This window comes from Enterobacter sp. 4974935 (assembly GCF_058661735.1).
Map to the genome: position 1 here is coordinate 3,076,973 of NZ_JBZWGT010000003.1, position 56,459 is coordinate 3,133,431.

The following is a 56,459-nucleotide window of genomic DNA, read 5'->3' on the forward strand; positions in this document are numbered from 1 at the left end:
AGACTCCGGAATCCGTTATCTCTCGCACCCGTAAAGTCAACGATTCTGGCGTAGGTATTTACCAGCCCTGATCCCTCTGGCCTGCCTGTCCGGCAGGCCTTGTATTTCCTCTCATCACCCCCAATATCTACCGCAACGCTTGCGCCTTTATTCTATGGCGTGAATAATTTCGGTAATGACCGTTTTATTACGCCGTGTGGCCACAGGTCAGTTAACCAAATAAAGAGGAACAGTTTGAACATAGATACGCGTGAAATTAGCCTTGAGCCCGCAGACAACGCTCGCCTGCTGAGCCTGTGCGGGCCGTTTGATGACAACATCAAACAACTGGAGCGACGTCTGGGTATCGAAATCAATCGTCGCGATAACCATTTCAAACTCACCGGACGCCCAATCTGCGTCAACGCCGCGGCAGATATTCTCCGCAGCCTGTATGTTGATACCGCCCCGATGCGCGGTGAGATCCAGGATATTGAACCTGAACAGATCCACCTGGCCATCAAAGAGGCGCGCGTGCTTGAGCAGAGCGCGGAAAGCGTGCCGGACTATGGCAAAGCCATCAACATTAAAACCAAACGCGGCGTGATTAAGCCTCGTACCCCGAACCAGGCACAGTACATCGCCAACATTCTCGACCATGACATCACCTTTGGCGTGGGTCCGGCGGGTACGGGTAAAACCTATCTGGCCGTTGCTGCTGCGGTCGATGCACTTGAGCGTCAGGAGATCCGCCGTATCCTGCTGACCCGCCCTGCTGTAGAAGCCGGTGAGAAACTCGGCTTCCTGCCGGGCGATTTAAGTCAGAAAGTGGACCCCTACCTGCGCCCGCTGTACGACGCGCTGTTCGAAATGCTCGGCTTCGAGAAAGTTGAAAAGCTCATCGAGCGTAACGTGATTGAAGTGGCCCCGCTGGCCTACATGCGTGGGCGTACACTTAACGACGCGTTCATCATTCTGGATGAGAGCCAGAACACCACCATCGAACAAATGAAGATGTTCCTGACGCGTATTGGCTTTAACTCGAAAGCGGTTATTACCGGTGACGTCACCCAGATTGACCTGCCGCGTAACACCAAATCGGGTCTGCGTCACGCCATCGAAGTCCTGGCCGAGGTAGACGAAATCAGCTTCAACTTCTTCCACAGTGAAGACGTGGTACGCCACCCGGTGGTCGCGCGTATCGTTAACGCTTATGAGGCCTGGGAAGAGGCAGATCAGAAGCGCAGGGCCGAACTGGCCGCAGAACGTAAGCGCGAAGCGCAGGAGCATGAACAGAAATGAGTCAGGTGATCCTCGATTTACAGCTGGCCTGTGAAGATAATTCCAGCATGCCAGAAGAGGCACAGTTTCAGAAATGGCTGGATGCCGTTATCCCCCAGTTTCAGGAAGAATCAGAGGTCACGATTCGCCTGGTGGATGAAGCAGAAAGCCATGAGCTCAACCTGACCTATCGCGGGAAAGATAAGCCGACCAATGTGCTCTCTTTCCCGTTCGAAGCCCCTCCGGGCATTGAGATGCCGCTGCTGGGCGATCTGATCATCTGCCGTCAGGTGGTTGAGCAGGAAGCCAAAGAGCAGCAAAAGCCGCTGGAAGCGCACTGGGCACACATGGTGGTGCACGGTAGCCTGCATCTTCTGGGTTACGACCATATTGAAGATGACGAAGCGGAAGAGATGGAATCCCTCGAGACAGAGATAATGCTTGCTCTGGGCTATGAGGATCCGTACATTGCCGAGAAAGAATAGTCAGTCACTGACTACCATGCCGCCGCGCAGGGACATAGCGCGGCGGTTAACGTTGAACTAACAAGAGAACCCTTAACAAACGCCATGAGCGACGACAATTCACACAGTAGCGACACGACAACCACTAAAAAGGGATTTTTCTCCCTCATCCTGAACCAGCTTTTCCACGGCGAACCGAAAAACCGTGATGAACTGCTGGAGCTGATTCGTGATTCCGGGCAGAACGACCTTATCGACGAAGATACGCGCGAAATGCTCGAAGGGGTGATGGACATCGCCGACCAGCGCGTCCGCGACATCATGATCCCCCGCTCGCAGATGATTACCCTGAAACGCAACCAGACGCTGGACGAGTGCCTCGATGTGATTATCGAATCGGCTCACTCACGTTTCCCGGTCATCAGCGAAGACAAAGATCACATCGAAGGGATTTTGATGGCGAAAGATCTGCTGCCGTTTATGCGCAGCGATGCCGAAGCCTTCAGTATGGAAAAAGTGTTACGCCCGGCCGTGGTTGTGCCGGAAAGTAAGCGTGTGGATCGGATGCTGAAGGAGTTTCGCTCCCAGCGCTATCACATGGCGATTGTTATTGATGAATTTGGTGGCGTTTCCGGTCTGGTCACAATCGAAGACATCCTTGAGCTGATCGTGGGCGAAATCGAAGATGAGTATGACGAAGAAGAGGATATCGACTTCCGTCAGCTGAGCCGCCACACCTGGACCGTGCGCGCGCTGGCCTCCATTGAAGACTTCAATGACACCTTTGGCACCAGCTTCAGCGATGAAGAAGTGGACACCATTGGTGGTCTGGTGATGCAGGCCTTCGGCCATCTTCCGGCCCGCGGTGAAACCGTTGACATCGATGGTTACCAGTTCAAGGTCGCAATGGCTGACAGCCGACGTATTATTCAGGTTCATGTCAGAATGCCGGACGACTCACCGGTGCCAAAACTGGAAGATTAATGTAAATGGCATTTGCCCCATTCTTTGAACGCCAGCGCGTCCGTTTGCTGCTGGCGCTGTTACTCGGAGCCAGCGGTACGCTGGCTTTTTCTCCTTACGATATCTGGCCAGCCGCTATTCTCTCCCTGATGGGGCTACAGGGTCTTACCCTGAATCGTCGTCCGGTACAGGCCGCAGCCATAGGCTACTTCTGGGGGCTGGGGCTGTTTGGCTCTGGTATCAACTGGGTCTACGTCAGTATCGCGCAATTTGGCGGAATGCCGGGGCCGGTTAACGTCTTCCTGGTTGTGCTGCTCGCCGCCTATCTTTCGCTCTACACTGGCCTGTTCGCCGGTATTCTATCTCGTCTGTGGCCTAAAACGACCTGGCTGCGCGTCGCGATAGCGGCTCCCGTTGTCTGGCAAATCACCGAATTTCTGCGCGGCTGGGTACTGACCGGCTTCCCGTGGTTGCAGTTCGGCTATAGCCAGGTGGACGGCCCGCTGAAAGGTCTGGCTCCCGTCATGGGCGTAGAGGCGATTAACTTCCTGCTCATGGCGGTCAGCGGCCTGCTGGTGCTGGCTCTGGTGACACGTAACTGGAAGCCGCTGGTTGCCGCGTTAATCCTGTTTGCCCTGCCTTTCCCACTGCGTTATATCCAGTGGTTCACGCTGGAGCCCGCGCGCGCCACGCAGGTATCGTTGATACAGGGCGATATCCCGCAGTCATTGAAATGGGATGAGAATCAGCTGCTGAACACGCTGAAAATCTACGCCAACGCCACCGAAAAGGTGATGGGTAAATCGCAGCTCATCATCTGGCCTGAGTCTGCGATCCCGGATCTGGAGATCAATCAGCAGCCCTTCCTGAAGATGATGGACGATCTGCTGCGCGCGCGCGGCAGTACGCTGATTACCGGAATTGTGGATGCGCGTCTCAATCAGCAGAACCGCTATGACACGTACAACACGATCATTACGCTCGGTAAGGACAGCGAATACAGCTATACCTCCACCAATCGTTACAACAAAAATCACCTTGTACCGTTTGGCGAGTTTGTTCCGCTGGAGTCTATTCTGCGCCCACTGGCACCGTTCTTTGACCTGCCGATGTCCTCATTCAGCCGGGGCCCTTACGTTCAGCCGCAGCTGCATGCGCACGGTTTTGCCCTGACGGCCGCTATTTGCTACGAGATTATTCTCGGCGAGCAGGTGCGCGATAACTTCCGCCCGGACACCGACTATCTGCTGACCATCTCAAACGATGCGTGGTTCGGTAAATCGATCGGCCCGTGGCAGCACTTCCAGATGGCACGAATGCGTTCTCTGGAGCTGGCACGTCCGCTGTTGCGCAGCACCAATAACGGCATCACCGCCGTGATTGGCCCGCAGGGTGAAATCCAGGCCATGATCCCGCAGTTCACCCGTGAGGTGCTGACCACGAAAGTGACGCCAGCTACGGGCCTGACGCCTTATGCGCGCACCGGGAACTGGCCGCTGTGGATCCTGACCACGCTGTTCGGTTTTGCCGCCGTAGTGATGAGCCTGCGTCAGCGTCGTAGATAACCTGGCCTTCTGTTGCCGGGTGGCGGCTACGCCTTACCCGGCCTACTCTCCGGCGTAGCCGCCACCCGACAATTTCCTCCTAAACTTCAATTCTGGCACGCCTGTTGCTTTGTTTAATTACGCAAACGCTGTCTGGCTTAACGTGCAACCTTGTCGCACCAGCATGGATCTCCGGTAGCACCGAAACGGTGCAACGAGAGATTATTGCCTCTGAATGGTGCGGCGCGCTTCGCAAAAATAAACAATAACGCAGCAAAATCTTTACATTAAGCCAGACTAAATGTTAACAAGCTTGCATAACACTGCACTCGCATTGCGCGAGATATAACAACATCACAATGGGTATCAAAGCGTCACTGGCGCTGATAAGAAAGGAGTTGGGTATGCAATTACGTAAACTGGCCACAGCAATGCTGGTTATGGGAATGTCTGCGGGCATCGTTCACGCTGAAGACGCTCCGGCAGCAGGAAGCACTCTCGACAAGATTGCCAAAAACGGCGTGATCGTGGTCGGCCACCGTGAATCTTCTGTCCCGTTCTCTTACTACGACAACACGCAAAAAGTCGTGGGCTATTCACAGGATTACTCCAACGCCATCGTTGAAGCCGTGAAGAAAAAGCTGAACAAACCTGACCTGCAAGTGAAGCTGATCCCCATCACTTCACAGAACCGTATTCCTCTGCTGCAAAACGGCACATTTGATTTTGAATGTGGCTCAACCACCAACAACCTTGAGCGTCAGAAACAGGCCGCTTTCTCGGACACTATCTTCGTTGTAGGCACCCGCCTGCTGACGAAGAAAGGCGGCGATATCAAAGATTTTGCTGACCTGAAAGGCAAAGCGGTTGTCGTGACCTCCGGTACCACGTCCGAAGTGCTGCTGCACAAGCTGAACGACGAGAAGAAAATGGACATGCGCATCATCAGCGCGAAAGATCACGGCGACTCCTTCCGTACCCTGGAAAGCGGTCGTGCCGTTGCGTTTATGATGGATGACGCTCTGCTGGCAGGCGAGCGCGCCAAGGCGAAGAAACCAGACAACTGGGAAATCGTCGGGACTGCGCAGTCGAAAGAAGCTTACGGCTGTATGCTGCGTAAAGGCGATGAAGGCTTCAAAAAGCTGATCGATGACACCATCGCTCAGGCGCAAACCTCTGGCGAAGCGGCAAAATGGTTCGACAAATGGTTCAAGAACCCAATTCCACCAAAAAACCTGAACATGAACTTTGAACTGTCTGACGACATGAAAGCGCTGTTCAAATCACCAAACGACAAAGCTCTTAACTAACTAGAACGACAGGGGCGGGATCTCCTGCCCTCTCGATTGTCGGGAAGCATGGACAGACTATACGTTGAGTGGTCGTTCCCCACTCAGCGCAAAAATTGAGCTTCTCACCAATCTTCGAGGGTAGCGCTGCTACCCTCTTTTTTCTGGAGTTTACTATGTCAATTGACTGGAACTGGGGCATCTTTCTGCAACAAGCCCCGTTCGGCAACACCACCTATCTCGGCTGGCTGTGGAGCGGCTTTCAGGTTACCGTTGCGTTATCGATAACGGCGTGGATTATCGCGTTTCTTGTCGGTTCGCTGTTCGGTATTCTGCGTACCGTCCCTAATCGTTTTCTCTCTTCGATTGGCACGCTCTATGTGGAACTGTTCCGTAACGTTCCGCTGATCGTGCAGTTCTTTACCTGGTATCTGGTGATCCCGGAACTGCTGCCGGAAGATCTCGGCATGTGGTTCAAGGCCGAGCTGGATCCTAACGTACAATTCTTTGTCTCCTCCATGCTGTGTCTGGGACTGTTCACCGCTGCGCGCGTCTGCGAGCAGGTGCGTGCCGCCATACAGTCACTGCCACGCGGACAAAAGAATGCGGCACTGGCGATGGGCCTGACCCTGCCACAAGCCTACCGTTACGTACTGCTGCCTAACGCTTACCGCGTCATCGTTCCGCCGATGACCTCCGAGATGATGAACCTGGTAAAAAACTCGGCCATCGCCTCAACCATTGGTCTGGTAGATATGGCGGCGCAGGCGGGCAAACTGCTGGATTACTCCGCTCACGCATGGGAATCCTTCACGGCAATCACGCTCGCCTATGTTCTGATTAACGCTTTAATCATGCTGGTGATGAACCTGGTTGAACGCAAAGTACGCCTGCCGGGCAATCTGGGGGGCAAATAATGTACGAATTTGACTGGAGTTCCATTGTTCCCTCCATGCCTTATCTGCTGGATGGACTGGCGATCACCTTAAAGATCACCGTAATCGCCATTATCGTCGGTATTGTCTGGGGCACCCTGCTGGCAGTGATGCGCCTGTCGAGCTTTAAGCCGCTCGCCTGGTTTGCTACGGCTTACGTTAACGTGTTCCGCTCCATTCCACTGGTCATGGTGCTGTTGTGGTTTTACCTGATTGTTCCCGGCTTTTTACAGAACGTGCTGGGACTGTCGCCGAAAACCGATATCCGCCTGATCTCTGCCATGGTGGCATTCTCTATGTTTGAAGCCGCCTACTACTCCGAGATCATCCGCGCAGGTATTCAGAGTATCTCGCGCGGGCAGTCCAGCGCTGCGCTGGCGCTCGGTATGACGCACTGGCAGTCCATGAAGCTCATTATTCTGCCGCAGGCGTTTCGCGCCATGGTTCCGCTGCTGCTGACGCAGGGCATCGTCCTGTTCCAGGATACCTCCCTGGTCTACGTGCTGAGCCTGGCAGACTTCTTCCGTACCGCCTCCACCATTGGCGAACGTGACGGAACGCAGGTTGAGATGATCCTCTTCGCAGGCGGGGTCTATTTTGTGATTAGTTTAAGCGCATCGCTGTTGGTCAGCTGGCTGAAGAAAAGGACCGTATAATGATTTCCCTGAAAAATGTTTCTAAATGGTATGGGCACTTTCAGGTGCTGACCGACTGCTCAACAGAAGTGAAAAAAGGCGATGTGGTGGTGGTATGTGGCCCGTCCGGCTCCGGTAAGTCGACGCTTATCAAAACCGTTAATGGACTGGAACCTGTCCAGCAGGGCGAGATTGTCGTTAACGGCACCAAAGTGAATGACCGCAAAACCAACCTTGCCCAGCTTCGCTCCCACGTAGGGATGGTGTTCCAGCATTTTGAGCTGTTCCCTCACCTCTCCATCATTGAGAACCTGACGCTGGCGCAGGTGAAAGTGCTCAAGCGTGATAAAAAAGCGGCGCGTGAAAAGGGGCTGAAGTTGCTGGAACGCGTCGGGCTGTCTGCGCATGCGAATAAGTTCCCGGCCCAGCTTTCGGGCGGCCAACAGCAGCGTGTGGCAATCGCGCGTGCGCTGTGCATGGATCCGGTGGCGATGCTGTTTGATGAGCCGACGTCCGCGCTCGATCCTGAGATGATCAACGAAGTGCTGGACGTTATGGTGGAACTGGCGCACGAAGGGATGACCATGATGGTGGTGACGCACGAAATGGGCTTCGCCCGTAAAGTGGCCAACCGTGTGATCTTCATGGATGAAGGGAAAATTGTTGAAGACTCACCGAAAGAAGAGTTCTTCGCAAATCCTAAATCTGAACGTGCAAAAGACTTCCTCGCCAAAATCCTGCATTAATCTTTTTAGTGCGCAATCTGTGGATTGCGCACTGCTTCACGCTTTAGATCTCTTTTTCTATTCGGCGTCACATCGCAGCGTTAACCTTGTCACAAATAATGCTAAGAATGGAGAACGCCATGGCACAGCCTATAATTCTCGACTGCGATCCGGGTCATGATGACGCAATCGCACTCGTCCTTGCTCTTGCCTCCCCTGAACTGGACGTAAAAGCTGTCACCTCCTCTGCAGGGAACCAGACGCCGGATAAAACCCTGCGAAACGTGTTGCGCATGTTAACGCTGCTAAAACGCACCGATATTCCGGTCGCAGGTGGTGCCATTAAGCCGCTAATGCGCGAGCTGATCATTGCGGATAACGTTCACGGTGAAAGTGGGCTGGATGGCCCGGCGCTGCCGGAGTCGGGTTTCGCACCACAAAACTGTACTGCCGTCGAGCTCATGGCGAAAGTTCTGCGTGAAAGCGCAGAGCCCGTGACGCTGGTGGCGACCGGCCCGCAGACCAACGTAGCGCTGCTGCTGAACAGCCATCCTGAACTGCACAGCAATATCGCCCGTATCGTCATCATGGGCGGGGCAATGGGGCTGGGGAACTGGACGCCAGCCGCGGAGTTCAACATCTTTGTTGACCCGGAAGCCGCAGAAATCGTCTTCCAGTCGGGCCTGCCGATTGTGATGGCGGGGCTGGACGTTACCCACCGCGCACAAATTATGGCGCAGGACATCGAACGATTTCGTACTGTGGGTAACCCGGTTGCAACAACCGTGGCAGAGCTGCTCGATTTCTTTATGGTGTATCACAAAGCCGAGAAGTGGGGATTCCACGGCGCCCCGCTGCATGACCCATGCACCATCGCCTGGCTACTGAAGCCGGAAATGTTTACCACGGTCGAGCGTTGGGTTGGTGTGGAAACACAGGGGAAATATACCCAGGGAATGACGGTGGTGGACTATTACTCGCTGACGGGAAACAAGCCGAATACCACAGTGATGGTGGATATCGATCGGAAAGCGTTTGTGGATTTGCTGGCGGAGAGGCTGGCTTATTATATTTAGGCCGGCAAGCAAAAAAACAATTGGGCATTCCAGGCAGTTCTGTCGCCTGATGCCCACGACATATCTCTCTCCTGCAAAGAATCTCCTGAAATCAATGTTCATAAAGTAAGCAAATAAAAAATCCTTTATGATTTTAGCTAACCCCTCAAGCTTTCATTCATAACAACAATTATTACTTACGACCAATTCAACTCAATAATAAATAGGAGACATTTTTTGCGATTTTTTTTTCAAAAATGAGATAAGCATCGCTTTGTTTAATAATGACATGCTCGATGATCGAATGATCATAGCAAAGGAGCAGTTATGTATTACAGCGAAGAGATCATTAAGCGCATTGGAACTGATAAAGAGCTAGCTGTTCGTTTAGATAAAGCATTAATGGGGGTTAAACAGGGTGTTGTAGATTATGTAAACGGTCTTGGTGACGCCACAACACGGTTACTTTATTATACATCCTGTCTTACAGACAACTATCAGGATGTATGTAAAAAACTTGGGTCTGAAGATATAAGGTTTATTTGCGCTCTGTATGAACTTATCAAGCATAGAGATATTATATTCAGGATGTTGAAAATATATATTGAAACTATCCTAAAAAATAAAAACGAGACCGAAAAGAAAACAATTTTTCAGAAACTAACACCATTTACAACAAATTATTCTATTAAATACATTTCAAAAAATGGTTTAACTTACGCTGTAGCGTCGTATATATGCTACGGGAACAAGATGAATTTAGCTGTACAAAATGCATTAATGAAAAAAATAGGAAGCAGAGTCGGGTGGATTGTAGGGGGATTAAATATCTATGGAATTGTACAACGTGCTGCTGAGAGTGCAGATAATCTGAAAAATTTCTGTCCTTTATTTTATAATGCATTATACATGGAAGGTTTAGAAATGATGTATTTTTTAATAGAGCCCATAATCATGAAGTCAGGTTATTTAAATATTAACACGGCATCTGATGAAGAAATTGTCAGAGCACTAAAAAGAATGATGTGACAATGCTTACTTTAATAAATAGCTTTTTGAGGAGTTGTATACGCCGTTTTTTTAATAGCATAAAAGATGATTGCATTAATAATATTATAGGTTTTGGAATGGTTTCCCTTATCGCCATAATTTCCATTTCTGTTTCGGCTCTCATCGACAATAATAAAATAGCATTCGGAATTATCGCTTTAATAGTGACACTTATACTTTTGCCAATATTGTTTTATAAAGGAAAATAATCAAATGTCTATACCGGCGCATATTTGGTTCACCGATGACAACGGCTCACCTTTGATTGGTGAATGTTTAATGCCAACACGATTGGGTTCAACTGAACTTAAATCGTTCAACCATTCCGTATGGATCCCGACAGATCATAACACCGGCAAACTCACGGGAACTCGCCTTCATGTGCCGATCAGATTTGAAAAAGAAATAGACCGTCTAACACCATACTTATTCAGGGCTGTATGTCAGGGAAGAATATTGAAAGAAGCTGTAATAAAAATGTATAAGATTAATGACGCTGGAATCGAGATGGAATATTTTAATATAATACTGGAAAACGTAAAGATAACACAAATTTCTCCTGTTCTATTCCCAATAGGTATTGCAAGTAAACATATGGAAGAAGTTGAAATTCGATATGAATCTATAGAATGGAAATATACTGATGGAAATATAATGTTCAAAGATTTGTGGAATGAAAGAGTCATAGCATAAAAGAAAAGGACTGCTGGAGTTGCTTTCTGTTTTGCTTTTACCTTGTGCGGCCTGATGCCCTCACCCCGGCCCTCTCCCACAGGGCTGAGGGTTCCCCACAAATTAATGCGAGCACTGAGCAATCCCCTCGCCCCTCCGGGGAGAGGGTTAGGGTGAGGGGAACATACGGCGGTGGTGGTCATTCCGTTCACTTTATGTTCCTTGCTACTCTGTAACGACATGACCGGTGAACGTGCCAGGGTGGCTCAGTCGCCACCACCCTGGCGACCCGGGCTCCCGGCGGTAAATCGCCGCTTCGCGGTGACCTCGGCTTATTCCTTCCGGCTTATCGGGTACGGGCGGAGGCAACGTCCCTGTAAAGCCGCCCTCTCGGCGCATCCCTGCGCCTCGCCCCGGCCGGAAGGCAAACGCCTCAGCGATTTACAGCCGGACCAGGGCATCGCTGACAGCCCTCAGTCATTTAGAAAGCAACTTTATTGCTTCTGCATAAAAAAATTACTGGGGATCCCTCAGCCCACAGGGAGAGGGAGCAGACACTAAAAACGGCAACGACGTTGCCGTTTTGCTTTTACCTACGGCTCAAACGGCCGACGCTGGAACTGGTCGTGCCCGCATTTCGGACACAGCGACAGCACCTCCGGCGTATAAACGGCGATATGGTGGTGGCACTTCTCACACACAAGGTTCCCCAGCCCCACCACTTCGCCGCTGTGATAGACACCGTGGTGGTTTAAATCCTGGAACACCTCGCGCCACTCCAGTTGGGTTTTATCGGTAATATCCGCCAGCTCCTGCCACAGGCTCTCTTTAATTACCCGCATAAAAACACTGTCGGCGATTTCGTCCTGGCTCTCTTCATAGCTTCGCGCAAACTCTTCCAGGTCGCGGCGCACGGCGCGCGTCACCTCTTCCACTTCGGTTCGCGATAACTCACCCGTTTGCGTCACGCGTGCGCGTGCCTGTTCGACCAACGCGTCGATATCACGCTCGCCGTTACGTAGCCTTTCCGTCAGAGTCGCTACCAGTTCACGGTAAAATTGAGCAACCTTGTTCATCATTTTGCCTCCCGGGTAAGTAACTGTCTCTAATAATAGACCTTATTTCGTCGCCGCTTTGTCAGGTGAAGCACAGACCCGGTAAATTCCTGCAAAGTGCATTTGCGTGAAAGGCTGTTTTGACGCGGGCGTTTGGGCTATGCTATGCGGATCTGAATTACCACATCCATTGGCTACATTTGTAGCTGTATTGAACACAGGACCACTGGCTGCCATGCAAGAGCAATACCGCCCGGAAGAGATAGAATCAAAAGTCCAGCAACACTGGGACGAGAAGCGCACCTTTGAAGTAACCGAAGACGAGAGCAAAGAGAAGTATTACTGCCTGTCGATGCTTCCCTATCCTTCTGGTCGACTACACATGGGCCACGTGCGTAACTACACCATCGGTGACGTGATTGCACGCTACCAGCGTATGCTGGGCAAAAACGTACTTCAGCCTATCGGCTGGGATGCGTTCGGCCTGCCTGCTGAAGGCGCGGCGGTGAAAAACAACACGGCACCGGCTCCGTGGACGTACGACAACATCGCGTACATGAAAAATCAGCTGAAAATGCTGGGCTTTGGCTACGACTGGAGCCGCGAGCTGGCCACCTGTACACCAGAATATTATCGCTGGGAGCAGAAGTTCTTCACCGAGCTGTATAAAAAAGGCCTGGTCTACAAGAAAACGTCCGCCGTTAACTGGTGCCCGAACGACCAGACCGTTCTCGCGAACGAGCAGGTTATCGATGGCTGCTGCTGGCGCTGTGACACCAAAGTTGAGCGTAAAGAGATCCCGCAGTGGTTTATCAAAATCACCGCCTACGCTGACGAACTGCTGAACGATCTGGATAATCTGGATCACTGGCCTGACACCGTTAAGACCATGCAGCGCAACTGGATCGGCCGTTCCGAAGGTGTGGAAATTACCTTTAACGTAGAAAACTACGACCAGACGCTGACCGTCTACACCACCCGTCCGGACACCTTCATGGGCGCGACCTACCTGGCCGTGGCCGCAGGTCATCCGCTGGCGCAAAAAGCGGCGGAAAACAATCCGGAGCTGGCGACCTTTATCGACGAATGCCGCAACACGAAAGTGGCCGAAGCCGACATGGCGACGATGGAGAAAAAAGGCGTTGATACCGGCTTCAAAGCGATCCACCCGCTGACGGGCGAAGCGATCCCTGTCTGGGCCGCCAACTTCGTACTGATGGAATACGGCACAGGCGCCGTGATGGCCGTGCCGGGTCACGATCAGCGTGACTACGAATTTGCCACCAAATACGGCCTGACCATCAAGCCTGTGATCCTGGCGGCTGACGGTTCTGAACCCGATCTCTCTGAGCAAGCGCTGACTGAAAAAGGCACCCTGTTTAACTCCGGTGAGTTCAGCGGCCAGAGCTTCGAAGAGGGCTTCAACGCCATCGCCGACAAACTGGCCTCCCTGGGCGTGGGCGAGCGTAAAGTCAACTACCGTCTGCGCGACTGGGGCGTTTCCCGTCAGCGTTACTGGGGTGCGCCAATCCCAATGGTGACCCTGGAAGACGGCACCGTGATGCCAACGCCGGAAGATCAACTGCCGGTGATCCTGCCGGAAGACGTGGTCATGGACGGCATCACCAGCCCGATCAAAGCCGATCCTGAGTGGGCAAAAACCACCGTCAACGGTCAGCCAGCGCTGCGTGAAACCGACACCTTTGACACCTTTATGGAATCCTCCTGGTACTATGCGCGCTACACCTGCCCGCAGTACAAAGAAGGCATGCTGGATTCCGATGCTGCAAACTACTGGCTGCCGGTAGACATCTATATCGGTGGCATTGAACACGCCATCATGCACCTGCTCTACTTCCGCTTCTTCCACAAACTGATGCGTGACGCAGGCCTGGTCAACTCCGACGAACCGGCAAAACAGCTGCTGTGTCAGGGTATGGTGCTGGCAGATGCGTTCTACTACGTTGGCGTGAACGGTGAACGTAACTGGGTTTCTCCGGTTGATGCGATTGTGGAGCGCGACGAGAAAGGCCGTATCGTGAAGGCGAAAGACGCCGAAGGTCATGAACTGGTTTATACCGGCATGAGCAAGATGTCCAAGTCTAAAAATAACGGTATCGACCCGCAGGTGATGGTTGAGCGTTACGGCGCTGACACCGTGCGTCTGTTCATGATGTTCGCCTCCCCGGCAGATATGACGCTGGAATGGCAGGAATCCGGCGTTGAAGGGGCAAACCGCTTCCTGAAACGCGTCTGGAAACTGGTTTACGAGCACACCTCACAAGGTGATGCGCCAGCGCTGAACGTGGCTGCACTGAGCGAAGATCAGCAGGCGCTGCGTCGTGATGTTCATAAAACCATTGCGAAAGTCACCGATGATATTGGTCGTCGTCAGACCTTCAATACCGCAATTGCGGCTATTATGGAACTGATGAACAAGCTGGCAAAAGCCCCGCAGGACGGCGAGCAGGATCGCGCGTTAATGCGCGAAGCGCTGCTGGCGGTCGTTCGCATGCTGAACCCGTTCACGCCGCACGTTAGCTTCACCCTGTGGCAGGAGCTGAAAGGCGAAGGGGATATCGACAACGCGCCGTGGCCAGTGGCGGATGAATCCGCTATGGTGGAAAACACCACGCTGGTTGTGGTGCAGGTTAACGGTAAAGTGCGCGGTAAAATTACCGTCGCGGTCGACGCAACCGAAGAACAGGTTCGCGAGCGCGCAGGCCAGGAGCATCTGGTCGCGAAATACCTTGAGGGCGTTACCGTACGTAAAGTGATCTACGTACCCGGTAAACTGCTGAATCTGGTCGTTGGCTAAGCGCGGGAGGAAACGTGCGACACCTGGCAACAATACTCTTATCTCTGGCGGTGCTGGTCACCGCTGGCTGCGGCTGGCACCTGCGCAATACCACGGCAGTGCCTGCTCAGATGAAAACAATGATCTTCGACTCATCCGATCCGAATGGACCGCTGAGCCGGGCCATTCGTAACCAGCTGCGTTTGAACGATGTTGAACTGATCGAGAAGGGAACCCTGCGTCAGGATGTTCCTTCGCTTCGCGTCCTGAAATCAACGCTGGCAAAAGACACTGCGTCAATCTTCCAGGATGGGCGGACGGCGGAATATCAGATGGTGCTGACCGTTAGCGCGGCTGTTCTGATACCGGGTAAAGATATTTACCCTATCAGTACCAAAGTCTACCGTTCGTTCTTCGATAACCCGCAGACGGCGCTGGCGAAAGACGCCGAAGAGCAGATTATCATCAAAGAGATGTACGATAAGGCTGCGGAGCAGCTGATCCGTAAGCTGCCTACCATTGCCGCGTCGACGAAAAAAGGCGCTGACGTCATCGAAACACCGGATGCCCGCACGCCGGATATGCCAACGTCGCTGGGTAACTGATGATCAGGTTGTATCCTGAACAACTCCGCGCGCAGCTCAACGAAGGGCTGCGCGCGGCCTATCTGCTACTCGGCAACGACCCCCTGTTACTCCAGGAAAGCCTTGATGCGGTTCGCCATGCGGCAGCCGCGCAGGGTTTCGATGAGCATCATACGTTCCAGATCGATAACAGTACCGACTGGAACGCTATCTTCTCGCTTTGTCAGGCCATGAGCCTGTTTGCCTCTCGTCAGACAATCCAGATCCTGCTGCCTGAGAATGGTCCTAACGCTGCCATCAATGAACAGCTGGCTATGCTGGTGAGTTTGTTACACGGCGATCTGCTGCTTATCGTACGCGGCAACAAACTCACAAAAGCGCAGGAAAACGCGGCCTGGTTTACCCGGCTAGCCCCCAGTGCGGTGCTTGTCTCCTGCCAGACGCCAGAGCAGGCGCATCTGCCAAAATGGGTTGCCGCGCGAGCAAAGCAGCACAATTTGCAGCTGGATGAGGCCGCCAGCCAGCTCCTTTGCTATTGCTATGAAGGCAACCTTCTGGCACTGGCGCAGGCGCTGGACAGGCTCGCCCTGCTGTGGCCCGATGGCAAGCTGACGCTACCGCGCGTGGAACAGGCGGTGAATGATGCCGCGCACTTTACTCCCTTCCACTGGGTTGATGCGCTGCTGTCGGCGAAAAGTAAGCGAGCCCTGCACATACTGCAACAGCTGCGCCTGGAAGGGAGTGAGCCGGTCATTCTGCTCCGCACGCTCCAGCGCGAATTACTGCTGCTGAACAACCTTAAACGTCAGTCGGCACATACGCCCCTGCGCGCCTTATTCGATAAACATCGCGTCTGGCAGAACCGTCGGGCGATGACCACGGAGGCGATAAACCGCCTGAGCCAGGAGCAGTTGCGTCAGGCAGTGCAACTTTTGATGCGCGCCGAACTGACGTTAAAACAGGACTACGGCCAGTCTGTCTGGGCGGAGCTGGAGAGCCTCTCTTTGCTGCTCTGCCATAAGGCGCTGGCAGACGTATTTATCGATGGGTGATATGCATTCTTTACAGGCAATGTATGGCGGGACCTTCGACCCGGTACACTATGGGCATCTTAAACCGGTAGAAATCCTCGCGAATTTGATTGGGTTGCAGCGGGTAATCATCATGCCCAACAATGTTCCTCCGCATCGTCCTCAGCCAGAAGCAACCAGCGAGCAGCGCAAAGCGATGCTCGCGCTGGCTATCGCAGATAAGCCTCTCTTCACGCTGGATGAGCGCGAATTGCGCAGGGATACCCCTTCCTGGACATCGCAAACGCTGCGGGAGTGGCGCGCTGAGCAGGGGCCCATGCAACCGCTGGCGTTTATCATCGGCCAGGATTCCTTGCTCAACTTTCCCAGCTGGTACCAGTACGAAACCATTCTGGAAAACAGTCATCTGCTGGTCTGCCGCCGTCCGGGCTACCCGTTAACCATGCGCGATGCGCAGCATCAGCAGTGGCTTGACGCGCATCTGACGGACAATATAGAAGACCTGCACAGTCTACCCGCCGGGAAAATTTACCTCGCTGAAACGCCGTGGTTTGATATTTCCGCGACCCTCATCCGCGAGCGTCTCCAGCAGGGTTTAGACTGTGACGATCTCCTGCCCTCGCCCGTGCTGGCCTATATCCACGCACACGGTTTGTATCAGAAAAGTACAGATGCCTGATCATCACCGGCGAAATTGTCTGTTAATGTTTATCCTGCCTTGACAGGCTAAGCCATACTGATATCCTCCGCTGCCAGACTTTCCCGCCGATCGCTGCTTTACAGAAATTGTTTTACAAAAATGGCGATGCAATCTCAGGCGGAGGGTGGGATGATACCCGCCTTCAAAAGCCGGGCGGTGACATTTGTCCCGCGACTGGCGTCAGTTCAGGTATACTGACTGGCCACGAATTCATAGTTGTACAATCTCATTCACCCAGGGGGAAAACTTGCAGGGTAAAGCACTCCAGGATTTTGTTATCGACAAAATTGATGACCTGAAAGGTCAGGACATCATCGCTATCGACGTTAAGGGTAAATCCAGCATCACCGACTGCATGATCATCTGCACCGGGACCTCAACTCGTCACGTTGTTTCGATTGCTGACCATGTTGTTCAGGAATCGCGCGCGGCAGGGCTGCTTCCGCTGGGCGTTGAAGGTGAAGCGACCGCTGACTGGGTGGTTGTCGATCTCGGCGATGTGATTGTCCACGTCATGCAGGAAGAGAGCCGTCGCCTGTATGAGCTGGAAAAACTCTGGGGTTAATGCGTGAAGTTGCAACTGGTCGCCGTCGGCACCAAAATGCCGGACTGGGTACAAACCGGTTTTACTGAGTATCTGCGTCGTTTCCCAAAAGATATGCCGTTCGAACTGGTGGAGATCCCAGCAGGAAAGCGCGGCAAGAACGCAGATATCAAACGTATTCTCGATAAAGAGGGAGAGCTGATGCTGGCTGCCGCAGGCAAAAACCGCATCGTGACCCTCGATATCCCGGGAAAACCCTGGGATACGCCGCAGCTGGCGCACGAACTGGAGCGCTGGAAGCAGGATGGTCGTGATGTCAGTCTGTTGATTGGCGGACCAGAGGGGTTATCTCCCGCCTGCAAAGCGGCAGCAGAACAAAGTTGGTCACTCTCGGCGCTGACGTTGCCCCACCCGCTTGTGCGGGTTCTCGTGGCAGAAAGTTTGTATCGCGCATGGAGCATCACTACCAACCACCCTTATCACCGCGAGTAATGACAGACTAGGGTAATTTAAGCAGCGGATGAAACTACAGAATTCTTTTCGCGACTATACGGCTGAGTCCGCGCTGTTTGTGCGCCGGGCGCTGGTCGCCTTTACGGGGATTTTGCTGCTTACCGGCGTGCTGATCGCCAACCTCTATAATCTGCAAATTGTCCGCTATACCGATTACCAGACCCGCTCAAACGAAAACCGTATCAAGCTGGTGCCCATCGCGCCCAGCCGCGGCATTATCTACGATCGTAACGGCACCCCGCTGGCGCTAAACCGCACCATCTACCAGATAGAGATGATGCCGGAGAAAGTGGATAACGTGCAGGATACGCTGAACGCGCTGAGAAGCGTTGTCGACCTGACTGATGACGACATCGCTGCGTTCAAAAAAGAGCGCGCACGTTCTCACCGCTTCACCTCTATTCCGGTAAAAACCAACCTGACGGAAGTGCAGGTCGCCCGTTTTGCCGTTAACCAGTACCGTTTCCCCGGTGTGGAAGTCAAAGGCTATAAACGCCGCTACTATCCTTACGGCTCCGCGCTGACGCACGTCATTGGCTACGTCTCCAAAATTAACGATAAAGACGTCGAACGCCTTGATAAAGACGGCAAGCTGGCTAACTACGCCGCAACCCATGATATTGGCAAGCTTGGGATTGAACGTTATTACGAAGATGTCCTGCACGGTCAGACCGGGTATGAAGAGGTTGAAGTTAACAACCGTGGCCGCGTGATCCGTCAGCTCAAAGAGGTTCCCCCACAGGCGGGACATGACGTTTATCTGACGCTCGACCTGAAGCTACAGCAGTATATCGAAACGCTGCTGGCGGGTAGCCGGGCCGCCGTAATCGTGACCGACCCGCGTACCGGCGGTATTCTGGCGATGGTTTCTATGCCAAGCTACGATCCGAACCTCTTCGTGGATGGCATCTCCAGCAAGGATTACTCCGGCCTGCTCAACGATCCAAACACCCCGCTGGTGAACCGCGCCACGCAGGGGGTTTATCCTCCAGCCTCAACGGTAAAACCGTATGTCGCCGTTTCTGCGCTGAGCGCGGGCGTCATTACCCGTAATACCAGTCTGTTTGACCCTGGCTGGTGGCAGTTGCCTGGCTCTGAAAAACGCTACCGTGACTGGAAAAAATGGGGTCACGGCCATCTGAACGTGACCAAATCACTGGAGGAGTCGGCGGATACCTTCTTCTATCAGGTCGCCTACGACATGGGTATTGATCGTCTGTCTGAATGGATGAGCAAATTCGGCTACGGACATTACACCGGTATAGATTTGGCGGAAGAACGTTCCGGCAACATGCCAACCCGCGAATGGAAGCTGAAGCGCTTTAAAAAACCCTGGTATCAGGGTGATACCATTCCGGTGGGCATCGGCCAGGGCTACTGGACGGCAACGCCGCTGCAAATGAACAAGGCGATGATGATCCTCATCAACGATGGCGTTGTGAAAGTACCGCACCTGCTGCAAAGCACCGTAGAAGACGGCAAAAAAGTGCCATGGATACAGCCGCACGAGCCGCCGGTGGGTGACATTCATTCCGGGTACTGGGAAATCGCGAAAGACGGGATGTATGGCGTAGCCAACCGCCCTAACGGGACGGCGCACAAATATTTCGCTGGCGCACCGTATAAGGTTGCCGCGAAATCAGGTACGGCTCAGGTCTTCGGTCTGAAAGCGAATGAAACCTATAACGCACATAAAATTGCCGAACGTCTGCGTGACCACAAGCTCATGACGGCGTTTGCCCCTTATGATAACCCGCAGGTTGCGGTGGCGATGATTCTTGAGAACGGCGGCGCAGGCCCGGCGGTGGGTACCATCATGCGTCAAATCCTCGACCACATCATGCTGGGTGATAACAACACCGAACTGCCAGCTGAAAACCCGGCAGCCGCTGCGGCGGAGGACCAATAATCATGACGGATAATCCGAATAAAAAATCGCTGTGGGACAAGATCCACATCGACCCTGCCATGCTGCTGATCCTGCTGGCTCTGCTGGTGTACAGCGCCCTCGTTATCTGGAGCGCCAGCGGCCAGGATATCGGCATGATGGAGCGTAAAGTTGGCCAGATCGCCATGGGTCTGGTCATTATGGTGGTGATGGCGCAAATACCACCGCGCGTGTATGAGGGCTGGGCGCCCTATCTCTATATTTTCTGTATCATTTTGCTGGTGGCAGTAGATGCGTTCGGTGCTATCTCGAAGGGGGCGCAACGCTGGCTGGATCTGGGGATTGTCCGCTTCCAGCCGTCAGAAATCGCCAAAATCGCCGTTCCGCTGATGGTGGCGCGCTTCATTAACCGCGACGTCTGCCCGCCGTCGTTGAAGAATACCGCCATTGCGCTGGTGCTAATTTTCCTGCCGACGCTGCTCGTGGCCGCACAGCCTGACCTCGGTACCTCGATTCTCATCGCCCTCTCCGGCCTGTTCGTCCTGTTCCTGTCCGGCCTGAGCTGGCGTCTGATCGGCATCGCGGTGGTCCTGCTGGCTGCCTTCATTCCTATTCTCTGGTTCTTCCTGATGCATGATTACCAGCGCCAGCGCGTGATGATGCTGCTCGATCCCGAGACCGATCCGCTGGGCGCAGGCTATCATATTATTCAGTCGAAGATTGCGATTGGCTCCGGCGGCCTGCGCGGAAAAGGCTGGCTGCACGGGACTCAGTCGCAGCTCGAATTTTTACCGGAACGCCACACCGACTTTATCTTTGCCGTTCTGGCTGAGGAGTTAGGGCTGGTTGGCATCCTGGTTCTGCTTGCACTCTACGTGCTGTTGATCATGCGTGGGCTCTACATTGCCGCACGCGCGCAGACCACCTTTGGCCGGGTTATGGCGGGTGGATTAATGTTGATTTTGTTCGTTTATGTCTTCGTAAATATTGGTATGGTGAGTGGTATTCTGCCGGTTGTTGGCGTACCGCTGCCGCTGGTGAGTTACGGGGGCTCGGCACTGATCGTGTTGATGGCCGGGTTTGGTATCGTCATGTCGATCCATACCCACAGGAAAATGTTGTCCAAAAGCGTATAAAAATAAGGGGATCGCAATGCGTAAGCAGTGGCTGGGGATCTGCATCGCAGCAAGTTTACTTGCCGCCTGTACAAGTGATGATGGTCAGCAACAGGCAACCGTCGCGCCGCCGCAGCCTGCGGTCTGTAATGGCCCGATTGTTGAAATTAGCGGTGCCGATCCCGTTTATGAACCGCTGAACGCCAGCGTGAATCAGGATTATCAGCGCGACGGTAAAAGCTATAAAATCGTTCAGGATCCTTCCCGTTTCAGCCAGGCCGGCTTTGCTGCCATCTATGACGCTGAGCCAGGCAGCAATCTGACCGCGTCAGGTGAAACCTTCGATCCGATGCAGATCACGGCGGCACACCCGACACTGCCTATTCCAAGCTATGCGCGCATCACTAACCTGGCGAATGGCCGGATGATCGTGGTACGTATCAACGATCGTGGCCCTTACGGCAACGATCGCGTGATCTCCCTGTCACGCGCGGCAGCCGACCGTCTGAATACCTCAAATAATACAAAAGTGCGTATCGACCCGATTATCGTGGCGCAGGATGGTTCGCTGTCTGGCCCGGGCACGGCCTGTACCACGGTCGCGAAACAGACCTACGCCCTGCCCGCGCGCCCGGATCTAAGCGGTGGTATGGGGGGCGCTTCAATGCCAGCAGAGCCCGCGCAGCCGCAGGGTGAAGTGCACGCCATCAGCAACGATACGCTACAAAGTGAAGATGCGACAGGCGCCCCGGTGAAAAGCAGTGGTTTCCTTGGTGCACCCACCACGTTAGCGCCGGGCGTGATTGAATCAAATGAACCTGCCCCAGCGCCTGCGCCCGTTGTTGCTGCACCCGCTACACAACCCGCCCCGGCGACCGCACCGGCTGCTACGCAGACTGCGGCGCCTGCGACGGCGAGCGGCAGCTACGTGGTTCAGGTTGGCGCCGTCAGCGATCGGGCCCGTGCAGAGCAGTATCAGCAGCGTTTAAGCCAGCAGTTTGGCGTGCCAGGCCGCGTTGAGCAAAACGGTGCGGTATGGCGGATCCAGATGGGTCCGTTTGCCAGCAAATCGCAGGCAGCGTCCCTGCAACAGCGTTTGCAGAGCGAGGCGCAGCTCCAGTCGTTTATCGCTGTTGCGAAGTAATTAATCGGTGGTATCCGAAATGTCAGTTTGTGTAAACCACGTTAACACTCTCATGATGAAAGTCGGATGCCTGCCCGTATAGCATTTGCTATAGTAAGGCACTTTTTTTAATTCCATCACGGATGTCGTAGTTCTGACCATGAAGACCACTTTTTCTGCTCGTTTTGTGCAGCGCATGGCGCTGACCACGGCCCTTTGCGCTGCTGCGTTCTCCGCAGCTCACGCGGATGACCTGAACATCAAGACCATGATCCCTGGCGTTCCGCAGATCGACGCGGAATCCTACATCCTGATTGATTACAACTCCGGCAAAGTTCTGGCAGAACAGAACGCCGATGCCCGCCGCGACCCGGCCAGCCTGACCAAAATGATGACCAGCTATGTTATCGGCCAGGCCATGAAAGCGGGTAAATTTAAAGAAACCGATCTGGTGACTATCGGTAACGATGCGTGGGCAACCGGCAACCCGGTGTTCAAAGGTTCATCGCTGATGTTCCTGAAGCCAGGCATGCAGGTTCCGGTCTCTCAGCTTATCCGTGGCATCAACTTGCAGTCCGGTAACGACGCCTGCGTGGCAATGGCCGATTTTGCAGCGGGCAGCCAGGACGCGTTTGTGGGCCTGATGAACAGCTACGTCTCTGCGCTGGGCCTGAAAAACAGCCACTTCCAGACCGTTCACGGCCTGGACGCCGAAGGTCAGTACAGCTCCGCGCGTGACATGGCGCTGATCGGTCAGGCGCTGATCCGCGATGTGCCAAACGAGTACTCTATCTACAAAGAGAAAGAGTTCACCTTCAACGGCATTCGTCAGACCAACCGTAACGGCCTGCTGTGGGACAATAGCCTGAACGTCGACGGCATCAAAACTGGTCACACCGACAAAGCCGGCTATAACCTGGTGGCCTCCGCCACTGAAGGCCAGATGCGTCTGATCTCTGCCGTGATGGGAGGCCGCACGTTTAAAGGACGCGAAACGGAAAGTAAAAAACTGCTGACCTGGGGCTTCCGCTTCTTCGAAACCGTGAATCCGCTGAAAGCCGGTAAAGAATTTGCCTCTGAACCTGTCTGGTTTGGCGATAACGACCGTGCTTCCCTGGGTGTGGACAAAGATCTCTATCTGACGATCCCACGCGGTCGTATGAAAGATCTGAAAGCCAGCTACGTGCTGAATACCACCGAGCTGCACGCCCCGCTGCAAAAGAATCAGGTCGTGGGTACCATCAACTTCCAGCTGGATGGCAAAACCATCGATCAGCGCCCGCTGGTGGTGCTGGAGGAAATTCCTGAAGGCAATTTCTTCGGCAAAATCATTGATTACATTAAGCTGATGTTCCATCACTGGTTTGGTTAAAAATTGAACACTTGAAAGTGTGATTTTGATCCCCATATACTACGTATCAGTAAAACTCCCGCCCCGTGGCGGGAGTTATTATTTTTTATACACACGCCGGAGCTGACATGAAAACCAAACTTAACGAACTGCTTGAATTCCCTACCCCTTTTACTTACAAAGTAATGGGTCTGGCGAAACCTGAGCTGGTTGATCAGGTGGTTGAAGTGGTACAGCGCCATGCGCCGGGCGACTACTCTCCATCAGTCAAACCGAGCAGCAAAGGTAACTACCACTCGGTCTCAATCACCATCACTGCGACACACATTGAGCAGGTTGAGACGCTGTACGAAGAGCTCGGCAATATTGAAATTGTTCGTATGGTGCTGTAGTCCTTCTGCGGTTACCCGGTTTGCCGGGTAACCCACTTCCCCGCTGTGATATACTCCCCGTTACCTATTCTCCCTTGTCTTCGGAGACATCCTTTTGTACCAGGATAAAATTCTTGTCCGCCATCTTGGGCTACAGCCTTACGAGCCTGTCTCTCAGGCTATGCATGACTTTACCGACAGGCGCGATGACACCACGCCTGATGAAATCTGGCTGGTTGAACACCTGCCGGTGTTCACTCAAGGCCAGGCAGGAAAAGCCGAACATTTATTGATGACGGGCGATATCCCGGTGATCCAGAGCGATCGCGGTGGACAGGTGACCTACCACGGCCCGGGCCAGCAGGTGATGTATGTTCTGCTTAACCTGAAACGCAGAAAGCTGGGCGTGCGTGAGCTCGTGACCTTACTGGAGCAAACCGTGGTGAATACGCTGGCTGAGTACGATATTGACGCTCACCCTCGCGCCGATGCCCCGGGCGTTTATGTGGGAGAGATGAAGATCTGTTCGCTGGGGCTGCGTATCCGAAAAGGCTGCTCGTTCCACGGGCTGGCGCTGAATATCAATATGGATTTGGCCCCCTTCCAGCGCATCAACCCATGTGGGTATGCCGGTATGGAAATGACGCAAATGCGCCAGTGGGTCGATACCGCCACGCCTGACAATATCCGGCCCGTGCTTCTGAAGAACTTTTTAGCACTGCTTAACAATCCCACCTACGAATATATTGCTGCTTAACTTACCTTGGGCAGTGGCTCAGTTATTTGACCAGCCACTGCTTAATTACCGCATTTACGCTTTACAATAAACCGCATATTCTATATTTTCGAGTCGCCCATATATTAGCGTCACATATTAATTAGAACCTTAATAGAACCATCGCCGGGTTTCGTGTAACGTGCGTGACAATCACCCAACTGCTTGTTTTCGATAAATAATGGAAACTTACTAAACACTTTACGAATCTCTGCAAGCATAATAAATAAATTCAACTATCATTCATATTGTGAATGGATACGGAGTAAGAGCGTGGAGCCTACTAATTTACCAGCCAAACGCCTGAATGAAACCAGCGGCGAAGATAAGCCGCAAATTTTTCGGACTTTACGTAATATTGATCTCAATTTATTGACTATTTTTGAGGCGGTATATGTCCATAAAGGTATCGTTAATGCTGCGAAAATTCTTAATCTCACGCCCTCTGCTATTAGCCAGTCAATTCAAAAATTGCGCGCGATATTTCCCGATCCGTTATTTATTCGTAAAGGCCAGGGCGTAACCCCAACCGCGTACGCCACCCATCTGCACGAGTACATCAGCCAGGGTCTGGAATCAATACTGGGCGCGCTGGATCTCACCGGCAGTTATGATAAGCAACGAACTATCACCATAGGCACCTCTCCCTCAGTGGGCGTTCTGGTCATGCCGGCCATCTATCAGGCGGTGAAACAGCATGCGCCACAGTTGCTTATTCGCAACGTGCCCGTCACCGATCCGGAAACACAGCTGGCGCAATTCCAGACGGACCTGATCATCGACGGCAATAGCTTTACGGCCAGAGCGTTAGGGCATAACGTACTTTATACCGACACTCTGGCGCTCGTTTGTCGTCAGGCTCACCCTGCGTTGAGCGCACCTTTGACGCCAGAAAATTTGCGCCATTACGAACATGCGACATTTATGTCCGAAGGACAGGGTCAGGATCCGCTGCGACAACGTATTGACGAACTCTTCCCGGACCGTCCGATCAGCTTTAGCAGTTACAATATGTTTACCCTCGCGGCCCTGATTGGCAGCAGCGACTTGCTCTGTATCATGCCTGTGCGTCTCTTCACTTTGCTTCAAAAGTGCTGGCCACTGGAGAGCATTCCATTAAGTCAACTTACGACGGAATCTATTGAAATCTCACTGCATTACAACAAGTTAAGCCTGCGCGATCCGGTGCTGGAAAACGTCATCAATGTGATCCGCCAGACTTTTTGATCCGCCTTTCAGCGTAAGGCCCTGCCGCATGCGGGGCAAAAGGCACAAAACAACAACTATTTTACAAATTGGCGACCTGGCAGGCTGCTTTACCGCCCCTTTAAATGATATACTGCCTGTCGTTCGTTCAAAAATAGTTGATAATTACAACATTCCCTTGAATTGAAACGCTTTCCTTCGATATTCGCAACTGGAACACGCACGCTATGAGTAAACCCATTGTGATGGAACGCGGTGTTAAATACCGCGATGCCGATAAAATGGCCCTTATCCCGGTTAAAAACGTGGCTACAGAGCGCGAGGCGCTGTTAAGAAAACCGGAATGGATGAAAATTAAACTTCCGGCTGATTCTTCGCGTATTCAGGGGATCAAAGCGGCGATGCGCAAAAATGGCCTCCACTCTGTCTGTGAAGAGGCCTCCTGCCCTAACCTTGCTGAATGTTTCAATCACGGTACCGCGACGTTTATGATTCTGGGTGCCATCTGCACCCGCCGCTGTCCGTTCTGTGACGTTGCTCATGGCCGTCCTGTTGCGCCTGACGCTAACGAACCGCAAAAACTGGCGCAGACCATTGCCGATATGGCGCTGCGTTATGTTGTTATCACCTCCGTTGACCGTGACGATCTGCGCGATGGCGGTGCTCAGCATTTCGCTGACTGCATTACCGCCATCCGCGAAAAAAGCCCGAACATTAAGATTGAGACGCTGGTGCCGGACTTCCGTGGCCGTATGGACCGCGCGCTCGATATCCTGACCGCGACGCCACCAGACGTGTTCAACCACAACCTGGAGAACGTACCGCGTATCTACCGTCAGGTGCGTCCAGGTGCAGATTACAACTGGTCGCTGAAGCTGCTGGAGCGCTTTAAAGAAGCCCATCCGCATATTCCTACCAAGTCTGGCCTGATGGTGGGACTGGGTGAAACCAACGCTGAGATCATTGAAGTGATGCGCGATCTGCGCCGCCACGGCGTCACCATGCTGACGCTGGGCCAGTACCTACAGCCAAGCCGTCACCACCTGCCTGTACAGCGTTACGTGAGTCCGGATGAGTTCGATGAAATGAAAGCCGAAGCGATGGCGATGGGCTTTACCCACGCTGCGTGCGGTCCGTTTGTTCGCTCCTCTTATCACGCCGATATGCAGGCGAAGGGCGAAGAAGTGAAATAAAGCTGTAAAACTTATTTACAGTAAAACAAAAAACCGGCCTCGTGAGCCGGTTTTTTTATGCAAGCCTTGCAGCATTGCCATTACTCTTTGTGTGAAAGCTTCTGTGCTGCGATGTCATCTTCGGCACTTTTCTTCGCTGCCGCGTCGTCATCGTTCATTGCTTTCTTAAAGCCTTTAATGGCAGCACCCAGGTCTCCACCCAGCGTGCGTAACTTCTTGGTACCGAACAGCAGGACGACCAGTGCGGCAACCACCAGCAGTTTGGTAATACTAATCTCACCCATAAATACCTTCTTTACATGAAACAGGCTGCATTCAGCGCCAAAGAAACCTGAACGTATTAACGGTCATCAGGCGCGCGCACACAATAGCAATCTGTAACAAGGTGAATCAAGCATTGTTGAAAAAAACATCATATTAATTGCGGTGGCGCAAACCTGCGGTTGCGCAGAACAGGTAATTGCTGACGCGCAAGCGTTATTCGTGCTGACGTTATCTCCGTCAGCAGTAAAGCAGGCGCTTCCGCCGCCGCGGCTACGGTCACTCCCAGCGGATCGACAACCCTGCTCTGTCCAATATTTTTATTGCCACATTCACCCGCAGCCACTACATAGCAGGTGGTGTCCAGCGCGCGTGCGGCCAGTAGCGTTACCCAGTGATGCTCCTTAAGCGGTCCTCTGACCCACGCGGCGGGCAGAACCAGCACCTCGGCCCCCTGTAGTGCCAGGTTCAGCGCCAGCTCCGGAAAACGGATATCGTAGCAGGTCATCAGGCCAACCTTAAAACCCTCCACCTCAATCAGCGGCGGAATTACACTCCCCGGATCGACCAGTCGCGACTCCTGGACGCTGAACGCATCATACAGATGAAGTTTGGCGTAGCTTGCGACAATAGCGCCTTCACGTATCGCCACCAGCGTGTTCACCGCCCGCCCCGGCGTGGAGGGAACATGGATAGTCAAAATGGTGGTGAGCGCGTTACCGACGCTTTCGGCCAGCAGTCGTTTCAGAAACGCCCCTTCCAGCATTTGCGCAGACTTTACCGACAGGTCCGGATCGCCATCATCGCGCGCCAGTAACGCTTCAGGAAGCACCAGCAGCGCCGCCCCTTTTTGCTTCGCCTGGTTCATCAGGGAGATGCACTTGTCCGCGTTTTCATTCCAGTCCGGCGTCACCGCAAACTGCCCTACTGCAACATACATAATTGTCTCCCGGTTAAAAACAGCGTTACACTCGACGCACTTACACAGCAAATAGCAGGTATTGACAGTGTTACAACTACTTATAGCCGTTTTTATTGGTGGGGGCACGGGTAGCGTTGCGCGCTGGCTCTTAAGCATGCGGTTTAACCCGCTGCATCAGGCCATTCCGATGGGGACACTGGCGGCAAACCTGATCGGGGCATTTATTATCGGGATGGGGCTGGCGTGGTTTAATCGCATGACCAACATCGACCCTATGTGGAAGGTACTGATTACGACCGGTTTCTGCGGCGGTTTAACGACGTTTTCTACCTTCTCTGCGGAGGTGGTGTTTCTGTTTCAGGAAGGCCGGATGGGCTGGGCGCTGACGAACATTGCTGTTAACATGCTTGGCTCGTTTGCGATGACTGCGATCGCATTCTGGTTATTTTCCTCCGCCAGCGGACATTAAGCGCGACAACCTTAATGTTGGCTTAATTTTTGTCTGTCATTCTTGGCTCAATATTGAACGAGGGTGATAGCATGAGAGAGAATCTGTCAGGCGTGGGTATGGTATTGCTAAGCGTCGCGATCGTCGCCAGCTTTCTGAAGATCTATCTTTTTGGTTGATTCATAACGAAAAAAACCCGCTCATTGAGCGGGTTTTGAAATTCTTGCTGACGCGTCTGAATTACAGAGCGATTACGTTAGCAGCAGAAGGGCCTTTGGCACCGTTAGTGATTTCGAACTCTACGCGCTGACCTTCAGCCAGAGTTTTGAAACCATTAGACTGGATTGCAGAGAAGTGTACGAACACGTCTTTGCTGCCATCTTCAGGAGTAATGAAACCGAATCCTTTGGACTCATTAAACCACTTAACGTTACCTTTAATCTTAGACATCAAAATTACCTTTACATTAAAAAACGACACAAATGCTGTGTCGGGTATCAGTACAACAATTGTGAGGCGTTTTGTCCAGCGGATCTTTGATAAAAAGTGACAAAAGTCGCGTTAATTTTCGCTGTCCGATTTTTATCCTTTACATTTCAATGCCTGTGCGTTTTTTGGCCGATTTACCAGACAAATTCAGTTAAAACTGAAACCGCATCCAGGCAAAGTAAACGTTACCGTTGTTATACGTACCCGGTATGTAGGTCATCTGAAACGTTGCCGGACCATAGCCGATGGAGGCAAGCGGCAACAGTACCGGAACAGGAATGTATTTCCAGTTATCACGCGCTGTGAACCCTGCCGTATAGCCCAGCCCCAGACGGAAGTTGTCGTCTGATAACGGACGCCAGGTTTTTTCCCAGCCGTAGCCACCAATAGGCTCCCATTTATTGTAGGAGTCCTTAAACGCCATCAGGTACAGGCCATGCCAGTTACCTTTTTCATCCCAGCGAGACTGACCAAAACCAGCCCCCCACGGACGCTCGTTATAACGGTCTGTTTTTTCTTTATCGTAGGCAAAACGTGCATGCCACGTAATGGCCGGAATATAGAGATCGTAATGTTCAGGTTCGTTCCATGTTTGCGCAACGTTATCCGTGAAGGTGGTGAACCAGCTTTTATCCGCTGTATTGCTCTGTGCATTAACAGCAGACGCAAATGATAACTGCGCAATAATAAACAATAAAATCAGGGGGAATTTAATTCGTACAATCACAATGCCATTACCATATTTAGTATTCGGTGCAGACCTTAGCACAGAATACTTGAATGAACGCTTAACAGCATGGGTGTTATTCCTAATTACCATCCCGTTCCTGAGAATAGTCTGAGGATACATAAACTGCATGCCTGAATAAGCACATGCAGTTGACATTTTTAACGTTGATGTAACAATTTGTAGAGTGCGGGAATAACTAACATCGACAATAACGGTGCAGTAACCATGCCACCAATCATCGGTGCAGCAATACGTTGCATCACCTCCGAGCCACTCCCATTGCCCCACATGATGGGCAGCAGGCCCGCCATAATCGTGGCGACCGTCATCACCTTCGGACGCACGCGCAGCACGGCACCTTCGTGGATCGCCCGCAATAGCACCGTATTTCCCCCTTCTGGCTCAAGCCTGTGATATTTATCAAGCGCATGATTCAAATATAGAACCATAATTACGCCGAATTCTGCTGCCACCCCGGAAAGGGCGATAAAGCCAACGGCCCCCGCCACAGACAAATTATATTCAAGCAGCCATAATAACCACACCCCACCAATAAGCGCGAAAGGCAATGTCCCCATTATTATCAGGACATTTGATATCCGCCTGAAGGTTAACCATAAAAGGATGAATATAATCATCAGCGTGACAGGTAAGACTATTTTAAGCGTCGCGGTCGCCCGTTCCAGATATTCAAACTGCCCGGACCAGGAGAGAGATACGCCCTGCGGCAATACCACCTTCTCCTCCACCCGTTTTTGCATTTCATCTACGGCGGACTTCAGATCGCGCCCGCGTAAGTCCACGTAGATCCAGCTGGAAAGGCGCGCGTTTTCACTTTTTAGCATCGGTGGGCCTTCCGTCACGACGATATCGGCCAGTTCCCCCAGCGCCACCTGGCTACCGCTGGCGGTTACTACCGGCAACACCCGCAACGTGTCGACGTTATCACGCAAATCGCGGGGATAACGCAGGTTGATGGGGTACCGCTCGCGTCCCTGGATCACCTCACCAATGTTATCGCCCCCGACCAGCGTGGAGACCAGGCTTTGCAGTTCATCGACGGAAACGCCGTAGCGCGCGGCTTTTTGCCGGTCGATACGAATATCCACGTAGCGCCCGCCCTCCAGTCGCTCCGCCAGCGCCGAGGAGACGCCAGGAACGTCCTTCACCACCTGCTCAATCTGCCGGGCCACGCGCTCAATGTCGGCAATATTATTGCCGTTCACCTTAATGCCGACCGGGCTTTTGATCCCGGTTGCCAGCATGTCCAGACGGTTACGGACAGGGGGCACCCACACATTGGCAATGCCCGGCAGCGACACGGTTTTATCGAGCTCCTCCACCAGCTTTTGCGGCGTCATTCCAGGCCGCCACTGCTCGCGGGGCTTAAAGTGGATAGTTGTTTCCAGCATGGTTAATGGCGCGGGATCGGTTGCCGACTCCGCCCGACCAGCTTTGCCAAACACGCTCGCCACCTCCGGTACGCTTTTGATCAAGCGGTCCGTCTGCTGAAGCAGCCGCGATGCCTCGCGAGCAGAGATCCCCGGCAGCGTGGAGGGCATATAGAGTAAATCCCCTTCATCCAGCGGCGGCATAAACTCACTGCCCAGGCGGCTCAGCGGCCAGAGCGTGGCGATCAGCAGCAGACATGCCAGTGCCAGCGTCGTTTTCGGGAAGGTCAGTACCTTATCAAGCAGCGGCTCATACAGGCGGATCAGGAAGCGGTTTATCGGGTTTGCCTTCTCATCCGGGATTTTCCCGCGAATAAAGAAGCCCATTAGCACCGGCACCAGAGTGATCCCAAGCCCGGCGGCCACGGCCATCGACCAGGTTTTGGTGAACGCCAGCGGCGAGAACATTCGCCCCTCCTGCGCTTCCAGCGAAAATACCGGTATAAATGACAGCGTGATGATTAACAGGCTGCAAAACAGCGCCGGTCCCACTTCAACCGCCGCCTTTTCCGCCAGACGCCAGTACTCTCCCGACGCAGGCTCCTTGCCCGGATTATCATGCCGCCACTGCTCCAGCACCTTGTGCATGTTTTCAATCATGACAATTGCCGCATCCACCATCGCTCCGATGGCAATGGCGATCCCGCCGAGCGACATCATATTCGCGTTAATGCCCTGATAGTGCATCACCACAAAAGCCCCGAGGATCCCCAGCGGCAGAGAAACCATCGCCACCAGCGCGGAACGCAGGTGGAACAGGAACAGCGCGCACACCAGTACCACCACGGCAAACTCTTCGAGCAGCTTGTGCGTCAGCGTTTTGACCGACTCCTCAATCAGCGTGGAGCGATCGTAGACCGGAACAATCTCGACGCCCTGCGGCAGCGTTTTTTGCAGCTCGCTCAGTTTCGCTTTTACCGCGCGAAGGGTTTCCAGCGCGTTCTGCCCGTAGCGCATCACGATTACGCCGCCAGCAACCTCCCCTTCACCGTTAAGCTCCGCCACGCCCCGGCGGATCTCCGGGCCAATGCCAATGGTGGCGACATCTTTCAGCAGGACAGGTACGCCATCGCGGGTGGCGATCACCACATTGCGAAAATCCTCCAGCGAGCGCAAATAGCCCGTTGTCCGCACCATATACTCCGCTTCGCCCATCTCCAGCAGGGCGCCGCCGCTCTCTTTATTGGCGGCCTGCACCGCGCCGGATAGCTGGCTGTGGGTAATATTCAGCGCGCGCATTTTCGCCGGGTCCGCCACGATCTGATACTGACGCACCATTCCGCCAATGCTTGCCACTTCAGATACATTCGGTACCGTCTTAAGCTCGAACTTAAGCGTCCAGTCCTGAAGGGCCCGCAGATCTGCCAGGCTGTGTTTTCCACTACGGTCGATCAGCGCATATTCGTAGATCCAGCCCACGCCCGTCGCATCCGGCCCCAGCGACACCTTCACGCCCGGCGGAAACTGCGCCTGTACCTGGCTTAAATATTCCAGCACCCGGGATCGCGCCCAGTAGAGATCGGTGCCATCCTCAAACAGCACATACACATAAGCGTCACCAAACATTGAAAAACCGCGCACGGTTTTGGCGCCCGGCACAGACAACATGGAGGTTGTCAGCGGCCAGGTCACCTGATCTTCAATCACCTGCGGCGCTTTCCCGGGGTAACTCGCTTTGATAATGACCTGCACATCAGACAGATCGGGCAACGCGTCCAGCGGCGCGCGCTGCACCGCCCACCAGCCCCAGCTGGCCATCATCAGCGCGGCCAGGATCACCAGCAGGCGGTTACGCAACGAGGCGCGAATCACAGCGGCAATCATGGCGTCACCTCCGGCATCACGCTACGCAGGCTGGCTTCGGAATCAATCAGGAATTGCCCGGACGTCACCACCTTATCGCCCTCTTTGACCCCGGACAGGATCGCCGTCCAGCCCTGCGCCGTCAGGCCGGTTTTCACCGTCACAGGCTGGAAATAACCGTCCCCGGTAGCCAGCAGCAGACGCGCAGACTCTCCGCTGTTAATCACCGCTTCTTCCGGCACCGCCAGCACCGGCGGGCCTTTCAGCTCTTGCGCACGCCTGACGGAGAGGTACATGCCCGGCTTCAGCTTATGTGCGGAATTTTCCAGCACGATACGGGCTTTCAGGGTTCGCGTGGCCGCCTCCATCTGCGGCAGCAATTCGCTGACCGTGCCGTGGAACTGCTCCCCCGGCCAGCTTTCTGAGGTTGCTACCACCTTGCTGCCCACCGCCAGAGACTGCGCCTGCGTTTGCGGGTAGTCGACCACCAGCCAGACCGGATCGAGGCTGGCGATCTCAAACAGCGGCGCCGTTGCGGTGATTTGCGCCCCTTCCCGCACGTCCAGCTTCACCACATAGCCCGCCCGGTCGGTGCGCAGAATGAGCGTGGTCTGCGGCTTACCGCTACGCTCCAGCAAACGAATGACCTCTTCTGGCATAAACTGCAACGCCAGCCGCTCGCGTGCGGCGCGGGTCAATGCGGCATCGCCAAGCTGACGAACCGCGAGATACTCCTGCTGGGCGGCGGTCCACTGCGGGATCCACAGTTGCGCCAGCGCCTCTCCGGCTTTTACCTGCTGCTGCGGCGCATTAACAAACAATTTTGACACCACGCCATTGGCCGGGGCTGACAACACCGAGACGTTACGTTCATCCGTTGCAACCGTGGCAAAGGCCGAGAACGGCGAAACCAGCTGGCGCATCTCAACGTTGGCGGTTTTCATCCCCAGGTTTTGCTGCTGTTGAGTGCTGATGGCCACGCCTGACGCCGCCTGCGCTTCATCGGCGTAGCGTGGGACCAGATCCATATCCATAAAGGGGGATTTACCCGGCTTATCGAAGCGCTGACCGGGCACCATGGGGTCGTACCAGTAAAGCACCTTGCGTTCTGAGGGTTGTGAAGCCGCATCCGGCTGATGCGTCTGCTTCTGTCCGACAAAATAGCCGCCAACGGCAGCTATCGCGATGGCAATCGCCATTAACGTTGTTTTTTTCATTGCGCCAGCTCCTGCGGGATCAGCCAGTTCACGGCAGCCCAGGTTCGCGCCATTTCGCGCTCCGCCTGGTTCACCGCCAGTTCCGTATCCAGTACGCCACGACGCGCCTCCAGCAGGGCCGGAAGCGCCGACTGTCCAGAACGATATTGCGCCGTCAGCACCGCCAGCCGTTGTCGCTGCAACGGTAGTACCTCGTCCCGCTGACGCTGCCACACCGTTTGCGCAGCCTGATACTGCGCCACCAGCGTTTGCACCTGGGCAATGTGTTCGCGTTTGAGCAGCGTCAGTTGATCCACCGCCTGCATTGAGCGGGAAACATCGGCGGCGTAATCCTTGTCCTGACGTTTTGACTGGAACAAAGGCAGATCCACGCTGAACATCACGCCAGCCATATCGTCATAGCCTTCGGCGCGGTGGGCGTAATAGACCTCCACATCCACATCGGGTAGCGCTGCCACGGCAGATTGCGCTGAACGCGCTTTCGCGGTCTCTGCTTCACGTCGCGCGGCCTCCACTTCCGGGTGTCTGGCAATCCCCTCCTGCAACGTTTTTTCATCGGCAGGAAGGCGCTGATAGCGCGGCAGCGGACCGCGAACCGCCGTAATAGCGTGCCCTGTTAGCTCCAGCAGACGGCTTTGCGCCAGCTGCACATCCCGCTGCGCCAGCGTCTCTTTGTCGCGCATGGCGCTGAGGATCATTTGCAGGGCCAGTACGCTGTCCGGCGTTGCGCCTCCCGCCCCGACGCTCGCCTTCTGCACGCCCCGCTGGCGTTCCGTTTCACGGACCAGCGTTCTGGCCGTTTTCAGCGCCTGCTGTGCCAGCGCCAGATCCAGCCAGGCCTGGGCGGTATCACGCTGAAGCGCGGCACGTACGGCCTCGGATTTTGCCAGCACGCTTCGCGCCTGCGCCTGAAAAGTCTGTGCTTTACGTTCCCGTTTCTCTGAGCTGACGTAGCTTTGCATGATGCCAACCTTCTGCATGGTCATCCCTTCGCGCGTAAGCCGCCGATCGTTGCTGCCCTGTACCGGCACGTTTTCAATACCGAATTTCAGTTTTGGATCAGGTAATTGCGTGGCGGAATCCGCCATCGCATCCAGCGCCTGCGCTTCGTTACGGCTGGCGGAGAGTTCTGCCGAGTAGCGCTGGGCTTCGGTCAGGGTGTGTTCGAGCGTCCACGGCTCCGCCTGCGCGGCGGAGGTTAACAGGCCGAACAACACCCCACCGAGCCACAGGCTCAGTGAGTGTTGTTTCATGGTGACCTCGCTTAGCGCGCTGGCGTCAGCGAGATAATCTGGAAACCGTCACCCGCACGCTCAAGCGTGAAGGTCACCTCATCCCCCGGTTTGGCGCCATTCAGCGTGGCACCCGAAGATAAAGTAAACGGCATGGTCATCGCTGGCCATTTTAGTTCCGGTATGGCCTCGTGACGGAGCATGACGGCATTGTCAGAGATCGACTGAACCACGCCGCGGCCCTGCCAGGTCTGGTTTGCCTGAACGGCATAAGAAGCGAAAGAGATGGACGCGCCAACCAGCGCGGAAAGGAATAGGGTACGCATGATAAAACTCCTGTTAAACGTTAAGTAAATAAAATCAACGAATTAACAGGTTTTTACTCCCGAAACCGGCAATAGCGGATCGTTGCCGGCGGCCCCACAGCAGGAGGGGTAATAGACCACGCAGAATGGCTTGCAGATGAACACTCTGGCGTCGTTAAGGTCAGCGTCATGGCGGCAGGCAGCGCCACCAGATGCGGCTGGGCAGGTTCTTTTTGTACCTGATCCGGCACACAATGTTTTTCACACAGCGGTGAAGCACCGGCAGCATAATGCAGCCCCGGTTCCGCCATCATATCCATATGCTGGATGGTGGCCACCTCACCGCGCAAATCCATTGAACATTGATGGGAGGCGACGGCCACCTGACTCTGGATTAACAGCCAGCCAAACGCCAGCAAAAACATCAGCAGATGTTTTTTGATAAAGCGCAGGCGATACGTCCAGCTGGCGTGCATATTCAGATCGTCGGATAGGGTAAAAGTGAACCGAGTATAAGCAGGCAAAAGAATGAAAGAGAAGTAGTTTTAAAGAGATTTACGTTTTTAAATCGATTGTCGGCAAGTAATACTCAAAACCTTAACACTTCACCATCAATTTAATGACATATAATATCTATTCATCAGGTCAATAACGTCTTAATATAAATGACGCAGGGTTAGCAAAAATATCGTCATCATTGCCTTTAGTAGTCTCTTTCTTGATTTTAATCAGCAAGGACTGGCCATTTATTCGGCACATTTCAGGCTTCTTTTTTATTGATTATTTGTCTCTCGGGCAGCAAGGATACAGGGGAAATCATGCTTACTTTTCTCGAACTCCTCATTGGAGTCGTGGTCATTGTCGGTGTAGCACGCTACATCATTAAAGGTTACTCAGCCACCGGCGTGCTATTTGTCGGCGGCCTGACGCTGCTGATCATTAGCGCGCTAATGGGTCATCAGGTTTTACCCGCCAGCGAAGCCAGCACCGGATATACCGCTACCGATATTGTGGAATATATAAAAATTCTGCTGATGAGCCGCGGCGGCGACCTGGGCATGATGATCATGATGCTCTGCGGATTTGCTGCCTATATGACCCATATCGGCGCGAATGATATGGTGGTGAAGCTGGCTTCTAAGCCGCTGCAATATATTAACTCCCCCTATCTGCTGATGGTCGCGGCTTATTTCCTGGCCTGTCTGATGTCATTAGCCGTTTCCTCAGCAACAGGCCTTGGCGTGCTGTTAATGGCGACGTTATTCCCGGTAATGGTTAACGTCGGGATCAGCCGTGGCGCAGCGGCGGCTATTTGCGCCTCTCCGGCGGCGATTATTCTCTCCCCTACTTCCGGTGACGTGGTGCTGGCCGCGAAAGCCGCGGAAATGTCGCTGATTGACTTCGCCTTCAAAACCACACTGCCAATCTCCATCACCGCTATTCTCGGCATGGGCGTGGCGCATTTCTTCTGGCAACGCTACCTCGATAAGAAAGAGAACGTCAGCCATGAGATGATGGACGTCAGTGAAATCACCACTACCGCCCCGGCGTTTTATTCCATCCTGCCCTTCACGCCGATTATTGGCGTGCTTATTTTTGACGGCAAATGGGGCCCTCAGCTGCACATCATCACTATCCTGGTGATCTGTATGCTGCTGGCGGCCATCCTGGAATTCGTTCGTGGTTTTAACACCCAGAAGGTGTTCACAGGTCTTGAAGTCGCCTTCCGCGGTATGGCGGATGCCTTCGCGGGCGTGGTGATGCTGCTGGTTGCCGCAGGGGTGTTTGCTCAGGGGCTGAGCACAATCGGCTTTATCCAGAGCCTGATCTCTATCGCCACCTCGTTCGGCTCGGCCAGCATTATCCTGATGCTGGTGCTGGTGGTACTGACCATGCTGGCGGCGATGACTACCGGCTCCGGTAACGCGCCGTTCTATGCGTTTGTTGAGATGATCCCTAAGCTGGCACACTCCTCCGGCATCAACCCGGCTTACCTGTCCATTCCGATGCTCCAGGCCTCCAACCTGGGTCGTACCATTTCTCCGGTATCGGGCGTGGTGGTTGCGGTTGCAGGGATGGCAAAAATCTCTCCGTTTGAAGTGGTAAAACGCACGTCAGTGCCGGTGCTGGTTGGCCTGATTATCGTTATTATCGCCACCGAAGTGCTGGTTCCCGGCGCTGCCTAAGCGAAATTCCTGCTTTCCAAAAAGCGCCTGCGGGCGCTTTTTGTGCTTTAATAACCCCCAGAAATTAATCGCGCCCAACCAATCAGGAAAGCAAATGTTCAGGAAGGATATCGTTATCCCGTCTGGCGCAGTAGCGCTTGCACTCTGTGTCTTCTCAATTCAGGCAGATCCGCTTAAGCCAACCCAGTACGGCGATTTCGATCGCTACGTTCTGGCGCTTTCCTGGCAAACGGGATTTTGCCAGAGTATGGTCGAACGTAACCGTGACGAACCGGAAGAGTGTCGCCTGCAAAAAGAGAGCAGCAACAAAACCGATTTTCTGACCGTCCACGGCTTATGGCCAGCGCTGCCGAAATCTATTGCCGCTCGCGGAGTGGATGAACGCCGCTGGATGCGCTTCGGCTGTGCCACTCGTCCGGTTCCGAATTTGCCGGAAGCAAAAGCCAGCCGCAAATGTGACGCCGCAGAGACCGGACTATCGCTAACGGGCGCGGCGAAGCTGAACAGCGTGATGCCCGGCGCGGGCGGCAACTCCTGCCTTGAACGTTATGAATACGCGAAACACGGCGTCTGCTTTGGTTTTGATCCCGACGCTTACTTCGGCACCATGGTGCGCATAAACCAGGAAGTGAAAAATAGTGCGGTTGGGGAATTTCTGGCGGAAAACTATGGCAAGACCGTCCGCCGTAGCGATTTTGATGCAGCCGTGGCCAAAAGCTGGGGGAAACAGAACGTAAAAGCGTTCAAGCTTACCTGCCATGGCAATCCGGCTTATCTGACCGAGATGCAGATCTCGCTAAAATCAAGCACCATTAACAACTCGCTCTCAGCCAGCACCTTTGCGCCACAGCCGCATCCGGGCAACTGCGGCAAACAGTTTGTTATCGATAAAGCTGGTTACTGATTGTTCCTGCGCGCATCCGGGCGTACCAGATCGAAGCGATGGCTGTCGCTGATGCCGTAGTAGGCTGACGGTCCACCCGCACGCAGAATGGGCTGCGCTTTCGCGGTCTGGTAAATCCCCTCTTCCAGCAAACTCTCAGCGATATGGACGCCCACCACTTCGCCGAGCACCAGCCAGGTATCAATCGGTGTCCCATCCGCGCCGGTCAACTGAATGCACTGTGACAATCGACACTCGAAATTCACCGGGCTTTCCGCCACGCGCGGCGAGCTCACAAGCTGGCTGGCTACGGGCGTCAGGCCGGCAAAGGTAAATTCATCCTCGCCATGAGGGAGTGTGGCGGAGGTTTCATTCATCGCCTCAGCCAGATCGCGCGTTGCGAGGTTCCAGACAAACTCTTCCGTTTCGGTAATATTCCGCACGCTATCCTTCCAGCCGTTGCTGGAAAAACCAATGATCGGTGGGCGATAGTTAAAGCAGTTAAAGAAGCTGTACGGGGCAAGGTTCAGTTGACCGGCCTTATCACAGGATGAAATCCAGCCAATCGGACGCGGACCGATAATGGCGTTCAGCGGGTCGTGCGGCAGGCCGTGCCCCTGAGACGGTTGGTAAAAGTACATATCGCTCTCTCTACGCTGGGGCTGCAACGCGCATTGCCCGGTTTAAGTTTTACCAGCGTAACGAAATTTCCGTTCAGCGTGAATCGGGATGGCGGGTTTATTGCCAAAAATTCATATGGCGCACGAATGTGACCTTCATCACTTCAAACTTAGGGTTTCAGACAGTATCATCAGATAAGTTAAACCCTCGCTGCCAGACGGCGAGGGTTTTCTTTTGGATTGGTTTCTGCGTTACACGCAGCATTAACGACATGGAGTAAAAATGTCCAGACCTACGATTATCATCAATGAACTCGACGCAGAACGTATTGACCGACTGTTGGAGAAACCAGAATTCGCCTCGCTGCCGGTAGCCGATGCGCTGAACGAAGAGCTAGACCGGGCGCAGATGTGTACGCCTGAGACCATGCCGCATGATGTGGTCACCATGAACAGCCAGGTGAAGTTCCGCAACCTGACCACCGGGGAGGAACTCACCCGTACGCTGGTCTATCCGGCGCAGATGACCGACAGCAGCATGCAGCTTTCGGTGCTGGCACCCGTGGGCGCGGCGCTGCTTGGACTGCGCACGGGCGATACTATCCACTGGGAACTCCCGGGCGGTGCCTCAGCCCATCTTGAAGTGCTTGAGCTGCTCTACCAGCCCGAAGCCGCTGGCGATTACCTGCGTTAATCCCTTCTGAACAAGCGACCCCGCTTTGCACAGAGGATGCACCTGCATCCTCTTTCCGCAAATTCACCCGATTGTCTTATATCGGACAAAAACCGCTTAATCCACGCTTACTCTGTTGTAGTGCCATGGGGACGAAACCTCACACAACGCCGCCGGGGAAGGCATTCACCAGTCCCTTCACTTTCTGCTGCGCTGCCTCCGGGGTATCTGCGCCAGGCACCAGGATCACCTTGCGGCACTCCTCCTCCCGTTTTTCGAAGATCTTATAGGCGCGCTCCGCATCAGCCAGCGGAAGATAGTGGGTCACAATATCTTCCGGTGTAAGCAACCCTTTTTCGATAAGCGGCAGCAGCTCTCCCAGCCAGGCGTGGACGTGCGTCTGCCCCATCTTAAAGCTCAGCCCTTTATCGAAGGCATCGCCAAACAGGAAGCCATGGATGAAACCGGCGTACACGCCCGGCACGCTGACCACGCCGCCGCGTCGCACCGCAGCAATGCACTGGCGCAGGGCTTTGCCGCTGCTGCCTTCAATTTTCAGGTTACTGAGGATCGTTTCCGTCGTGCTGCCTTTGGCCTCAAACCCGACGGCATCAATCACCGCATCCACCCCGCGCTGCCCGGCCGTTTGCTCAATGATTTTCTCCGCCGCGTCGTTATCGTCATCAAAGTTAATCGGGATCGCGCCGTAGCGCTCCTGGGCAAACCGCAGACGATAGGGATGATGGTCAACCACAAAAATCTGCTCTGCGCCGAGAAGCCGCGCGCAGGCAATGGTCAGTAACCCCACCGGCCCGGCCCCGAATACGGCGACGCTGGAGCCTTTCTGGATCTGCGCATTTTTCGCCGCCTGCCAGGCGGTAGGCAGAATATCTGACAGGAAAAGCGCTTTGTCGTCTGACAGCAGCTGAGGCACTTTAAACGGCCCTACGTTGCCTTTCGGCACGCGCACATACTCCGCCTGTCCGCCCGGCACGCCGCCGTAAAGATGGCTGTAGCCAAACAGCGCGGCAGGGGCGGGAATTTGCTTTTTGTTCAGCGCCGCGCCCTGCCCGCGGTTCGTGTTTTCGCAGGCCGCGTACTGTTGCATCTGGCAAAAGAAACAGTCACCGCAGGCAATCACAAACGGGATCACCACCCGGTCACCTTTCTGCACGTTCTTCACTTCGCTCCCGCACTCCACCACCTCGCCCATAAATTCATGACCAAAGATATCGCCGTGCTGGACCTTGGGAATTTTTCCGCGATAAAGATGCAAATCAGAACCACAGATCGCCGTGGCCGTTACGCGCAGGATGATATCGTCAGGCTGTTCGATGCCCGGATCGGGGACATTATCGACCCGAACATGATGTGGACCGTGATAGGTGAGAGCTTTCATGCAACCTCCGAAAGGGTGTGGGTAAGCTTATAAAAGGGTAGCTACCTCTCGGGATATGCCCCGGAATCCGGCTGTTTTGAGATTTATCCTGGCGAGATAAAAGTGCTGTCGGGATTACAGAAACCATTTATATTTTGTGGTTGAATGATTGCAGCGTTTATAAACAAGGAGAAACGGGTATGTATCAAACAATCATTATGCCGGTTGATGTTTTCGAAATGGAACTGAGTGATAAAGCTGTACGTCATGCGGAATTTCTCGCGCAGCAGGACGGACTTATTCATCTTCTGCATGTTTTACCGGGCACTGCCAGCCTGAGCCTGCATCGTTTCGCTGCTGATGTGCGTCGTTTTGAAGAGCATTTACAGCATGAAGCCGAGACGCGCCTGCAAACCATGGTCGGGCACTTCAGCATCGATCCTTCCCGCATAAAAACCCACGTCCGGTTCGGTAGCGTGCGTGACGCCGTAAATGAGCTTGCCGGGGAATTAAATGCCGACGTGGTAGTGATTGGTTCGCGCAACCCGTCTATTACCACGCACCTGCTGGGGTCGAACGCCTCCAGCGTGATCCGCCACACCCACATTCCGGTGATGGTCGTCAGATAAAAAAGAGGCCACCTTTTGGTGGCCTCTTGTATTGCAGGTGTCGTCTTGCTTTCTTTTATTATGCAGTTTTGGTGCGGATCAGGTAATCAAACGAGCTCAGCGAGGCTTTCGCACCTTCACCGGTAGCGATGATGATCTGCTTGTACGGCACGGTGGTGCAGTCGCCCGCCGCAAATACGCCCTTCACGCTGGTTTCGCATTTCGCATCGATGATGATCTCGCCCATGCGGTTGCGCTCAATTGCGCCTTCCAGCCAGGTGGTGTTTGGCAGCAGGCCAATCTGAACGAAGATCCCCGCCAGCGGTACGCTGTGAATATCGCCACTCACGCGGTCACGGTATTCCAGACCGGTCACTTTGCTGCCGTCGCCTTTCACTTCTGTCGTCTGGGCATTGAGCACAATGTCGACGTTATTCAGGCTACGTACTTTATCCTGTAACACCTGGTCCGCTTTCATCTCAGGGGCGAACTCCAGCAGGGTAACGTGTTCAACAATCCCCGCCAGGTCGATAGCCGCTTCCACGCCGGAGTTACCGCCGCCGATCACCGCTACGCGTTTACCTTTGAACAGCGGGCCGTCACAGTGCGGGCAATAGGTCACGCCTTTAGTGCGATACTGATCTTCGCCCGGCACGTTCATGTTGCGCCATTTCGCGCCAGTGGCAATGATCACGCTGCGCGCCTTCAGCACCGCGCCGGACGCCGTTTCAATCTGGTGCAAACCACCCTCGACCGCGGCCGGAACCAGTTTGCTGGCGCTCTGGCTGTCAATGACATCCACGTCGTAGTCGCTGACGTGCGCTTTCAACGCCCCGGCCAGCTTCTGGCCTTCGGTTTTCGGCACGGAAATGTAGTTTTCAATGTCTACGGTATCCAGAACCTGACCACCGAAACGCTCGCCCATCAGACCGGTACGGATCCCTTTACGTGCGGAGTAAACCGCTGCCGCCGCGCCCGCCGGGCCGGAGCCAACAATCAGCACGTCATAAGCATCGCGTTGGTTCAACTCTTCCGCCGCACGTTTTTCTGCGCCGGTATCCACTTTGGCGACGATTTCGGTCAGCGTCATACGCCCCTGGCCGAACTCCTGACCATTCAGGTAAACCGCCGGAACGCCCATCACGTTGCGCTCGGTGATTTCGTTCTGGAACGTACCGCCGTCAATCGCCGTGTGCTTAATGCGTGGGTTGAGCACTGACATCAGGTTCAGCGCCTGCACCACGTCCGGGCAGTTGTGGCAGGAGAGCGAGTAATAGGTTTCAAACTCAAAATCACCGTCGATATCGCGGATCTGCTCCAGCAGCGCCTGCGCTTCTTTTGACGGATGACCACCGGTCCACAGCAGCGCCAGCACCAGGGACGTAAATTCGTGCCCCAGCGGAGAACCCGCGAAACGCGGCCCCTGGTCAGACCCTGGGTTGGCGATCAGGAAAGAAGGCTTACGGACTGCCAGCGTGTTGTCTTCTTTGAAGGTCACTTTCGGCGACAGCTCAGCAATCTCTGTCAGCAGCGCTTTGATTTCTGCCGATTTCGCGCTGTCGTCCAGCGTGGCAATCAGCTCAACAGGTTTGGTCAGTTTCTCAAGGTAGGCCTTGAGCTGGGTTTTCATGTTAGTGTCGAGCATTATTCTTCCCTCTCTTAAAACGTCATCATGCAAGCCGCCTTATACGGGCTGCCTGAATGCAACTTGCATCATGGTGCTGGAATGAAATGGGCGCGGGTGCGCCCATGACTGAAACAATTTCCAGAGTATTTCGCGTCAGAGCAAGGCGGCTAGCCTGAGAATCCCCGGGAGCTTACTGAAGTAAGTGACCGGGGTGAGCAGGCGACGCCAACGCAGCTATGGCGTGAAAGACGACGGAAATTTAGATCTTGCCGACCAGGTCCAGAGATGGCGCCAGCGTCGCTTCGCCTTCTTTCCATTTCGCCGGGCACACTTCGCCTGGGTGAGAAGCAACGTACTGAGCCGCCTTCACTTTGCGCAGCAGGTCAGATGCATCACGGCCGATACCTTCAGCGGTAACTTCGATAGCCTGGATAATGCCCTGCGGGTCAACAACGAAGGTCGCACGGTCAGCCAGGCCTTCATCTTCACGCATGTTGTCGAAGTTACGGGTCAGGGCGCCAGTCGGGTCGCCGATCATCGCGTATTTGATTTTCGCGATAGTTTCAGAGCTGCTGTGCCACGCTTTGTGGGTGAAGTGGGTATCGGTAGAAACAGAGTAAACGTCTACGCCCAGCTTTTGCAGTTCTTCGTAGTGGTCTGCAACGTCGCCCAGTTCGGTCGGGCAAACGAAGGTGAAGTCAGCCGGATAGAAGAAGAACACGCTCCAGCGGCCTTCGGTATCTTTCTCAGTAACTTCGATGAACTCACCGTTTTTGAACGCCTGGTTTTTGAAAGGTTTAATTTTGGTGTTAATCAAGGACATCTGTACTTCCTCCGTGTTTTCGTTGAGGTGTAAGGTAACCAACTTTGTTCATCGGGGCTAATGCGTATGCTTTATCAAATCAATCAGCCAAACCTTACAACAGCAACAAGACAGCAAGGTGAACCTTTTACAGGAAAGCCTGAAAGTAAAAAGGCCGCCTCAACGGGCGGCCCTGATACCTGAATTCCCCGCAGGTACATTCAGTGCCAGCCGAAGCTGGCGTTGCGTTGCGCTCTACATACCTTGTATCAAGGCCGTAACAGCGGTTTGATTACAGCACCCCTGCGCGCAATGAGCAATGCATAAGAGGGATAGTCCTGCCTATGGCTGTGATAGGCAGATTCGAACAGGTCATTGAAACATTATAAATTTAATTTCATTATGGGTTTCACGCTATATATAAACGCCATTTGTCATTCAAATAATTCAATCACACTTTAAAGATAAAATTATCTTAATAACTCTTGAAGATATGTTTCAATAATCCAAAGCCGTGATATATTAAGATCACTTAAATTTTAAATTAAGCGAGTTATTCACACGGATTGTAAAGGGTAACTACACTCTGTCGTACTCCATGGTGTGATAACGACAGCAAACTCAACTCACTCAGGACGAAACATGGCAAACCTCTACGACCTAAAAAAATTCGATCTCAATCTGTTAGTTATCTTCGAATGCATTTACCAACATCTCAGTATCAGTAGGGCTGCCGAGACGCTTTATATCACACCATCCGCCGTCAGCCAGTCGCTGCAACGCCTGCGCGGTCAGCTTGATGACCCCCTGTTTATCCGTTCAGGGAAGGGAATTACGCCCACCACGGTAGGTACCAACTTGCATCATCATCTGGAAAAAAATCTCAATCAGCTTGAGCAGACGATCAACATGATGCATCACTCGGACATCAAGAAAAAGTTCGTTATCTATTGCACTCAAATGGTGTCTCCTGGTTCGATGCTGGAACCGTTGAAGCTTTTAATATCTGAGGAGAATTATGAGATAGAACAAAGAGATATGCTTATTTCCTCCGAATCAGCGGAAGATTTGTTGGCCTATCGTAAAGCCGATCTCATCTTCTCTATCGCACCTATCCACAATCGCTCTGTGGTCTGCACCCACTTCACTACGGTGCCGATAGCCTTAATCTGTAGAGCAGACCACCCAAGGCTCGCTGACACAGCTACTGTGGACGCGCTATACCAGGAGAAATTCACTTTTTACCAGAGTGCTCATCCGGGTGTAAAAGAGTTCCAGAGTCGGGCCAATGACGCTTTTCCGGAAAGAAATATTGCTTTTCGCACCGACTCCCTTAGCTCTCTCATCTCTATGGTCAGTTCATCTGATTTGTTAGGCTATATCCCCGTGTCGATCTATGAAACATTTAAAGAATCTTTGAAATTAAAAAGGCTTGAACCACCGTTTGCGCTGCCTGAATTAAAGATCTATATGCTCTACGGCCGTTCATCACTGAATAGCTCTGTTTTTTCAACATTCATTGAAAAAATGCATAAGCTCTGCGTTTCTCCGCCGTCTGCGTAAAATACATTTGCATGGTGAATATAATTAAAGCGAACCGAAAAAAATGACTCCGTGAAATTAAGGATAAATAATTCCATAATATCGTTTTGATTTTCCCAAGACATTTAACACGCAGGACGCGATTAATCATGTCGAACTATAAAATCCCTTTACAGGAAAATGTTTTAGACGCTTCTGCGGAACGCATACACTGGACGCTTAACAATTTCCCCAGGGTATGCGTTTCCTTTTCCGGTGGAAAAGATTCTACCGTGATGCTGCATCTTGTTGCCCAGAAAGCACGGCAATTAAAGCGAAAAATAGACGTCATCTTTCTGGACTGGGAAGCGCAATTCTCGTCGACCATTCAGCATGTTGACGCTATGAAAACGCTCTATCGGGATGTTATCCACCAGTTCTGGTGGGTAGCGCTTCCGCTCACGACCCAGAACGCCCTGTCACAGTTTCAACCTGAATGGCAGTGCTGGGAACCCGGAACAAACTGGGTTCGCCAGCCACCAGAAGATGCCATTACCGATTATCACTATTTCGATTTTTATCAGCAGGGAATGACGTTTGAAGCCTTCGTGCGCGAGTTTGCCGAATGGTATGCGCAAAGACGTCCTGCCGCAGTCATGGTGGGGATCCGCGCCGATGAATCTTACAACCGCTTTCTGGCTATCGCGTCGGCGCGTAAGCAGCGCTTTTCTGACGATAAACCCTGGACGACCGTCGCCCCGGGTGGGCACGCCTGGTATATCTACCCACTGTACGACTGGAAAACCGCCGACATCTGGACGTGGTTCGCGAAATCAAAATGTTGCTATAACCCGTTATACGACCTGATGTACAAGGCGGGGGTGCCGCCGCGTTATATGCGCATCTGCGAACCGTTTGGTCCGGAACAGCGTCAGGGCTTATGGCTCTATCATGTCATTGAACCCGAACGCTGGGCGGCTATGTGTGAACGCGCCTGCGGCGTGCGAAGTGGAGGTATTTATGCCGGGCACGATAACCATTTTTATGGCCACCGGAAGATCCTGAAACCTGACCATCTCGGCTGGCGCGAATACGCCATGCTGCTACTCGACAGCATGCCGCAAAATACGGCGGAACATTACCGAAATAAAATCGCAATTTATCTCCACTGGTATCAAAAGCGAGGCCTGGACGATATTCCCGATACGCAGGAGGGTGACATTGGCGCAAAAGATATCCCTTCCTGGCGACGCATTTGCAAGGTTTTACTCAACAATGACTACTGGTGCCGGGCTCTCTCATTTAGTCCAAACAAACCTAAACACTATCAACGCTACAGCGAAAGAGTGAAAGCCAAACGCAAGGAATGGGGGATTTTATGCAGCAGCAAATAATCAGAGAAATGCAGACGTACCTGCAGGCCCTTTCTGAAGAAGAGAAAATCGGCGCTATTAATGCCTTTCGCCAGGCATTACACGAAATCAGCCCTTTTAATAATCAACCCGTCGACTGCGTATTGTGGATAAAACAGACTGACATCACCGCCAATGACTACAACCCAAATAATGTCGCTCCGGCGGAGAAGCGGTTGCTCAGCAAATCACTGGAGCTGGATGGATTCACACAACCTATCGTTGTGACGGAAAATGCGCCTGAGAGCTATGAAATTGTCGATGGATTCCATCGCCATGAGCTTGGCAGTCATCGGGCTATTCTGAAGCGTCAACTTAAAGGTTACCTCCCTGTTACCTGCCTGCGTAAAGCACGCCAGGAAAAGTTCGATCGCATGGCTACAACCATTCGTCACAACCGCGCGCGTGGACGCCACCAGATCAATGCCATGTCAGAAATCGTGCGAGAACTGGTGCTTATGGGCTGGAGTGAGCAGAAAATTGGCCTGGAGTTGGGTATGGACAGCGATGAAGTGCTGCGACTGAAGCAAATCAACGGTCTGCTGGAACTCTTCGCGGACCGTCGTTTTTCAGAAGCCTGGACGGTTGAATAGTCAGAGCGAATTTAAGCGCGCAGCCGCTGCCAGCAGCGTCGACTCCTGCTTCGCAAAGCAAAGACGAATCAGTTTATGCGGGAAGGGATCGGCGCAGAACACCGACAGCGGAATGGCCGCCACGCCCACCTCTTTCGTCAGCCACTGGCAAAAACTGATATCATCCAGATCGGAAATCGCGCTGTAGTCCGCCAGCAGGAAGTAGGTGCCTTCGCATGGCAGGATCTCCAGCCGACTCTCGCTCAAGGCAGTCACAAACCGATCCCGCCGCGCACGGTAAAAAGCTGGCAGGTCCCGGTAATGTTCAGGTTCAGCGCGCAGCATATCCGCCAGCGCCAGCTGGGCGGGTGTGTTTACGGCAAACGTCAAATACTGGTGCACTTTACGCAGCTCAGCACTGATGGCGGCGGGCGCCACGCAGTACCCTACCTTCCAGCCGGTCATATGGTAGGTTTTCCCAAATGATGATACCGCGATTGCGCGCTCGCGAAGCTGCGGATGCGCCAGCACGCTGGCATGACCCTCTTCGGCAAAGCAGATGTGCTCATACACCTCGTCGCTCAGAACATAGATTTCACGTTCGGCGATGGCCTGCCACAGGGCGGCAAAATCGCTTTTCTGCCACACCGTCGCCGATGGGTTGTGTGGCGTATTCAGGATCACCAGCCGGGTTTTATCGCTCAGCAGCGCGGCAAACGCCTGCCAGTCCGGACGAAAATGCGGCGGCTGGAGCGCCACGCGTTTCACCACGCCACCGGCCAGTTCAATCGCCGGGGCGTAGCTATCGTAGCTCGGGTCAAAACAAATCACCTCATCGCCCGTACGCACCAGGGCGGTTATCGCCGCATACAGCGCTTCGGTCGCCCCTGCGGTTACCGTGATATCGCTGTTCGCGTCAGGCTTATGGCCGTATAACTCCGCCGTTTTATCCGCAATGGCTTCACGCAACGCCTGCACGCCGGTCATCGGCGCATACTGGTTGGCTCCCTGCGCAACGTGGTACGCCAGACGCTCCTGCAAATATTTCGGCCCGTCAAAATCCGGGAAACCTTGTGAGAGGTTAATGGCGTTGTGCTGCTGCGCCAGGGCGCTCATCTGCGTAAAAATCGTCGTGCCGAGATTCGGAAGTTTACTCTGCGGGATCAACGGGTTATTGCTCATTGTAGTGTGCCTGCCTGTAATACTTATGTTGCTGACACTATAACACGATGTTAGTCTCTGGCAATCAAGACGCTTAGACGTCTAAATGATATAAATATTCCTGACCGAGAGGGTAAAAGGAAATGACAGACAACCTGCAACTCACACACCTGGTCGAGGCCTGCCGCTGGATTGGCGCTAAAGGCTGGGCGCCCGCTACCGGCGGCAATATGTCCGTGCGTCAGGATGAACATCTGTGCTGGCTGAGCGAATCCGGAAAAGACAAAGGCAGCCTGACCACCGCCGATTTTCTACAGGTTGAAATCGCCACCAACCGTGCGCCTTCTGGCCGTAAACCGTCGGCAGAGACCGGGCTGCATACCCTCATCTACCGCCTGTTCCCCGAGGCTAACGCCGTCCTGCACGTTCACACCGTCAATGCCACGGTGCTGTCGCGGCTGGTCAACGAGACCGAGCTGAAGATCTCCGGCTTCGAGATGCAAAAATCCCTTACCGGGCAGACCACGCATCGGGATACGGTGGCCATCCCGGTGTTTGATAATGACCAGGACATCGACGCCCTCGCCTCTCGCATCGCCCATTACGCGCAGGAACGCCCGCTTAATTATGGTTTTCTTCTGCGCGGTCATGGCTTAACCTGCTGGGGACGCGACGTGGCCGAAGCCCGCCGTCATCTGGAAGGTTTAGAATTCTTATTTGAATGCGAAATGCGTTTACGACAATGGGAGAGAGTATGATTCGCGCGATTGTGACGGATATTGAAGGGACCACCAGCGATATCCGTTTTGTCCATGATGTTTTGTTCCCTTACGCGCGTGAGCGGCTGGCGGCCTTTGTGACCGCGCAGCAGTACGCCGAGCCGGTCAAATCGATTCTGGACAACCTGCGCGATGAAATCAGCACTCCGCATGCCAGCGTCAGCGATCTCATCAACGTGCTGTTTACCTTTATGGATGAAGACCGCAAATCGACGGCGCTCAAAGCCCTGCAAGGCATCATCTGGCAGGACGGTTACATCAACGGTGACTTTACCGGCCATCTCTACCCTGATGTACTGCCCGCGCTGGAAAAATGGAAGGCACAAGGGATTGATCTCTATGTTTATTCCTCTGGCTCCGTCGCCGCGCAGAAACTGTTATTTGGCTACAGCGACGAAGGTGATATTACTCATCTGTTCAGCGGCTATTTTGATACCCGCATCGGGGCCAAGCGTGAGGTGCAGTCTTATCAAAATATTGCGGCGCAAACGGGCATCGCCCCGTCGCAGATCCTGTTCCTGTCGGATATTCATCAGGAGCTGGACGCGGCTGAACAGGCGGGTTTTCGCACCCTGCAACTGATACGCGGTGAAGATGACGGCGCAAGCCATCACCATCAGATCCACCAGTTTGACGAGATTAACCCGGAGCAGATCCCTTCATGAGCGCATTGACCATTTATTCCGATAAAGACGCCAGTAAGCACCTGTGGCACAGCACCGACGCCGCCGAGATTGCCCAACAGCTCAACGCCAAAGGCGTGCGGTTTGAACGCTGGGCGGCAGACCGTGATTTAGGGCAGGATCCTGCGCCCGAAGCCGTGATCGAAGCGTATCAGCATGCAATCGACAAGCTGGTGGCAGAGAAAGGTTACCAGAGCTGGGATGTGATCAGCCTGCGCGCCGACAATCCGCAGAAAGAGGCGCTGCGTGCGAAGTTTCTCAACGAGCACACCCACGGCGAAGACGAAGTGCGCTTTTTCGTGGAAGGGGCGGGACTATTCTGCCTGCACATCGGCGATGAGGTGTATCAGGTGCTGTGCGAGAAAAACGACCTGATTTCCGTACCCGCAGGCACGCCGCACTGGTTTGACATGGGTTCAGAGCCGAACTTTACCGCCATTCGTATTTTCGACAATCCGGAAGGCTGGGTTGCCCAGTTTACGGGCGATGCAATCGCGGATGCGTATCCACGCCTGGCCTGATCTTTTCTCCCTACCCCGCAAAGTAATGCGAGCACCGTGCTATCCCCTCGCCCCTCTGGGGAGAGGGTTAGGGTTAGGGTGAGGGTGAGGGTGAGGGGAACATACGGCTCAGGGGGTCAGTTCCATACTCAGGCATTAATTAAATACTGGCGATAATCCTCTGCACATCTGCGCCAACCAGCCTCGCCAGATGCACAAACTCCACCACGTCCAACCTACGCTCACCGTTTTCCACTTTAGCAATAAACGATTGTGGTTTTCCCAGTGCCTCCGCAAGCTGCGCCTGAGTCATCCCCTTCTCTTTACGCGCTTTCTTCAACGCATTGATAACACGCTGGTATTCATCCGAGTAAACTGAAGCCATTGTTCCGATTCCATACAAATATCCTGAAATCGAATATCCTCCCGCTGCCTTCTTATCCCAAAATAGGATAATTGAGCACGTAACGAACACATGTAAGGAGGACACAATGCAACATCAGAACTGGCACCCGGCCGACATTATCGCTGCACTAAAGAAACATGGAACAAGCCTGGCTGCGTTGTCCAGAAAGGCTGGCCTTTCCTCATCCACACTGGCAAATGCGCTTACCCGACCATGGCCTAAAGGTGAACTGCTTATCGCTCAGGCGCCAGACATTCCACCCGATGTGATATGGCCGGAAAGATACTTTGATGAAAAGGGAGAGCGAGTATTTCGTCAGATGAGGAATACCAAAAAGAGAAATCTGTCTTCAACATAATCAATGAATTCTCCCCCCTCACCCCAGCCCTCTCCCTCAAGGGAGAGGGGGTCTAAGGGCACTACCGTTTCAGCCCTTTCACATACCCCACCAGCTGATCCAACACCACGTCCCACCCTTCGTGGAAGCCCATCTGTTCATGCTGCTCGCGGATTTCCTTCGTTGGGTGACGCGCAATCGCCGTGTAGCGGGTCTTGCCCTCCCCCACATCTTCCAGCAGCAGGATCGCTGTCATAAACGGCTTTTCAGCCGGCTTCCAGCCCTCAGTATAGCCATCGGTAAAGACCAGCTTGTTCCCCGGATCGATTTCAAGAAATACGCCCCGGTTATCCATCCGCTGCCCGTCCACCTCAAACACGGTATTGAACCGCCCACCCACACGCAGATCGAGGTCGCATTCAGTCACCTTATGGGGAGCAGGAATGAAGAAGTTTTTGATGTGCTCCGGTGTGGTCCAGCAGAGCCACAGCAGGTCGCGCGGTGCGTCCACCACGCGTTCCAGTTTTAAATCTGTTTCAGGATCGAGCGTCACGATAACGTCCTCTAAAGGGAACCCCTTACAAGGATAGTCCCACTCAGGCGAATTTCCCTTTCGCTACCTCTTCAGGGGTGACCACGCCCGTATCCAGCACCCAGCCGCTAATCAGCGAGGCGGGGGTAACGTCAAACGCCGGGTTATAGACCTGCGCCTCTTGCGGCGCCCACTGCACCGCGCCAAAGCTTCCCGCCACGCCCGTCACTTCGCTGGCCGCGCGCTGCTCAATCGGGATCGCGTCACCGTTCGGGCAGTCCCGGTCGAGGGTCGTTTGCGGGGCGGCGACGTAGAACGGAATACCGTGGAACTTCGCCAGCACCGCCAGGGAATAGGTGCCGATTTTGTTCGCCACGTCGCCGTTGGCGGCAATGCGGTCTGCCCCCACCCACACGGCATCCACCTGCCCTTTTGCCATCAGGCTGGCGGCCATGGAGTCAGTAATCAGCTGATACGGCACGCCCAGCTCGCCCAGCTCCCATGCGGTCAGCCTGCCGCCCTGCAACAGCGGACGGGTTTCATCCACCCAGACGTTGCTGACGTTGCCTTCCTGATGCGCGCGGGCAATCACACCCAGCGCCGTACCGACGCCCGCCGTTGCCAGCCCGCCGGTATTGCAGTGGGTCAGCAGGCGGCTGCCGGGCTTCACCAGCGCGCTACCCGCTTTCGCAATCGCGTCGCAAAGCCGTTTGTCTTCATTAATCAGGCGCAGCGCTTCAGCCACCAGCGCCGGAACGAACGCTTCCTGCCACAGCGCAATCTTCATGCGGTCGAGATTGTTCATCAGGTTCACCGCCGTCGGGCGGGAGGCACGCAGGGTCTCCAGCGCCGCCGCCAGCTCGTCGCGGCCTTTACCGCTTTCCGCTAACAGCGCCAGCAGCAGGCTTGCAGAGAGACCAATCAACGGCGCGCCACGCACGCGCAGAGCGTGGATATGCCCAACCAGCGCCTCCACCGTCGAGGCATCCAGCCAGCGTTTCTCCTGCGGAAGCGCCTGCTGGTCGAGAATAAAGAGCTGATTATTCGCCACCCGCAGGCTGGTCGTCTGTAATGTCTGCATGTCGTTAATTCCCTGTTGCGTTGTTGTAGCACATTGTGTCAGGATGAAATCCAGGTGTATAGACGTCTACATGTCTTAATTAGCAAAACTGAGGAGCAGGCCATGTCGCAATACCGTACCTTTACCGCTCAGGACGCCGTGGAGTATGCCAGGCAGTTTGGCGGACTTGACGATCCGTCATCGCTGGTGGAGGCGCAGGAAATCGGCGACGGTAACCTCAACCTGGTCTTTAAAGTTTTCGACCGCGCGGGGGTGAGCCGCATCGTCGTTAAGCAGGCGCTGCCCTATGTGCGCTGCGTCGGCGAGTCCTGGCCGCTGACGCTGGATCGCGCTCGCCTGGAGGCGCAAACCCTGGTCGAGCATTACAAGCACAGCCCTGAGCACACGGTGAAAATCCACCACTTTGACCCGAAACTGGCGGTGATGGTGATGGAAGATCTCTCCAGCCATCGCATCTGGCGCGGCGAGCTGATTAACAACATTTACTACCCGCAGGCGGCGCGGCAGCTGGGTGAATATCTGGCTCACACCCTGTTCCACACCAGCGATTTTTATCTGCATCCGCACGAGAAAAAAGCGCAGGTGGCAAAATTCATCAACCCGGAGATGTGCGAGATCACCGAAGATCTGTTCTTTAACGATCCGTACCAGATCCACGCGCGCAACAGCTACCCGGCCGATCTGGAGAACGATGTTGCCGCCCTGCGCGACGACGCCCAGCTTAAAATCGCCGTGGCCTCCCTGAAGCACCGCTTCTTTTCGCATGCCGAAGCCCTGCTGCACGGGGACATTCACAGCGGCTCAATTTTTGTGGCCGACGGCAGCCTGAAGGCCATCGACGCCGAGTTCGGCTACTTTGGCCCGATTGGCTTTGACGTTGGCACCGCCATCGGCAACCTGCTGCTGAACTTCTGCGGCCTGCCGGGGCATCTGGGCATTCGCGATGCCGCCGCCGCGCGCGAGCAGCGCCTGACCGATATTCAGGAACTGTGGAACACCTTCGCGGAGCGCTTCCAGGCGCTGGCGAACGAGAAAACGCGCGACGCCGCGCTCAGCGCGCCGGGCTATGCCTCTGCGTTCCTGAAAAAGGTCTGGCACGATGCCATCGGATTCTGCGGCACCGAGCTGATTCGCCGCAGCGTCGGGCTTTCCCATGTGGCGGATATCGACACCATTCAGGATGAAGCGATGCGTCACGAATGCCTGCGCCACGCGATATCCCTCGGCAAGGCGCTGATTGTGATTGCTGACCGCATCGACAGCGCGGAAGAGCTGGTAGCGCGAGTGCGGCAGTACAGTTGAGAACGTTTGCCCGGTGGCGCTGCGCTTACCGGGCCTACGGGTGCAAAATGTAGGCCCGGTAAGGCGAAGCCGCCACCCGGCAAAAACTCACCCCAGATACTCAATCACCGACATCCCGCCGTTATAATCCGTGCTGTAAATAATCCCCTGCGCATCCACAAACACGTCGCACGACTGGATCACCTGCGGGCGATTGGGCCGCGTATCCATCATCTTTTCCGGCGCCGCGGGCACCAGCGCCCCCGTTTCTACCGGGCGATACGGATTGGAAATGTCATACGCGCGCACGCCCGCGTTCTGGTACGTCGCGAAGATCAGCGTTGAGCTGACAAAGCTCCCCGGCCGGTTCTCGTGCAGGTTGTGCGGGCCGAAATGCGCCCCTTTCGCCACGTAGTCGGTTTCATCCGGCTGCGGGAAGGTAGAAATGCTCACCGGGTTCGACGGCTCGCGGATATCAAACAGCCAGATCAGCTTCTCGCCGTCCTGCTGGTTATCCAGCACCGCCTCGTCCAGCACCACCAGCAGGTCGCGATCCGGCAGCGGAAGCGCGGTGTGCGTCCCGCCGCCAAACGGCGGGCTCCAGTTACGATGGCTAATGAGCTTAGGCCGGGTGCGGTCCTTAACGTCCAGCAGCGTCAGGCCACCGTCGCGCCAGCTGCCGTACGCGGTATCGCCTGCAATAATCGCATGGTGCAGGGCGTAGCGTTTGCCTTCCGGCCAGTTCGGCTGTTCGCCTTCGGCCTGATTCATCCCCGGCAGCCACCAGCGTCCCGCCACTTCAGGCTTGCGCGGGTCCGCCAGATCGATGGTCAGAAAGATGTAGTCGGTAAAGCCGTCTATCAGCGCTGAGACATACGCCCAGCGGCCACCGACGTACCAGATGCGGTGAATGCCGATGCCGCTCAGCGATAAAAAGCCTATCTCGCGTGGCCTGTCCGGTGTGGAGATATCAAAGACGCGAAGCCCGGCGCTCCAGCCTTTATCCTGCACGTCACTGACGGTCTCCCCCACCTGGCGGGTGTAGTAAACCTTCTCATCGGCAAAACGCGCATCGGCAAACAGATCCCGGGCGTTGATCACCAGCAGCAGATCGTCATGCGCCTGGAGATGCACATTCCAGGTACCCGGCGGCGCAGGCACGTATCCTGCGGCTTTTGGTTTTTTCGGGTCGCGCACGTCCACTATCGAAAAGCCCTGCGACACCATATGGCCGATATAGGCGAAACCGCGGTGCACCATCAGCTGCACGCCGTCCGGGCGACCGCCCTGATCGCTATGGCCAATCAGCCGCATATTGCGGCTGTATTCGGGAGGGGGTAATTGAGACACCTTATGCTCCTTACGCCCGGTGGCGCTGCGCTTACCGGGCCTACGGGTGCGAAATGTAGGCCGGGTAAGGCGCAGCCGCCACCCGGCTTGGTTTACTTGTTTTTAGCGGCAAGGGTCGCAAACCACGGCGCAACAAAATCTTCCGTCTGGCCCCAGCCCGGAATGATTTTCCCCAGAGACGCCACGTTCACCGCGCCCGGCTGGGCGGTCAGCAGCGCCTGCGGAATGGCCGCCGCCTTGAAATCGTAAGTGGCAGGCGTCGCTTCTCCGGCAATCTTATTGGCAATCAGGCGTACGTTGGTCGCGCCAATCAGCTTCGGATCCACCGCCACGCTCACTGCCCATGGGCTACCCGGCTCGCGCATCAGCTG

Annotated in this window: 59 protein-coding genes (2 of these 59 running past the window's edge); 39 read left to right on the plus strand and 20 right to left on the minus strand. The window is 54.2% G+C overall.

The features are described 5' to 3' along the window. From miaB to AC4OVS_RS16100, 12 genes are all read left to right on the plus strand, one after another. Nucleotides 1-71, plus strand: the end of a protein-coding gene (gene miaB, locus AC4OVS_RS16045) for a tRNA (N6-isopentenyl adenosine(37)-C2)-methylthiotransferase MiaB (protein ID WP_003858672.1). Its footprint begins 1,354 nt before the window's first position; 71 of the gene's 1,425 nt are visible here — the last part of the coding sequence; the start codon falls outside the window, past its left edge; its stop codon occupies nucleotides 69-71. A gap of 163 nt (nucleotides 72-234) precedes the next feature. Then, a complete protein-coding gene (locus AC4OVS_RS16050) occupies nucleotides 235-1,281 on the plus strand; it encodes a PhoH family protein (protein WP_022647440.1) in 1,047 nt (348 codons plus the stop codon). Continuing rightward, entirely contained in the window at nucleotides 1,278-1,745 is a 468-nt protein-coding gene (gene ybeY / locus AC4OVS_RS16055; RefSeq protein WP_069596357.1) for an rRNA maturation RNase YbeY, read from the plus strand. The genes AC4OVS_RS16050 and ybeY overlap by 4 nt, the downstream gene beginning before the upstream one ends. An 84-nt stretch (nucleotides 1,746-1,829) precedes the next feature. Beyond that, on the plus strand, nucleotides 1,830-2,708 hold the full coding sequence (gene corC / locus AC4OVS_RS16060) for a CNNM family magnesium/cobalt transport protein CorC (RefSeq protein ID WP_003858679.1): 879 nt from the start codon (nucleotides 1,830-1,832) through the stop codon (nucleotides 2,706-2,708). 5 nt (nucleotides 2,709-2,713) lie between these two features. Further along, nucleotides 2,714-4,252 carry an apolipoprotein N-acyltransferase gene (lnt, locus tag AC4OVS_RS16065; RefSeq protein WP_192970677.1) on the plus strand — a complete coding sequence of 513 codons (1,539 nt, stop codon included), beginning with the start codon at nucleotides 2,714-2,716 and terminating at the stop codon, nucleotides 4,250-4,252. 383 nt (nucleotides 4,253-4,635) lie between these two features. Continuing rightward, a complete protein-coding gene (locus tag AC4OVS_RS16070; RefSeq protein WP_022647438.1) occupies nucleotides 4,636-5,541 on the plus strand; it encodes an amino acid ABC transporter substrate-binding protein in 906 nt (301 codons plus the stop codon). Between the two features lie 155 nt (nucleotides 5,542-5,696). Further along, nucleotides 5,697-6,437 (plus strand): glutamate/aspartate ABC transporter permease GltJ, encoded by a 741-nt coding sequence (gltJ, locus tag AC4OVS_RS16075; protein ID WP_126503699.1) that lies wholly within the window; start codon nucleotides 5,697-5,699, stop codon nucleotides 6,435-6,437. Then, nucleotides 6,437-7,111, plus strand: coding sequence for a glutamate/aspartate ABC transporter permease GltK (gltK, locus tag AC4OVS_RS16080; RefSeq protein ID WP_022647437.1), 675 nt, complete (start codon nucleotides 6,437-6,439; stop codon nucleotides 7,109-7,111). The genes gltJ and gltK overlap by 1 nt, the downstream gene beginning before the upstream one ends. Further along, nucleotides 7,111-7,836: an amino acid ABC transporter ATP-binding protein gene (locus AC4OVS_RS16085; RefSeq protein ID WP_017382465.1), complete on the plus strand. Its 726-nt coding sequence runs from the start codon at nucleotides 7,111-7,113 to the stop codon at nucleotides 7,834-7,836. Before gltK ends, AC4OVS_RS16085 begins: the two co-directional genes overlap by 1 nt. A 119-nt stretch (nucleotides 7,837-7,955) precedes the next feature. Further along, complete coding sequence (gene rihA / locus AC4OVS_RS16090) at nucleotides 7,956-8,891, plus strand: pyrimidine-specific ribonucleoside hydrolase RihA (protein WP_491922563.1); 936 nt, start codon at nucleotides 7,956-7,958, stop codon at nucleotides 8,889-8,891. 306 nt (nucleotides 8,892-9,197) lie between these two features. Further along, nucleotides 9,198-9,899, plus strand: coding sequence for a hypothetical protein (locus AC4OVS_RS16095; protein WP_491922564.1), 702 nt, complete (start codon nucleotides 9,198-9,200; stop codon nucleotides 9,897-9,899). Between the two features lie 234 nt (nucleotides 9,900-10,133). Then, nucleotides 10,134-10,613 carry an Hcp family type VI secretion system effector gene (locus tag AC4OVS_RS16100; RefSeq protein WP_022647434.1) on the plus strand — a complete coding sequence of 160 codons (480 nt, stop codon included), beginning with the start codon at nucleotides 10,134-10,136 and terminating at the stop codon, nucleotides 10,611-10,613. A 572-nt stretch (nucleotides 10,614-11,185) separates the two neighbouring features. On the opposite strand, the gene AC4OVS_RS16105 is transcribed toward AC4OVS_RS16100, so the two are convergent. Beyond that, a complete protein-coding gene (locus tag AC4OVS_RS16105; RefSeq protein ID WP_032621827.1) occupies nucleotides 11,186-11,668 on the minus strand; it encodes a zinc ribbon-containing protein in 483 nt (160 codons plus the stop codon). 214 nt (nucleotides 11,669-11,882) lie between these two features. On the opposite strand from AC4OVS_RS16105, the gene leuS reads away from it, so the two are divergent. From leuS to lipA, 14 genes are all read left to right on the plus strand, one after another. Then, nucleotides 11,883-14,465 (plus strand): leucine--tRNA ligase, encoded by a 2,583-nt coding sequence (gene leuS, locus AC4OVS_RS16110; RefSeq protein ID WP_491922565.1) that lies wholly within the window; start codon nucleotides 11,883-11,885, stop codon nucleotides 14,463-14,465. A 14-nt stretch (nucleotides 14,466-14,479) separates the two neighbouring features. Further along, the gene (gene lptE, locus AC4OVS_RS16115; RefSeq protein ID WP_058677430.1) at nucleotides 14,480-15,049 is read left to right on the plus strand and encodes an LPS assembly lipoprotein LptE; all 570 of its coding nucleotides are present in this window, start codon (nucleotides 14,480-14,482) and stop codon (nucleotides 15,047-15,049) included. Then, entirely contained in the window at nucleotides 15,049-16,080 is a 1,032-nt protein-coding gene (gene holA / locus AC4OVS_RS16120; RefSeq protein WP_069596355.1) for a DNA polymerase III subunit delta, read from the plus strand. The genes lptE and holA overlap by 1 nt, the downstream gene beginning before the upstream one ends. Then, nucleotides 16,073-16,738 carry a nicotinate-nucleotide adenylyltransferase gene (gene nadD / locus AC4OVS_RS16125; protein WP_023299589.1) on the plus strand — a complete coding sequence of 222 codons (666 nt, stop codon included), beginning with the start codon at nucleotides 16,073-16,075 and terminating at the stop codon, nucleotides 16,736-16,738. Before holA ends, nadD begins: the two co-directional genes overlap by 8 nt. 268 nt (nucleotides 16,739-17,006) lie before the next feature. Then, a complete protein-coding gene (gene rsfS / locus AC4OVS_RS16130; RefSeq protein WP_003858696.1) occupies nucleotides 17,007-17,324 on the plus strand; it encodes a ribosome silencing factor in 318 nt (105 codons plus the stop codon). A gap of 3 nt (nucleotides 17,325-17,327) precedes the next feature. After that, nucleotides 17,328-17,795 (plus strand): 23S rRNA (pseudouridine(1915)-N(3))-methyltransferase RlmH, encoded by a 468-nt coding sequence (gene rlmH / locus AC4OVS_RS16135; RefSeq protein ID WP_003858701.1) that lies wholly within the window; start codon nucleotides 17,328-17,330, stop codon nucleotides 17,793-17,795. Nucleotides 17,796-17,823: 28 nt separating this feature from the next. Beyond that, on the plus strand, nucleotides 17,824-19,725 hold the full coding sequence (gene mrdA / locus AC4OVS_RS16140; protein ID WP_015571138.1) for a peptidoglycan DD-transpeptidase MrdA: 1,902 nt from the start codon (nucleotides 17,824-17,826) through the stop codon (nucleotides 19,723-19,725). Between the two features lie 2 nt (nucleotides 19,726-19,727). Continuing rightward, nucleotides 19,728-20,840: a peptidoglycan glycosyltransferase MrdB gene (gene mrdB, locus AC4OVS_RS16145; RefSeq protein WP_022647428.1), complete on the plus strand. Its 1,113-nt coding sequence runs from the start codon at nucleotides 19,728-19,730 to the stop codon at nucleotides 20,838-20,840. A 16-nt stretch (nucleotides 20,841-20,856) separates the two neighbouring features. Further along, a complete protein-coding gene (gene rlpA / locus AC4OVS_RS16150) occupies nucleotides 20,857-21,963 on the plus strand; it encodes an endolytic peptidoglycan transglycosylase RlpA (protein WP_038415682.1) in 1,107 nt (368 codons plus the stop codon). 139 nt (nucleotides 21,964-22,102) lie between these two features. After that, nucleotides 22,103-23,314, plus strand: coding sequence for a D-alanyl-D-alanine carboxypeptidase DacA (gene dacA, locus AC4OVS_RS16155; protein ID WP_003858714.1), 1,212 nt, complete (start codon nucleotides 22,103-22,105; stop codon nucleotides 23,312-23,314). Nucleotides 23,315-23,421: 107 nt separating this feature from the next. Next, nucleotides 23,422-23,685 (plus strand): DUF493 family protein YbeD, encoded by a 264-nt coding sequence (ybeD, locus tag AC4OVS_RS16160; protein ID WP_003858718.1) that lies wholly within the window; start codon nucleotides 23,422-23,424, stop codon nucleotides 23,683-23,685. A gap of 94 nt (nucleotides 23,686-23,779) precedes the next feature. Continuing rightward, complete coding sequence (lipB, locus tag AC4OVS_RS16165) at nucleotides 23,780-24,421, plus strand: lipoyl(octanoyl) transferase LipB (protein ID WP_023299587.1); 642 nt, start codon at nucleotides 23,780-23,782, stop codon at nucleotides 24,419-24,421. A 291-nt stretch (nucleotides 24,422-24,712) separates the two neighbouring features. After that, nucleotides 24,713-25,666 (plus strand): YbeF family transcriptional regulator, encoded by a 954-nt coding sequence (locus AC4OVS_RS16170; protein ID WP_022647425.1) that lies wholly within the window; start codon nucleotides 24,713-24,715, stop codon nucleotides 25,664-25,666. Nucleotides 25,667-25,872: 206 nt separating this feature from the next. Continuing rightward, a complete protein-coding gene (gene lipA / locus AC4OVS_RS16175; RefSeq protein WP_006809637.1) occupies nucleotides 25,873-26,838 on the plus strand; it encodes a lipoyl synthase in 966 nt (321 codons plus the stop codon). An 80-nt stretch (nucleotides 26,839-26,918) separates the two neighbouring features. On the opposite strand, the gene tatE is transcribed toward lipA, so the two are convergent. Continuing rightward, nucleotides 26,919-27,122, minus strand: coding sequence for a twin-arginine translocase subunit TatE (gene tatE, locus AC4OVS_RS16180; RefSeq protein ID WP_022647424.1), 204 nt, complete (start codon nucleotides 27,120-27,122; stop codon nucleotides 26,919-26,921). A 128-nt stretch (nucleotides 27,123-27,250) separates the two neighbouring features. Further along, nucleotides 27,251-28,039: a deaminated glutathione amidase gene (locus tag AC4OVS_RS16185; RefSeq protein WP_022647423.1), complete on the minus strand. Its 789-nt coding sequence runs from the start codon at nucleotides 28,037-28,039 to the stop codon at nucleotides 27,251-27,253. A gap of 67 nt (nucleotides 28,040-28,106) precedes the next feature. Here AC4OVS_RS16185 and crcB point away from each other — a divergent pair, with 67 nt between their 5' ends. Continuing rightward, nucleotides 28,107-28,490: a fluoride efflux transporter CrcB gene (gene crcB, locus AC4OVS_RS16190; RefSeq protein WP_017382474.1), complete on the plus strand. Its 384-nt coding sequence runs from the start codon at nucleotides 28,107-28,109 to the stop codon at nucleotides 28,488-28,490. A 219-nt stretch (nucleotides 28,491-28,709) separates the two neighbouring features. On the opposite strand, the gene cspE is transcribed toward crcB, so the two are convergent. The 7 genes from cspE to AC4OVS_RS16225 form a co-directional block, all read right to left on the minus strand. Then, complete coding sequence (gene cspE / locus AC4OVS_RS16195) at nucleotides 28,710-28,919, minus strand: transcription antiterminator/RNA stability regulator CspE (RefSeq protein ID WP_002439184.1); 210 nt, start codon at nucleotides 28,917-28,919, stop codon at nucleotides 28,710-28,712. Nucleotides 28,920-29,109: 190 nt separating this feature from the next. Beyond that, the gene (gene pagP / locus AC4OVS_RS16200) at nucleotides 29,110-29,685 is read right to left on the minus strand and encodes a lipid IV(A) palmitoyltransferase PagP (protein WP_032621658.1); all 576 of its coding nucleotides are present in this window, start codon (nucleotides 29,683-29,685) and stop codon (nucleotides 29,110-29,112) included. Between the two features lie 161 nt (nucleotides 29,686-29,846). After that, complete coding sequence (locus AC4OVS_RS16205) at nucleotides 29,847-32,963, minus strand: efflux RND transporter permease subunit (protein WP_491922566.1); 3,117 nt, start codon at nucleotides 32,961-32,963, stop codon at nucleotides 29,847-29,849. Then, nucleotides 32,960-34,159 (minus strand): efflux RND transporter periplasmic adaptor subunit, encoded by a 1,200-nt coding sequence (locus AC4OVS_RS16210; RefSeq protein ID WP_045308967.1) that lies wholly within the window; start codon nucleotides 34,157-34,159, stop codon nucleotides 32,960-32,962. Before AC4OVS_RS16210 ends, AC4OVS_RS16205 begins: the two co-directional genes overlap by 4 nt. Next, the gene (locus tag AC4OVS_RS16215) at nucleotides 34,156-35,412 is read right to left on the minus strand and encodes a TolC family protein (RefSeq protein ID WP_063201392.1); all 1,257 of its coding nucleotides are present in this window, start codon (nucleotides 35,410-35,412) and stop codon (nucleotides 34,156-34,158) included. Before AC4OVS_RS16215 ends, AC4OVS_RS16210 begins: the two co-directional genes overlap by 4 nt. Nucleotides 35,413-35,423: 11 nt before the next feature. After that, nucleotides 35,424-35,717, minus strand: a complete 294-nt coding sequence (locus tag AC4OVS_RS16220) for a copper-binding protein (RefSeq protein ID WP_491922567.1) — start codon at nucleotides 35,715-35,717, stop codon at nucleotides 35,424-35,426. 53 nt (nucleotides 35,718-35,770) lie between these two features. Beyond that, nucleotides 35,771-36,172 (minus strand): hypothetical protein, encoded by a 402-nt coding sequence (locus AC4OVS_RS16225; RefSeq protein ID WP_022647417.1) that lies wholly within the window; start codon nucleotides 36,170-36,172, stop codon nucleotides 35,771-35,773. Between the two features lie 342 nt (nucleotides 36,173-36,514). Between AC4OVS_RS16225 and dcuC the strand changes: the two genes are divergently transcribed. Both dcuC and rna read left to right on the plus strand, forming a co-directional pair. Then, nucleotides 36,515-37,882 (plus strand): anaerobic C4-dicarboxylate transporter DcuC, encoded by a 1,368-nt coding sequence (gene dcuC / locus AC4OVS_RS16230; protein WP_017382481.1) that lies wholly within the window; start codon nucleotides 36,515-36,517, stop codon nucleotides 37,880-37,882. Nucleotides 37,883-37,976: 94 nt separating this feature from the next. Further along, on the plus strand, nucleotides 37,977-38,786 hold the full coding sequence (gene rna, locus AC4OVS_RS16235; protein WP_479438202.1) for a ribonuclease I: 810 nt from the start codon (nucleotides 37,977-37,979) through the stop codon (nucleotides 38,784-38,786). Here the strand turns inward: rna and AC4OVS_RS16240 are convergent. Further along, nucleotides 38,780-39,406, minus strand: a complete 627-nt coding sequence (locus tag AC4OVS_RS16240) for a flavin reductase family protein (RefSeq protein ID WP_023299579.1) — start codon at nucleotides 39,404-39,406, stop codon at nucleotides 38,780-38,782. The genes rna and AC4OVS_RS16240 overlap by 7 nt on opposite strands. 262 nt (nucleotides 39,407-39,668) lie before the next feature. Between AC4OVS_RS16240 and rnk the strand changes: the two genes are divergently transcribed. Continuing rightward, nucleotides 39,669-40,079, plus strand: a complete 411-nt coding sequence (gene rnk / locus AC4OVS_RS16245; RefSeq protein WP_022647414.1) for a nucleoside diphosphate kinase regulator — start codon at nucleotides 39,669-39,671, stop codon at nucleotides 40,077-40,079. Nucleotides 40,080-40,218: 139 nt separating this feature from the next. Here the strand turns inward: rnk and AC4OVS_RS16250 are convergent, their stop codons facing one another. Continuing rightward, nucleotides 40,219-41,457: a zinc-dependent alcohol dehydrogenase gene (locus tag AC4OVS_RS16250; protein ID WP_015571156.1), complete on the minus strand. Its 1,239-nt coding sequence runs from the start codon at nucleotides 41,455-41,457 to the stop codon at nucleotides 40,219-40,221. A gap of 179 nt (nucleotides 41,458-41,636) precedes the next feature. Here AC4OVS_RS16250 and uspG point away from each other — a divergent pair, with 179 nt between their 5' ends. Further along, nucleotides 41,637-42,065 carry a universal stress protein UspG gene (gene uspG / locus AC4OVS_RS16255; protein ID WP_045308963.1) on the plus strand — a complete coding sequence of 143 codons (429 nt, stop codon included), beginning with the start codon at nucleotides 41,637-41,639 and terminating at the stop codon, nucleotides 42,063-42,065. Nucleotides 42,066-42,123: 58 nt separating this feature from the next. Here the strand turns inward: uspG and ahpF are convergent, their stop codons facing one another. Further along, the gene (ahpF, locus tag AC4OVS_RS16260) at nucleotides 42,124-43,689 is read right to left on the minus strand and encodes an alkyl hydroperoxide reductase subunit F (protein WP_022647412.1); all 1,566 of its coding nucleotides are present in this window, start codon (nucleotides 43,687-43,689) and stop codon (nucleotides 42,124-42,126) included. A gap of 241 nt (nucleotides 43,690-43,930) precedes the next feature. Then, the gene (gene ahpC, locus AC4OVS_RS16265) at nucleotides 43,931-44,494 is read right to left on the minus strand and encodes an alkyl hydroperoxide reductase subunit C (protein WP_014882974.1); all 564 of its coding nucleotides are present in this window, start codon (nucleotides 44,492-44,494) and stop codon (nucleotides 43,931-43,933) included. A gap of 621 nt (nucleotides 44,495-45,115) precedes the next feature. Between ahpC and citR the strand changes: the two genes are divergently transcribed. From citR to AC4OVS_RS16280, 3 genes are all read left to right on the plus strand, one after another. Beyond that, on the plus strand, nucleotides 45,116-46,036 hold the full coding sequence (citR, locus tag AC4OVS_RS16270) for a DNA-binding transcriptional repressor CitR (RefSeq protein WP_022647411.1): 921 nt from the start codon (nucleotides 45,116-45,118) through the stop codon (nucleotides 46,034-46,036). A gap of 128 nt (nucleotides 46,037-46,164) precedes the next feature. Then, entirely contained in the window at nucleotides 46,165-47,388 is a 1,224-nt protein-coding gene (locus tag AC4OVS_RS16275; RefSeq protein WP_032624677.1) for a phosphoadenosine phosphosulfate reductase, read from the plus strand. Beyond that, nucleotides 47,373-47,999: an IbrB-like domain-containing protein gene (locus AC4OVS_RS16280; RefSeq protein WP_032624678.1), complete on the plus strand. Its 627-nt coding sequence runs from the start codon at nucleotides 47,373-47,375 to the stop codon at nucleotides 47,997-47,999. Before AC4OVS_RS16275 ends, AC4OVS_RS16280 begins: the two co-directional genes overlap by 16 nt. On the opposite strand, the gene AC4OVS_RS16285 is transcribed toward AC4OVS_RS16280, so the two are convergent. After that, a complete protein-coding gene (locus tag AC4OVS_RS16285) occupies nucleotides 48,000-49,160 on the minus strand; it encodes a pyridoxal phosphate-dependent aminotransferase (RefSeq protein WP_395036422.1) in 1,161 nt (386 codons plus the stop codon). Between the two features lie 122 nt (nucleotides 49,161-49,282). Here AC4OVS_RS16285 and AC4OVS_RS16290 point away from each other — a divergent pair, with 122 nt between their 5' ends. The 3 genes from AC4OVS_RS16290 to AC4OVS_RS16300 are packed head-to-tail and all read left to right on the plus strand — an operon-like array spanning nucleotide 49,283 to nucleotide 51,122. Beyond that, the gene (locus AC4OVS_RS16290) at nucleotides 49,283-49,897 is read left to right on the plus strand and encodes a methylthioribulose 1-phosphate dehydratase (protein WP_022647407.1); all 615 of its coding nucleotides are present in this window, start codon (nucleotides 49,283-49,285) and stop codon (nucleotides 49,895-49,897) included. Beyond that, on the plus strand, nucleotides 49,894-50,583 hold the full coding sequence (gene mtnC / locus AC4OVS_RS16295; RefSeq protein WP_023305674.1) for an acireductone synthase: 690 nt from the start codon (nucleotides 49,894-49,896) through the stop codon (nucleotides 50,581-50,583). The genes AC4OVS_RS16290 and mtnC overlap by 4 nt, the downstream gene beginning before the upstream one ends. Further along, nucleotides 50,580-51,122, plus strand: coding sequence for a 1,2-dihydroxy-3-keto-5-methylthiopentene dioxygenase (locus AC4OVS_RS16300; protein ID WP_022647405.1), 543 nt, complete (start codon nucleotides 50,580-50,582; stop codon nucleotides 51,120-51,122). The genes mtnC and AC4OVS_RS16300 overlap by 4 nt, the downstream gene beginning before the upstream one ends. A 139-nt stretch (nucleotides 51,123-51,261) precedes the next feature. On the opposite strand, the gene AC4OVS_RS16305 is transcribed toward AC4OVS_RS16300, so the two are convergent. Next, complete coding sequence (locus AC4OVS_RS16305) at nucleotides 51,262-51,486, minus strand: helix-turn-helix transcriptional regulator (RefSeq protein ID WP_023299573.1); 225 nt, start codon at nucleotides 51,484-51,486, stop codon at nucleotides 51,262-51,264. Nucleotides 51,487-51,592: 106 nt separating this feature from the next. Here AC4OVS_RS16305 and AC4OVS_RS16310 point away from each other — a divergent pair, with 106 nt between their 5' ends. Then, on the plus strand, nucleotides 51,593-51,865 hold the full coding sequence (locus tag AC4OVS_RS16310) for a helix-turn-helix domain-containing protein (protein ID WP_032624682.1): 273 nt from the start codon (nucleotides 51,593-51,595) through the stop codon (nucleotides 51,863-51,865). 61 nt (nucleotides 51,866-51,926) lie between these two features. Here the strand turns inward: AC4OVS_RS16310 and AC4OVS_RS16315 are convergent, their stop codons facing one another. Together AC4OVS_RS16315 and mtnA are read right to left on the minus strand one after the other, a co-directional pair. After that, nucleotides 51,927-52,397, minus strand: a complete 471-nt coding sequence (locus AC4OVS_RS16315) for an SRPBCC family protein (protein ID WP_032624683.1) — start codon at nucleotides 52,395-52,397, stop codon at nucleotides 51,927-51,929. Between the two features lie 43 nt (nucleotides 52,398-52,440). After that, nucleotides 52,441-53,457, minus strand: a complete 1,017-nt coding sequence (gene mtnA, locus AC4OVS_RS16320; protein ID WP_058645961.1) for an S-methyl-5-thioribose-1-phosphate isomerase — start codon at nucleotides 53,455-53,457, stop codon at nucleotides 52,441-52,443. A gap of 102 nt (nucleotides 53,458-53,559) precedes the next feature. Here mtnA and mtnK point away from each other — a divergent pair, with 102 nt between their 5' ends. Further along, on the plus strand, nucleotides 53,560-54,759 hold the full coding sequence (gene mtnK, locus AC4OVS_RS16325) for an S-methyl-5-thioribose kinase (RefSeq protein ID WP_048966160.1): 1,200 nt from the start codon (nucleotides 53,560-53,562) through the stop codon (nucleotides 54,757-54,759). A gap of 87 nt (nucleotides 54,760-54,846) precedes the next feature. On the opposite strand, the gene AC4OVS_RS16330 is transcribed toward mtnK, so the two are convergent. Then, nucleotides 54,847-56,088, minus strand: a complete 1,242-nt coding sequence (locus AC4OVS_RS16330) for an LVIVD repeat-containing protein (protein WP_022647399.1) — start codon at nucleotides 56,086-56,088, stop codon at nucleotides 54,847-54,849. Nucleotides 56,089-56,180: 92 nt separating this feature from the next. Further along, nucleotides 56,181-56,459, minus strand: partial view of a sugar ABC transporter substrate-binding protein gene (locus tag AC4OVS_RS16335; protein WP_180243547.1) — the 3' end only. 786 nt of this gene lie beyond the right edge of the window; 279 of the gene's 1,065 nt are visible here — the last part of the coding sequence; the start codon falls outside the window, past its right edge; the stop codon is at nucleotides 56,181-56,183.

Excerpts from the sequence above, each read along its gene's own strand:
- ybeY (WP_069596357.1), top strand. The coding sequence starts at position 1,278 with ATGAGTCAGGTGATCCTCGATTTACAGCTGGCCTGTGAAGATAATTCC.
- corC (WP_003858679.1), top strand. The coding sequence starts at position 1,830 with ATGAGCGACGACAATTCACACAGTAGCGACACGACAACCACTAAAAAG.
- lnt (WP_192970677.1), top strand. The coding sequence starts at position 2,714 with ATGGCATTTGCCCCATTCTTTGAACGCCAGCGCGTCCGTTTGCTGCTG.
- AC4OVS_RS16070 (WP_022647438.1), top strand. The coding sequence starts at position 4,636 with ATGCAATTACGTAAACTGGCCACAGCAATGCTGGTTATGGGAATGTCT.
- gltJ (WP_126503699.1), top strand. The coding sequence starts at position 5,697 with ATGTCAATTGACTGGAACTGGGGCATCTTTCTGCAACAAGCCCCGTTC.
- gltK (WP_022647437.1), top strand. The coding sequence starts at position 6,437 with ATGTACGAATTTGACTGGAGTTCCATTGTTCCCTCCATGCCTTATCTG.
- AC4OVS_RS16085 (WP_017382465.1), top strand. The coding sequence starts at position 7,111 with ATGATTTCCCTGAAAAATGTTTCTAAATGGTATGGGCACTTTCAGGTG.
- rihA (WP_491922563.1), top strand. The coding sequence starts at position 7,956 with ATGGCACAGCCTATAATTCTCGACTGCGATCCGGGTCATGATGACGCA.
- AC4OVS_RS16095 (WP_491922564.1), top strand. The coding sequence starts at position 9,198 with ATGTATTACAGCGAAGAGATCATTAAGCGCATTGGAACTGATAAAGAG.
- AC4OVS_RS16100 (WP_022647434.1), top strand. The coding sequence starts at position 10,134 with ATGTCTATACCGGCGCATATTTGGTTCACCGATGACAACGGCTCACCT.
- AC4OVS_RS16105 (WP_032621827.1), bottom strand. The coding sequence starts at position 11,668 with ATGAACAAGGTTGCTCAATTTTACCGTGAACTGGTAGCGACTCTGACG.
- leuS (WP_491922565.1), top strand. The coding sequence starts at position 11,883 with ATGCAAGAGCAATACCGCCCGGAAGAGATAGAATCAAAAGTCCAGCAA.
- holA (WP_069596355.1), top strand. The coding sequence starts at position 15,049 with ATGATCAGGTTGTATCCTGAACAACTCCGCGCGCAGCTCAACGAAGGG.
- nadD (WP_023299589.1), top strand. The coding sequence starts at position 16,073 with ATGGGTGATATGCATTCTTTACAGGCAATGTATGGCGGGACCTTCGAC.
- mrdA (WP_015571138.1), top strand. The coding sequence starts at position 17,824 with ATGAAACTACAGAATTCTTTTCGCGACTATACGGCTGAGTCCGCGCTG.
- mrdB (WP_022647428.1), top strand. The coding sequence starts at position 19,728 with ATGACGGATAATCCGAATAAAAAATCGCTGTGGGACAAGATCCACATC.
- rlpA (WP_038415682.1), top strand. The coding sequence starts at position 20,857 with ATGCGTAAGCAGTGGCTGGGGATCTGCATCGCAGCAAGTTTACTTGCC.
- dacA (WP_003858714.1), top strand. The coding sequence starts at position 22,103 with ATGAAGACCACTTTTTCTGCTCGTTTTGTGCAGCGCATGGCGCTGACC.
- ybeD (WP_003858718.1), top strand. The coding sequence starts at position 23,422 with ATGAAAACCAAACTTAACGAACTGCTTGAATTCCCTACCCCTTTTACT.
- lipA (WP_006809637.1), top strand. The coding sequence starts at position 25,873 with ATGAGTAAACCCATTGTGATGGAACGCGGTGTTAAATACCGCGATGCC.
- tatE (WP_022647424.1), bottom strand. The coding sequence starts at position 27,122 with ATGGGTGAGATTAGTATTACCAAACTGCTGGTGGTTGCCGCACTGGTC.
- AC4OVS_RS16185 (WP_022647423.1), bottom strand. The coding sequence starts at position 28,039 with ATGTATGTTGCAGTAGGGCAGTTTGCGGTGACGCCGGACTGGAATGAA.
- cspE (WP_002439184.1), bottom strand. The coding sequence starts at position 28,919 with ATGTCTAAGATTAAAGGTAACGTTAAGTGGTTTAATGAGTCCAAAGGA.
- AC4OVS_RS16205 (WP_491922566.1), bottom strand. The coding sequence starts at position 32,963 with ATGATTGCCGCTGTGATTCGCGCCTCGTTGCGTAACCGCCTGCTGGTG.
- AC4OVS_RS16210 (WP_045308967.1), bottom strand. The coding sequence starts at position 34,159 with ATGAAAAAAACAACGTTAATGGCGATTGCCATCGCGATAGCTGCCGTT.
- AC4OVS_RS16215 (WP_063201392.1), bottom strand. The coding sequence starts at position 35,412 with ATGAAACAACACTCACTGAGCCTGTGGCTCGGTGGGGTGTTGTTCGGC.
- AC4OVS_RS16220 (WP_491922567.1), bottom strand. The coding sequence starts at position 35,717 with ATGCGTACCCTATTCCTTTCCGCGCTGGTTGGCGCGTCCATCTCTTTC.
- AC4OVS_RS16225 (WP_022647417.1), bottom strand. The coding sequence starts at position 36,172 with ATGCACGCCAGCTGGACGTATCGCCTGCGCTTTATCAAAAAACATCTG.
- dcuC (WP_017382481.1), top strand. The coding sequence starts at position 36,515 with ATGCTTACTTTTCTCGAACTCCTCATTGGAGTCGTGGTCATTGTCGGT.
- rna (WP_479438202.1), top strand. The coding sequence starts at position 37,977 with ATGTTCAGGAAGGATATCGTTATCCCGTCTGGCGCAGTAGCGCTTGCA.
- AC4OVS_RS16240 (WP_023299579.1), bottom strand. The coding sequence starts at position 39,406 with ATGTACTTTTACCAACCGTCTCAGGGGCACGGCCTGCCGCACGACCCG.
- rnk (WP_022647414.1), top strand. The coding sequence starts at position 39,669 with ATGTCCAGACCTACGATTATCATCAATGAACTCGACGCAGAACGTATT.
- AC4OVS_RS16250 (WP_015571156.1), bottom strand. The coding sequence starts at position 41,457 with ATGAAAGCTCTCACCTATCACGGTCCACATCATGTTCGGGTCGATAAT.
- uspG (WP_045308963.1), top strand. The coding sequence starts at position 41,637 with ATGTATCAAACAATCATTATGCCGGTTGATGTTTTCGAAATGGAACTG.
- ahpF (WP_022647412.1), bottom strand. The coding sequence starts at position 43,689 with ATGCTCGACACTAACATGAAAACCCAGCTCAAGGCCTACCTTGAGAAA.
- ahpC (WP_014882974.1), bottom strand. The coding sequence starts at position 44,494 with ATGTCCTTGATTAACACCAAAATTAAACCTTTCAAAAACCAGGCGTTC.
- citR (WP_022647411.1), top strand. The coding sequence starts at position 45,116 with ATGGCAAACCTCTACGACCTAAAAAAATTCGATCTCAATCTGTTAGTT.
- AC4OVS_RS16275 (WP_032624677.1), top strand. The coding sequence starts at position 46,165 with ATGTCGAACTATAAAATCCCTTTACAGGAAAATGTTTTAGACGCTTCT.
- AC4OVS_RS16280 (WP_032624678.1), top strand. The coding sequence starts at position 47,373 with ATGCAGCAGCAAATAATCAGAGAAATGCAGACGTACCTGCAGGCCCTT.
- AC4OVS_RS16285 (WP_395036422.1), bottom strand. The coding sequence starts at position 49,160 with ATGAGCAATAACCCGTTGATCCCGCAGAGTAAACTTCCGAATCTCGGC.
- AC4OVS_RS16290 (WP_022647407.1), top strand. The coding sequence starts at position 49,283 with ATGACAGACAACCTGCAACTCACACACCTGGTCGAGGCCTGCCGCTGG.
- mtnC (WP_023305674.1), top strand. The coding sequence starts at position 49,894 with ATGATTCGCGCGATTGTGACGGATATTGAAGGGACCACCAGCGATATC.
- AC4OVS_RS16300 (WP_022647405.1), top strand. The coding sequence starts at position 50,580 with ATGAGCGCATTGACCATTTATTCCGATAAAGACGCCAGTAAGCACCTG.
- AC4OVS_RS16305 (WP_023299573.1), bottom strand. The coding sequence starts at position 51,486 with ATGGCTTCAGTTTACTCGGATGAATACCAGCGTGTTATCAATGCGTTG.
- AC4OVS_RS16310 (WP_032624682.1), top strand. The coding sequence starts at position 51,593 with ATGCAACATCAGAACTGGCACCCGGCCGACATTATCGCTGCACTAAAG.
- mtnA (WP_058645961.1), bottom strand. The coding sequence starts at position 53,457 with ATGCAGACATTACAGACGACCAGCCTGCGGGTGGCGAATAATCAGCTC.
- mtnK (WP_048966160.1), top strand. The coding sequence starts at position 53,560 with ATGTCGCAATACCGTACCTTTACCGCTCAGGACGCCGTGGAGTATGCC.